Genomic DNA, 41,825 nt, shown 5'->3' with positions numbered 1-41,825 from the left:
TTGGACTAGTTTTTGGGGAGCAGGTCAAGAGAGACTTTATCGAGTCAGTACGATAACGGGTTAACAGTAAAATTTAGTATCGATAAGTTTAGGGCATATGCTGAGAGCCAAGCATTTGGTTAATCGTTCACTGTTATTGTGTAAGCGAATTTATATCAGCAGAAACAGATAGTTAGATGGTGTGCATAATCAAAACCCACCAACGTAACTACGCTGGTGGGTGTTGTCAGAATTGACTGACTAAGATGAGAGTAGCCATTCCCCTAAGCCCGATGTTGCTTAACTGTACTTTATAAATGTTAATGTACATTATTAAGCAACGAATCTCATCATCGTTCTCGTTGTTAGTGGTTATTTCTACCTTCTTTTCAGCATTGCATGATGCTTACATTGTTTGAGTGTATTTAAGTGAGCATTTGTTCCCTAATTAAATCAATAAAAAATAAATAATCAGTAATGAAAATTAAATAGTCTTGTTTATATTTATCATTAATATTTTAAATATAAGCGGATGCTGCCCATACCTAATAATAAAATTTTGTTTGATTATTTTATTGTTTTTTATTAAACATTGTTTGAATTTGTCTCTATTTATCTTTTAATTCAGTATTTTGTTTTTTTATGTTTTTTTAATTTTTACCGATGTCTATCAAGTTGTGCGTTTGATACTTTGTTTCCAGTCTCACCAATACGCCGTAGATATGACAATCCACCTAGCTGATGTATTTTTTAGTAACGTACTTTACGGCTATATTTTCTTTTCCCTACCAGTCAATAATAACGAAAAAGATCAACGTGTTATTAGCTTTTCTTTTACCATCGATGTAACGGTATTTTGTTAACATTCCATTTTATGCCATGGCGTAGATCGCGGGGTGTAGATCGTAGGTAATACTTAGTATATCCAGATAGATAAGTGGCGGTATGTCTGGCTTAATGATTGACATAGAGAGGCACTCAGATGAAGAAGATTTGTTATGCTGTCACATTGCTCAGTTTTTGTTTGTATTCTTTAATGGCTGTCGCCAAGGGAGAAAAAGTGTTTGATTTTACGGAATCCTCAGAGGCTTCGAAGTGGATGGTGGTTAACGATGGCGTTATGGGTGGGATATCACGCTCTCGTATGATTATCGATGACGGCGTAGCTCATTTCCTTGGCTATTTGTCGCTTGAAAACAATGGTGGTTTTGCATCGGTAAGACGCCTAATACCAGATATGTCTGATAGCCGGTCGGATACGGTTACGCTGAGAGTGAAAGGTGATGGTCGACCTTATCAATTAAGAATTCGCACTGATCGAGCCTGGGATGGTGTCAGTTATCGTGCACTTTTTGATACCAACGACGGAGAGTGGCTGGATATTACCCTGAAAGCGAGCGACTTCTCTCCGGTATTTCGGGGCAGGCCAGTGAGAAATGTTCCTGAATTAAGGTTTCAGGATACAAAACAGTTAGGTTTCCTATTAGCGGATAAAAGAACAGGTGAGTTTCATTTAGAGGTATCGCAGTTATCGTTTCGTTAGCAAGTCCGCAAAAAAGGAGTGATATTTGTGTGTTAGCTGACACGCAGCCATAGCGTAAAAATTAACATATATATCAAATAGATGATACATTCTGTTGTACTTGGATTAATAACCTTTCAATGCCACTGACACAACAGGAGGTATCATGCGGATCATATCGTTAGATGTTCTTAGAGGGATAGCTGTTCTTGGTATTCTTTTTATGAACATATACCACCACGGCGACTTATTGAGTGGATATGTACAGTTTCCAGTAGTACCTCTCAGCGATACAGTCATAGAAACATTTAATACTCTTTTTGTTGATGGCCGCTTTAGAACGCTTTTCTGTTTGTTGTTTGGTGCTGGTTTGGCAATTCAATACCAAAGCAGTGTGAGTAGGGGGTTTACCCCTAATATTTGGATACGAAAAAGACTTAACTGGCTATTGTTTTTTGGCTTTCTGCATGCGGTGTTCATTTTTGGTGGTGATGTTCTGATGATGTACGCAGTGTCAGCCATAATGATTTACAAAAAGCTGTCGAACAATAATCCTAGAGCTTTATTAAATAACGCTATTGGTTGCATCGTTATTGGTATGTTGCTGACGATAGCGTTGACCTACACAATCGAAATATATACAGATTCAGAGCCATTACGTAACTCAACGGATCACATCGCACATTACGAGCAATGGTTTGGGCATTATGGTAATCAGGTTCTTTATCAGGGGGGCTTTGCTCTCATCTTCATCCTGTTGTCTCCGTTCTTTTTGTTCTGGCAAGTAGCTGGACTCATGTTTCTGGGGGCATATCTATATCGAATCGGTTTTTTCCAGCAGGGCTTGTCGCGTCGTCAATTTATTACGATTTTGGCTGTTGGTGTCACTACGACCATTTTTACTGTCTTGGCTCGCCGTTCAGGTTTGCTAACGACAGGTAGTTCCCTTAACCTAACGTCCTCAGTCTCTGCTGTATTTATCGCGCTTATCTATGCAGATTTGGTCGTAAAGGCACTTAAAAAAAACAGTAGGTTTTTAACGCTATTTGCGTCACCAGGTAAAATTGCCTTTACGTTGTATATTTCGCAGTCAATTATTATGGCAGTGCTGCTGCGCTGGGTGTTCCCCGAATTTCATCTCACTGCCAGCAGGTTGGACTATGTCTCCATAGCTGCGAGTTTTACCGTCGTTCAGGTTCTTTTTGCTCACATATATCTGCAATATTTTAACCAAGGTCCACTTGAGGCGCTGTGGCGGAAAGCATATCTCAACAGTGTTATGAAAAAACAACAGGCTGACGAAGCAAAGCTGGCCGACAACTCCGGCTAGCCATTGACCCATTTCTGGGCCGTATAGCCGAAACATAAAGGTGACACTTTGTTTCGGCTATCGGGTAATAGTAAAAAATTATTAGACATCTAATTTCATATTTTCCGCTCTGATATTTTATACTTAATCTCCTTCAGTACTAAATTTATGGACCTTAGCTGCTCCAACCTTACTAACTCCAATCATCTATCTTATGTAAATAAAATCATTAATATGAAAATATAATTACATCTATATATAGAATACCTCATGCCAATTTGTCTATTTTTGTGTACTAAAATGTCTCAAGGACAATTGCAAACATTGGACAAACAGAATATCTATTTCTAGTAACATTTATGTTTAGTTCAAATGAACGATAAAGCCACCGAATATGGCACTGTAATTCAACATCCCCAAAATATTCCATGGAGGGAATATGCAAAGGTTTTTACCCATATTGACTGTGGTTGTTTGCACCGTAATTGGAATGTTGGGATGTTGCCGGGATGATTCATTGTCAAAGAGCGCTCAGTTGAATACGTTGTTTAGTGGTGACTTTGACGCAGAGTCCTTTTATGTTTTTGCCTATTTGTCAGACCGAGGAGATAACCAGATTGATGTCAGCGTAAATATATCGGTGCAACAGGATGGGAAAGCCAATTTAGCTAATGTCGCATTGAGTGACTTTGACAAACTACTCGTCGTTTTTGATGGGTTAGAGGAACAGCTAAATGAGAGGCATGCGCAGTCATATTTTTCTTATACTGGCCGGGTCAGTGCTGGCGCAAATGAGTACAAGGTTGCCCTGATTCGTAATAATGTTGAAATTGCATCCGATATCGTTAATTTATTTCCCTTACCTTTCACTCCTACAGTGACTTATGCTGGTGATGTGCTTGATATTGAGTGGGGCGTTCAGGCAGAAAATCAATATGAGTATCAGGATAAGACGCTACGCTGTGAAAACCACCTCGAAAACCGGATATTTGTGAAATCGCCGGATATTATAAAAAACGAGCATTTGGTCAACTCTGGGCGCCTTAGAGTTAACATAAGCGAGCTTATCGACACACATAAATTGGGGTCGTTGGACAGGCTCAGAGATGTGTACAGAAAATGTATATTCACTACCCATATCATTGCTACTGTTCCCGAGGTGCAGTTTTCAAACTCAAGGCTAAACGTTAGTGTTAATCAAACCCGTATAGTGAATGTCGCACTCTGGTAATACCCACATTTTGAATAGATTCCATGCTGTACATACAAACCATACCTCAGTTTAAAAGTGTCATTTTGAAAGCGTATTGAAATTATCTTGAGATAGCTCAATAGCCAAACATGTCGATGGGGTAAGCGGAATTGTTTAATCCACTCAAACGCTTACAAGGTCCGCGAGGTAGACGGCTATAACGGCTGATTCGTGTGAATGGACTGAAGTACTTCAGACGTTGATGATTTGGCGGGCGCGACAAAAGACTTTCTAAGCATCTACTATTTGAAACTCGAGTAATGAGCGCTATTTAAATAGAACCGGCATTGTCGAAATTCTCTCTTTATTAGCCATCAACGTTGAGTACTTTACTTCTTTTGTTTCTTCGACAGCGTTCTGAGCAGTACACAATCTGCTCCCACTGTGATGCCCACTTCTTTCTCCAGTTAAACGAAAATCCACATACTGGGCAGACCTTATGTGGAAGCTGTGATTTTTTCACTGATGATTATCCTTATAACGATATGCTGCGCTGAGCTGTGCTGAGGAGTAGTAAGGTGTCGAATGTAATAACGATAGTCTGCTGCTGTAGGATCAATGCATAAGCTAAATACTGAAAATATAGTGGGATAAGAGTGAACGTTCGGCTCTGCAACTTTTTTATGAGTGCAACTGTATTGTGAGAGTAAAGTGAATCACACTTGAGATAAATGAATGGTAATGCCTTAAACCTCATTATATTCAGCTAAGCTCACATGGTCTGGCGACTAAGGAGCACTGTGATTATTTCCTGTATCATTTTTAGTTGTTATTCATATTGTTGTAAACACAATTGGAAGTGTTATCACCATGATGGCATTGTTTTATAACAAAGTAAGCCATCGTTACAAAGGTAAAAAAACAAATAGATACTTGAGTAAAGGCGAGCCTCTCCTTTATGGCTCGCTGTCAGATTTTTTTGGGAATTATCGATATGGAATTTGAGGCTATCAGCAAAAAATTTCCTGCAGGTTGGAATTTAATTCTGGTTGACCTGTTCCTATTGTTGAATAGATAAGGGGAGTTTGTGATGAAAAAGTTTGGGGTGTTACTTGTGGGCGCTATGTCTATGGCGTCAGTGCCTTCATATGCCTTCTTCGAAAAGCCGGAAGACGGTAAGTTTTACGATTATGGCTTTATTGGCGTTAGCGCGGTTGCCGATAAATCAGTATATTCTGCCGATAACAAAGCAAAGTTTCGTTTATCACCAAGTACTTTTTATAATGGTGAATTTGGTTTTGTAGAGGGAACATTATTCAATGTTTCTGTTTTACCTTATGTTGGGTTATCGGGTAACTGGCGATTCGCCGAGGTATCTGAAGACGTAACAACGTTACCGAAAGGGATAAAAGAGCGAGATGCCAGCGGAGAATTGGGTGTCACTTTTGGAACTGTTGGTGCCCGTATCACGTTACTTCATGATGTTACTAGTCAGCATGATGGGTATGAGCTTCAGCTTTACTTAGCAAGAGCGTTTGAATTACCTATTGATGGCTTATCTATTTCCCCTTTTGTCGGTGCAGATTTTAGAGATAAAAAGCTGTCAAACCACCTCTATGGCATTTCTGCCGCAGAAGCAGCGGCTTCAGGTTTAAAAGCTTTCACCGAATCAAACACACGTTCATTCAAAACAGGCATCACCGGCTTGTACGAGGTTTTTCCAAATTGGAACATCCTGGGTAAAGTGAAGCTCAATTATCATGATACAGAGAGCCCGCTTGTCCGCCAACGCTTTGGCATAGCAACCAGTCTTGGTGTTGTCTACAGCTTTGGCGACTAACACTAGAAATATATCTATTTTTAGCTAACCCCAGTGATTATTTTCACATATCATTGGGGTTATTTTCATATAACTTTCCTTAGTGAATTCCATTGTAAAGCATATATATTCAATATGTTAGTGATTAATGATGTGCGGTTAATTTTCGTATAGCTTATTGAGTATTATTTTCGTGACACGACTTACTCATTTCAGGTGCTAACTTTTTCATAGACAAAGGAATGAATGCTTTTCATTCTGATTTTTAATATTGGTTTTAGACTTTCTCTTGTGTTTTTTTTATTTTTTTGTTTTAAACGATTTAAATAATAAAGATAGCAGTGTTGATTTTTATTTAGTGGATTCTGTATTTAAGGATGGATTTTATGTTTTGCTTTTTGATTACCCTTCGAAGCCCGCCCGTTTTAAACTACTTCACAGTTAGTCAGAAAATATAATCTCATTACTCGATAGCATGTATTAATATTTCATCCACGTAATAGGTGGAATAAAGATATTAAAATCAGAGTTTTATTTATGTGGGTTAAAATATGTCTACCAGACATTTTCGATATCTTCTTCCATTCGTGGTGTTTCTCGCAAGCTGCGTGGGTTACGTCGCGATTGCTGAAAATGCGCCGAACAAAGTACAAAAAGATAAAAAAGAAGAGACGCTATCTGTCACCGCTGCACCACTTTTACCAATACGTTACCAAGTTGATTTGACCAGTTATGGCGAAGTTAAATCTTTTGAAACCACACAGCTATCTTCTCAAGTGTCAGGAACAGTGACCAGCCGAAATAAAAAGTTTTCTGTCGGGGGTATCATCAAGCGTGGTGAAGTGTTGTTCTCTCTGGATAAGGGTAATTATCTTGCTGCACTTTCAGAAGCAGAAGCGGGGCTGGTGTCTGCGGAGGCTGCACTAATAAAAGAGAGAGCCTTGGCTAGAGTGGCGGCAAGACAGGCCAGAAGAATGAACAAAAATAAAGTCACAGACTTGTTCCTTCGTAAACCGCAACTGCTAACCGCAGAAGCTAAAGTGAAGTCGGCACTCTCCTTACTTAATCGTGCAAAAAGAGATTTGACGCACTGTAATGTTGTTGCCCCTTTTGATGCTTTGGTTGTCGCTAAGCACATAGGGGTAGGGCAATATGTGGTTGCTGGTACACCCCTTGCCATTCTTGACAACATTGAGCGAGCAGAAATCCATATCCCCATTGCTGGCTTTGATGCCCCATTTTTGCCATCTAATGTGGCTGGTCTTCTTGCATCCGTGACACTGAGAGATATTGCCCGAGATGTAAAAAGAACAGGTCAGATTATCAGAGATTTAGGCACGATTGATTCAGAGACTCGAATGACAAGTCTGGTGGTTCGTCTTGATGATCCCTATGGGCTTAAAACGAATAAACCAGTTGTTAAATTTGGTTCGTTTGTAAAAGTTGATTTTAAGGGGACTACGCTTGATCAGGTATACAAGCTGAGGCAAGACTTGGTCAAAAATGACAATATCTGGGTAGTGAATAAAGAGCATAAGCTGGCTACAAGGATGACGAAAATCATAAGACAGAGAGGGCAATATGTTTTTGTGAAAGGGGAGTTTGAGCATCAGGATCAGATTGTTTTATCCGTCCCTGACTACCCTGAAAATGGAACTCCCGTCGACATCAAGACGAAAATAACGTTCTAGAAATGTTGTGGACGACATGATTAATCTTGAGGGGTAGGAAAGTGAATAAAAGTGCTCCCCAACGTCGCGGCATTATATATTATTTTGCTAACAACTCAGTAGCATCAAACCTAATGGCGATATTTCTTGTCGTGATTGGCGCGTTGTGTTTCATCGACATCCAGAGGCAGATTTACCCCAACAAAAAAGACGAATTCGTCAACATTTACGCCACCTTCCCCGGAGCGTCTCCTGAAGAATTAGAGAGCTTGGTACTCGAAAAAATAGAAAACACGCTGATTGATTTGCCGGGTATTACAGACTCTCTTACTACCGCTAAGCGGGGTTTAGGTCATATTTCACTCAAGATAGACAGTAAGACCCCGCCTGAAGATATGGTTTATCGTATTAAAGAAAGAGTCGATGCGATTACAGGCTTTCCTGAGGGTCTCGAATCAACAGTTGTCTCTCAAGGCAAGATCGATCATCTGGTGATGGAATTGGTGGTAACGGGTGACGTTCCTTTGCCAGAGCTTGTCCCCATTGCAACGAATGTAGGCAATGAATTGAGGCAATTGACAATGGTGTCTGATGTTGTGGTGAGAACCCCTGAATTTGAAATTGCTTTTGAAATTGATCCTACCGTGCTCAGGCAATACAACTTGACTCTTTCATCGATCAGCGAAGCAATTAAGAGATTCTCTGCCAATCTATCGGCCGGGCATATTGTTACAGCGAGTGGCGATTTATCGGTTCGGATTGAAAACCAGTATTACGAAGGGAAAGATTTTGGTGACATACCCGTGAAGCTTGGTGCAAATGGTGGTGAGCTTCTCCTTCAGGATATTGCAGTAATTAAAGATGGATTCACCGAGAGAGAGAGGCACTTTAAGTTCTCTGGTGCGAACGCGATAAATATTACGGTAAATGCTACTGATAATGAAAACATGGTGAAAGTTGCCAATGCCGTTCGGCAATTCATCGAACAAAAGAACCCTGATTTACCGCCGGGAATAGAGATAAAGGCTGTGCTCGATATGACCTATTATCTCAACGAGCGATTGGAAATGATGTTAAACAACCTACTTGAGGGAGCACTGTTAGTTGGATTAATGCTGGCAATTTTTTTGAATGTCAGATTAGCAGTATGGGCAATGCTTGGGTTACCAGTCAGTTTTTTTGGTGCTGTCATACTCATGTACTTCGTGGGTATCAGTCTGAATGTGATCAGTTTGTTTGCGTTTATTATGGTGCTGGGCATTGTTGTCGACAACGCAATCATTATTAGTGAAAGCGTGAGTAACGAGCAAGAGCATAGCCCGGGTAAACACGGAACAGACATTGTTATTCGGGGTGTTGAGCGAGTTGCAACGCCGGCCATATTTGGTGTGTTGACCACAGTCGCTATGTTTGTTCCTTTTTTATTCGCGTCAGGTTCAGGTCAACTTTATTTTTTTGAAATTGCTGCAGTATCAATTTTTTGTTTACTTTTTAGCTTATTGCAATCGAAACTTATTTTACCATCAAACCTTGCACAGACCTCAGTCACTGTTAATAAACCTAATAAGTATCGACAGCAGTTTAACAGCGCTTTCCAACGCTTGGTCAACGGGCCATATCGTCGCTTCATATTATGCTGTGTCAATTTCCGGTGGACAATTGTCTCTGCATTCTTGTGTGCGATGTGTCTGACATGGGCCATGTTCAACTATGGATATGTCAGGTCAGCGCTTATTCCAAAAGTACCTCAAGACTTTCCCTCTATTCATATTCATATGAATAAAAATACCTCTGGTGAGCAAATGGTGGAGGTACTCAAAGACATTGAAACCCGAATAAAGCAGATCGATCATGGCATCGAGAGTGAGTACGGGCAGAAAATGATCAGTGAGATCTTGTCAATGAATTTAAATAGAAACACGGGAGTCATGATCATTAAATTGGTTGACGATAAAAAAAGGCCAGTATCAACTTTTGATTTATCCCGGAGATGGCGAGAGGAATTACCAATATACCCCGGTGTAAGGTCGTTATTTATCGTTGATAGTTTTGCTGGAGAGGACAACCTACATGACATCGGCATTTCTCTGACTGGTCAAGATGTCAGCCAACTTAACCAGGCGGCTTCTGCCGTTATGGCCTTGCTGAGACCGCAAACAGGTGTATTTGATGTGTCATCCACACTTGACTTAGGTAGCCAGGAATTACGCCTGACACTTTTGCCGATAGCCTATAAATTAGGGTTAGATTTATCGACAATTGCTTCTCAAGTGGGGCATGGCTTTTATGGAGGAATCGCACAGAGGATTTCGAGATATGGTGAAGACGTCAGGGTAGTTGTCCGATATCCCAAGCATACCCGTGAAGCTGTTTCATCACTGGCGTATACGGTGATCAAAACGCCTCAAGGGAAACAGGTAATGCTTGGTGATATAGCCAAGATAGAGTTAAAACCTGGCCTCAGTGAGATCAGGAGAGAGAAGGGCGAAAGAAGCGTTTATATATTTGGCTCTCTGGATGAGGAGCTGATAACAGCAGATGACTTTTTCAATACTCTCAAAGAAGGGGTTATTCCAAGCGTTAAAAATGCTTTTCCTGATGTTAACGTGACCCTTAACGGAGAGGTCAATAAAGAAGCCGATGCGCAGAAAGAGCAGGCGATATTTTTTGTGGTTGGTATGATGGCCGTCTATATCCTGCTCGCGGTGCCACTTCGGAGCTATGCCCAGCCCATCATCATTATGCTTGTTATTCCCTTTAGTTTTATTCTGCCTATCTGGGTCCATATTGTTCTAGATATGGATATCAATATGATGTCAACGTTTGGACTTGTTGCGGCCGCGGGTGTCGTGATCAACGACTCTCTCGTGATAATGGACTTTATTAATCGATACATTAAAAAAGGACATAGCTTAGAAAGTGCGGTGGTGGAAGCTGGTTGTAAGCGGTTCAGGGCTATTACACTGACGTCAATAACAACATTCGTTGGTTTGCTCCCGATTATGTTTGAGAGCAGTTTGCAGGCGCAATTTGTTATACCTATGGCTGTGTCGCTGGCGTTTGCGGTGTTATTTGCAACTTTGGTCAGTTTGATTCTGGTGCCCTGTTCATTTTTGATTTGGCAAGATGTTCGGATGATGCCGACGGTTGGCAGTGACCAGAAGAGCAACGCGTGAACGCCGTATGCCAGATTTTAAAATCAGAGCTAACACGGCGCACTAAAAAGTTTGCTTACTGCTAATTTGGTCACGACGTTTTGGCTTTTGTTGTCGTGCGTTTTGTTCGTCTTCTAGGTGCTGGTTTCGTTTCGGCAAGATGCTTGGCAACTTCCTCTTCAAGGATCGTATCAGGATCGACCACTTTCTCTGTTTTAAAGGGTTCCAGCTGAATAAACTCAGTGTCCTCGACCGCAAACTCTAAGTAAAAGTTGTGGCACTCTTCGGTGATGAAGCTCACTCGCCGTGATGCTGGTTTATCGACATGCCCATCGATAGTCACGCTGATCTTCTTGTTAAACGTCATCATTTTTGGCTGGTTCTGAGTGATGCTGGTATGAAGGGAGCGTTGCACTTTGCCAGAAAAGTCGCCTAGCATTTGATTCATTAGTTCACCCAATACATCGCCAACTTCATCTGCAGTATGAATGGTTGTCAGTTCCTCTTTTGGGATTCCCATTGTCAGCATATATTTTTGATAGATTTCCAGCGCCGCTTTAGCATCAAAATTGATCACCACAAGACCGGAGAAACCACCTTCAAACAGGACGAAACAACCAATGTCTGGTTTCAAACTTGTTTTGTCTATTTTTTGAACAAATGCCGAGTGGGTAACACTCGAGTTTGTTCCTTTTGTCAGTACATCAGTAACGGACTGACAGAGTTTGAGCAATATATCATCTGAGGTCAAAATCGTTTTTTTTGTCATGGTCGCATCCGCAAGTCAGTAAGCAACACTAGCTAGTTTGGCACTAAAAAATAGAATGTGCTTAATAACAAGATTATTTTTTATGCAAGAATTTAACGGAATGACATTCCAAAAAAGTCTTTTGCATCAAACACAAGGTCAAAAATCAGTCTTGGCTACCTACGGACTTTTCGAGGTTTAAACGCCGATCTTCAATAATCCTCAGACAGGTTGGCAAATCCCTTTTAAGTTCACTCAGTAATGCCAGCGTATCGGGCGACTCCTCTCGGCATGCAATCTCTATTTTCTGGCATAGTTGTGATAGGTGGTCAGCCCCCACACTGCTGGTAGACGTTTTTAGCTTATGCGCAGCTTGTTTGATTTCTTCAAAATTAAATGGCGGGTCGGATTCGGATAAACCTGACAACTCTGGTACACAATGTTTATTAAATTCATTCAGAACGGCGAGATATGTCGCTTCATCACCCCAGAATAGTTTTTCAAGTACATTGGCTCTGAGCCGAAACTTTTCCATGTCCTTATCTGACAAACCGGGTTTTAATAGGGATGAGGGAACATCCGTATCTATGGGGTTTGGTGTGTCGTCGGCGGACGCTCCCTCATTTTGTAGCCACTTGTCAAGTACACCTTCTATATCGCCCATCTCAACAGGTTTACTAATAAAGTCATCCATTCCAGCTTCGAAGCACTTATCCGCCTCACCGACTAAAACGTTTGCAGTTAAAGCAATGACAGGGACTCGTATACCATCTCCTTTTTGTATCTCGCGGAGTCGACGGGTCAGCTCATAGCCGTCCATTTCGGGCATATGGCAGTCAGTCAGCACAATGTCGAATTCATCTTTACGGTAAGCTTGTTCTGCTTCAACGCCGTTTTCTGTCATGGTCACTTTGTAGCCAAGATAATTTAACTGCTTTTCAATAACGACCTGATTAGTCAGATTATCTTCTGCTACCAAGATATGCCCTTTATTAATGAGCGCTGGTTGTTTGAGGGATTCTTTTTGTTGTCTGTGAAATACCGGAAAGTCTGGAGATTTAATCCCAGCACAAATAAGCAGACCGTTTATCAGTAATGTCAGCTTTAGAGGAGAGGCATGAATAGAAAAAACATCGGTTGCGCCGTACTTATGGACGGGGAGGCGCGTATCCATTTCTAGATACCGAAGATCGGTATTTTTTGCATATTCAAGCTGGTTTTTAGTGAATAGATAGTCATCACAAACAATAATGTATTTTTTGTCATTATCAAATGAATGCGGATCTCTTGCTAACTGATGAATTGGGATTGTTCTGGGCTCGAGGCCGATATGATTAAGGTACTTGTTAACCATGGTGTGCAGAGGACCGGAGTTAAGCGTATCGATAATCACAAAACCCTCAAGGCCATTCACTTGTTCCTTGTACGATGCAACATAGTCAGCAGGTGCAGTTTCTTGCGACCTCTCCAAGGCGAAATTTACCGTGAAGCTGGTTCCGAATCCCTCTTCACTGGAAACAGAGATATCGCCGTTTAGCATATTGATGATATTTCTTGATATCGCCAGCCCTAAGCCTGAACCGCCATAGCGACGAGTGGTAGAAAACTCAGCCTGAGTAAAAGGTTGGAATATTGCTGCCAATTTTTCTTTGCTGATGCCAATACCATTGTCTCTCACCTCAATTTTAATGTCTGCGTGTGAGTCATTCTCGTCCGAATTTTCAAGGAATATCCATACCTGCACCATGCCGCTTTGTTCTTTACGGCTAGAGAACTTTATTCCATTACCTATGAGGTTAAATAGTATCTGCTTAATTCTGATTGGGTCGCCAAGGAGGTTATCTGGAATATTGGTATCAACATAAAGTGCTAGCTTGACGTTTTTGCTCATCGCTTCAGCGGCAAAGTTGTCCATCACTTGTTCAGCAATACTTCGTATGTAAAAAGGGACTTTATCGAGACTCATCTTGCCCGCCTCAATGCGGGAAAAATCAAGAATGTCATTAATAATACCAAGCAAGGTCAGTGCGGATTCCCGGACAGTATTAGCAAGCCCGAGTTGGGTTGCATCAAGATTTGAACGCCTGAGGATATCAATCATCCCAATGACACCATTCATTGGAGTGCGGATTTCATGACTCATAGCAGCAAGAAACTGTGCCTTGGCGATAGAAGCTGATTCAGCTCTTTCTTTCTGATAAACAAGTTGCTCGCGAGCTTGGTTCCGGGAAATGATATGGTCACGGAACAAACTAAGGGCAAAAGAGATTTGTCCGACTTCATCACGACGATCCCGAAACATAATAGGTATCTCAGTGTTACCCTGAGAAAGTTGGAACATGGTGTCTGCCAGCTTTGCGATAGGTCTGGTGACATTGCGATATACAGATAACGTAATGACAACACTGGCAAATGCGATAATTCCAAAGAGTGCAAGAAAGGATGTCTGATTGGTTTTTAGTATTTTCTGCTGATCACTCAGGGTATCCACAGCGATGGTACTATTGTCTTCGGACAGCGAAGTGAGGCTTTCTATCAATTCGCCATAAGCGTTTTTGGTTAGCGCATTAGACGCTGCAATAACTTTCGACTTCCCACTGGGGTCGTAGGCATCGAAGATTTGGTTAGCGTTTTTATTCAGTTGCTCATAAAGTTTCACAATCGCCTCTAAATCAGGGGTGCTGCCGAATGCCCCCTGATAAAGGCCGAGATAATGATAAAAATCGGCGTTGGTTTGCGCGGCATTCCGTTTACTGGTCGGGCTGCCATTAATATGTGAGCCTATGATGTTAAAGATGCCTTCAGACTGCATTAACAACTCATCAAGGTAGAGTTTCTGTCGAACTTGATCTTTATTGGCTACGTCCAACGGCGCAGCTATTTCTCTTATGTGAAACCGAATTTTTTCGACAATATTAGATTTTATTAAATTCTGTTGTTCGTTTACCCATTGCTCAGATTTTGGGTTGAACAGTTTTATAACCGTTTCCTCTGCCTCTTTCACGTAGGTATTAAACACTTTCTCAATGTGTTGCAGAGGAACAGCCTCATTAGCATATTCCGCTTTTAAGTCTTGCAACGCCAATTCGAAACTCTTTTTACGCGCTCTAAATACATCAGCACTCTCGGCGTCACCGATGGAATATCTGACCAGCGCCGTATTCATTTCTGCAGAGAACCTGACCAATGAGGAAGACATGAGAGAGAGAAAAATAACTCTGCGACTGGCGTCATGGGTGTCTTGGCTGGCATCTTTCAACATGACATAACTTGAGGCGGATATCACGGTGACCAAAATAGTCATAATGGCCATTGCCATCCCAACTTTTGCAACAATGCCTTTAAGATAGGGCTTTCCTGTGTATCGCTGAAAACGTTTAACGCTCATTCCTTTCCTTTAAAAACGCAGTTAATCCCGTCAAATCAAGCAGTATCCGCTCGTTTCTTTATGAGCCGGATTCAACAACCTACCCAAAATGGCAGGATGTTTCTCTTTTCAATTTCAGCGACTAACATTTATGAGTAATATTTTTTTGAATCTTTAGGCAAGACTGTCACAGGTTAGTGGTACGTTGTCTACACTGGTTATTCTTAACCAACAGCGGCTTACAGATAATGTAGCGGCTGAGAAAACGGTCTCATTGACTGTATGCGAAAAAAGTGAACTGACTCCCTGAAATTCAGTGATTCTTTTGACAATGAGACATTATTTTTGATTTGCGGCTTTGCCGGGGGCGAAAACATGGTTGTTGACACAGATGGCTACAATGCACTCGTGGACTTCTTTATGGAAAACATGGATAAGTTTGAAGTTGCGGGAGAACCGGATGGCGAAATCACCGTTGATGAATTTGTTCATGACCTGCTAGTGGAACAATTAATGGCCATTTGTGACCAGAACAAATCTATGAAATCTGAGATTCGGTTTATGGTGATGCGAGAGGCAGACATCATCATTGCAGACCTTGAGCAAGCACTGTGCGAGGTTTGGCAGAAAGTACCGTCTAAAGCTCAGAAGGATTTTTTGTCCGAATTTATCGGACTCATCAAAAACATGTTTGATGCTTCGGTTTCAGAGTTTAGTGTGTCATCCTGAACACACTCAGACAGAAACTCCCTAGAGCAATATATTTAATTCATAAAGGTATAAACTTGAAGTGTTGAGAGTTTACTGATGGACCAAGAACTCGTCTCTACGCCCGTATTTTCATTGAATTTTTAACGCTATATTTTTGGTCACCTCTACTTTCTTTACCTACATGTAGCAGACAAAACTACCACTAAAAGATAACGACGCAATAGGGCAGTGATACATCCATAAGACCAGTATCGGTAGTAGCAGAAGAGCACTTTTACTGTATATTTGCTTTTGACAGTATTGACTCGAAGTTTACATTTACACTTTTGTGTTTTGAAACGAAGGATTTAGTTGAAGCCCACTTAAGAAGAAATTCCTTATTGAAATATTGGATATGCAGTTTTAACTATTCTAGACACTTTACCTGCACGAACCGATTTTCACATGAGATGTAATGGGCTTACAAAATGGTACAGAAAAGCCTGCTATTGGGTATGAATGAAAGGATAAAACCAATCAGTTAGGGAAATAAACATGCTCCAAATTCATCCTCAGGCGCGTGTCGATATACATTTTTAAAGTTCTTATCGAGGTTGTCTGACATAGCCTATCGGCCTAGAATGCGTTTAAAAATTTCTCTGGCGCAGCTACAAAGATGCAGATACACGCAATTCATAAACTCTATCAATATCGACTATCCAAAGCGACCAAACCGTTTCGAGCTCGGGGTGCCAACGTAGATCGCTGTAAATTTTGCTTGATCGCAAGGCACCTCTGCATTTGTGATGAAAAAGTCACCCTCGACACCAATGCGGCATTTATGCTGGTGATGTATGATGATGAGGTATTAAAACCGAGTAATACAGGTAGGTTGATTGCCGATACGGTTAAGGATACCTCAGGTTTTATTTGGTCACGCACCGAGCCAGATCCAAAAATGCTTGAAATCTTAAATCACCCTGACTGGCAACCTTATGTGGTGTTTCCTTCGCAATATGCTGAACCAGAGCGAGTCGTGTCGGCACCGAAGACAGAGCAGGGTAAACGTCCTTTATTTATTCTAATCGATGGTACCTGGCAAGAAGCGAAGAAAATTTTTCGTAAAAGCCAATGGCTAGCACATTTTCCCGTATTAAGCATTCAAAGCTCGGATGTATCCCGGTATAAAGTCCGTACAGCAAATGGGGAAAACCAACTTGCTACCGCAGAAGTCGCCGCGAGAGTGCTGGATTTGAACGGGGAAAGTAAGGCGAGTACTTGTCTCGATGCATGGTTTGATGTTTTTAGAGAACATTATCTCGCAGGAAAACGACAAAAACCTCTGCCCGTGCAGGGCGCTCTGTCCAGTTTTAGGCGTTTATCCTCTATAGACTTCGATTTATCTTGCGAGTGACCTCAAACCCTTGAGGTAAAAATACCGTTGGGCGGCGTTTATGAACCGTTCGGTTATACAATGGAAACCACATCTGTTTTGTCTGATCTCAGACATAAAAAGTAGTAAGTTTAGCGGAGATAAGGATGTACTACGGCTTTGATATAGGGGGCACCAAAATTGAATTTGGTGCATTCGATGAAAAACTCGAAAGAATCGCAACTGAGCGTGTACCAACCCCGACAAGCGATTATGATGCGTTAATCTCAACGCTTGCCTCTCTTGTCGAATCGTACGACAACAAATTTGGTTGTGAAGGAAAGGTGGGACTGGGTATTCCGGGCTTTGAAAACGCAACCGATGGGACTGTTTTGACAGTCAATATTCCGGCAGCATCTGGCAATGCTCTGAGAAAAGATTTAGAAACCAGGCTCGGAAGAGTGGTGGCTCTGAATAACGATGCAAATTGTTTTGCGCTCTCTGAGGCTTGGGATGACGAATTAAAAAGCGAAAAAAGCGTGCTGGGCCTTATTTTGGGAACTGGCGTCGGTGGCGGCCTGATCCTTGATGGGAAGGTAATATCTGGTGCAAATAATGTTGCTGGTGAAATCGGCCATACCCGAATTCCGATTGATGCCTGGTTTTTGATGGGTGAGAATGCACCGCTGTTTGACTGTGGTTGCGGTAACCGGGGATGTGCCGATAACTATCTGTCCGGTCGTGGATTTGAGCAGTTATACGCTCACTTCAATGGCGAAAAGAAGTCTGCGATTGATATTATTTCTGCATATCGTGGCGGAGACTCGAAAGCGACAGAATTTGTTGATTTGTTTCTCGAGCTGCTGGCAATGTTTCTTTCAGGTCCATTGACTGCATTCGATCCAGATGTGGTTGTTATCGGCGGTGGTTTATCAAATTTCGACACCATATACAGCGAACTTCCTAAACGGTTGGAAAAACATATTCTGTCTCTGTCCTCGGTGCCAAAAATTATTAAAGCAAAACATGGTGACTCTGGGGGCGTTCGTGGCGCAGCATTTTTGAACATTTAACCGTTATGGAAAATATGGTTACCTCGCTTTACTCCGCACGCTTATCTCGTGATTCAGATGAAAGAAACATTTCCATCTGATATTGCTTTTATCCAGTCCAGTAGACTCTCGGGTCTACTGGGCCTCAAACCCCTCTTGCATACTATGAATTTTTATCCATTAGGTCTGATGTAGTCGCCACGTCTGCTTAATCATCGTTGAAAATGAAACAAGTCACTCAATTAACGATGGACTTATCGGGAAACTTTCATTGGAGATAAAAAATACTTTGCTTTTAAAGAACGGAAAAGATCATCAACGCTAGCCTGATCATTCTCGCTCATCGTTAGTGTAAAGCGCATTGTATGTTGATGATAGAAAACACTTGAGCGAATTAATACGCGACTGACAGTCAAGGTATCGGTGCTAGTTTGCACTGTTCCAGATACCCGTTTCTCGACAGACTTTACCCTACCGGAAAACATACGACCAGGCTTTGAGTTGCAACGAACTGATTCAATTCGATAAGTACCCGGTGGGATACTCTCGAAAAGAGCAACCGTGTCTTCCTGAGAATAAAAATATCGCTTAGTCCACTGTGCTGTTTTCAGTGGCTGCGGCGATGAGATTTCAGAAAGCTGAAGTGCCAGTGAATAACAGGGAAAGTCAGATTTTTCTGAACTGTTAATATCTAAAGGTATAGCGATAGCAGGCAGACGAACTTGAGGCGACGATTGGCAGCCAGAAAGTGCAAAAAGTAGAGGTAAGAAAAGGTGATAGCGGGTTCTGTTTTCCATTGCTGTTCTTTCTGTCATTGCTCTTAGCCTCGTTAACACGAGAAAACATCCCGTGTTAACGATTAGCAAATCATTTTTAGAAAGGCAGGTATCTTTCGTTATTTTTGCTGTTCTGCTCTCGCTTTGCTTGCGTTGATTGCCTTATCTAACAATTCAAGCGCGCTTTGGTCAGGTTGAGGTAACTCTACATCTGACTCTACAATGGGCGTGGTGCGTTGACCCCATTTTACAAGGGAAGCGCCCCATGTTAATCCGGCACCAAATGCAGCCATTAATATATTATCGCCCGGCTTCACTTTTCCTTCCTCTAGCGCCTCGCAAAGAGCGATGGGAACTGTTGCAGCTGACGTGTTACCGTACTTTTCGATATTAATAAATGCTTTTTCAAGTGGAATACCGGAATGTTCGCATAAAGCTTCGATAATGCGTTTGTTGGCCTGATGTGGAATAACGACATCTATATCATTCGCGGTGTAATTGAGGTGAGATAATACGTTACTCGCAGCGGCACCCATGCCTCTCACTGCCCGACGGAATATTTCCCGGCCGACAAAGTGGAAATCGAAGTGACCATTTTCCGGATCATATCTGTCCATAGCTGTTCCAAACTTAGGAACAGAAAGCACGTCACGTCCCTCTGCATCACAGCCGAGACGAGTATAAATTAGGCCAGTCTCTTCTTCTGTTTTACTCAGAACAACAGCGCCAGCACCGTCACCGAAAAGTACAGCGATATCCCTGCGACTCCAGTCCACGTACCATGTAATACGTTCCGCGCCGATGATAATGGCGTTGCGGTAAGCTCCTGCCTGTATCATACGAGTCGCTGTCTCTAATCCGTATAGGAAACCCGTACATGCTGCATTTAAATCAAAAGCAGCAGCATTTGCAGCACCAATATCTACCTGCACCTTCGACGCGATGTTAGGAATCAGCGTGTCGGGTGAGCATGTCATGACAATAATAAGATCAACATCTTCTGATGTAATTCCAGCACAAGCCATGGCACGTTTGGCAGCGACTGTTGCCAAATCAGATGTATCGACGTGGCTAATTCTTCTCTCTTTTATGCCAGTTCTCGATGAGATCCAATCATCAGATGTTTCAATGAAAGTACTCAGATCATTATTGGTTAGCGTAGCCTGAGGAAGGCACTTACCCCAGCCTGTTATTTCTGCAAAATACATGAATGACTCTTTAGTTTCGGGAATATTGCAATTTAACCAATATTCCCGGAAATTAACAACAATGAGAGCAACATAAAGTGTATCGAGCAACGAGTTTGTAAATCTAGCTGAAGATATACCTAGTGATCTCTTGATATGATAACGAATTGATATATGGCGATATATTGATAAATCAGCCATTGCTATGCGTTTATGTTACACCAAACATTATTAATAATAACAGCGGTGATTTTTAAATAGAGTAACTTAATGCAAATTGTTTGAATATTTATAATAAATAGATAGCCGAAAGAGGCGAATAGCATCATGTATAACTTCGATTTCAGCTTGCCCATATTTTTTACGTTTATTTCCATGGGGAGGTTGAAGCTGTAATACATGTAAATGTTGGATGGTTAGTATGTAGTGCGGCTGCTCATACTAAAAGGGCTTAGGTTTAAAGATTGCAACGACGTTTGCTGTGAAACTTTTTCAACTGGTGCTGGGGACGATTGATTCTTTTGGGCCGAGGAATTTGGGTTCGACATTCAGAATATAAATATCCAGAATGGCTTTTGCTCTTGCAAGTGTTTCCCTGAATCTGACAGACAAACCTGCTTTACCATCCGGGCCAGGAACAGCTAAACAAATCGCATCAATACCAAACGTTTTAGCGATGAAGAGCGCTCGCTCACAATGAAACCGCTGAGTGACAATCGTGAACTGATCGGCATCAAACACTTTCTTTGCTCTAATCACTGAATCAAGCGTTCGAAAACCTGCGTAATCTAAGAAAATGTTACTTTCGGGTATCTGCGCTTTCAGTAGGTCTCGCTTCATTGTCCATGGCTCATTGTAAGAGCGATGAGCGTTGTCACCACTCAGCAGAAACACTTCAACTTTGTGCTGTTGAAAGAGATCTTTGGCAGCATTGATTCTGAACGTGTAGAAAGGGTTAAGGTGACGACCTATGTATTTACTCGTACCTAATACCAAACCGATATTTCGTTTTGGAATGGTCGATACTTCTGAGTATATTCGGTCCTGTGTTCTGTATGCGATCCACACGTCTATCGATGTTAATACGATGATTATCGATAACAATACAGTAAATGCAGAGGTGATAAAACGTTTATAACTCATACAGTTTTCAAGACTTACAACAGATTAGCCAACTATTCAGGCAGAGTAACTGATAGTCACTGAAATCACAAAATTTCAGCGTGGCAAATGTGTGTTTTATGTCAATTTTCTTATTATTATGCGTTTGAGGTTATTGGGTTGGCACATTTTGTTCTTTGGGTACTCATATCAATTTCATCAAATTTAAATATAAAGATGTATTCATACGGATAAGTAGATTCTCATCACTTTGCTTTGCATCCCTTTTCGATTTTTTTCATTAAATTATGAACATCGTTTTATTTTCTATAGATTAGTGAAGAAACTCAGTGACAGCTATTTAAAAACACCGTTCAATTAAAATTAGTTCTTAGGACATCATGACAGTGAAGAGAAGTGTAAATTCTGTCAATGGAGCAAAGAGACGGACTACAGACAAGATTGACCGTCTATTTGATGAGTGAATTTAGATTAAAGTTAACAATGGAGATGTGCTTATGCAGCAGCCAAAAAACCATCCGACCCAAGCTTTCATTATCGCTTCATGGGCATCTTTTGCTCTTGGCGTAACGGCTTACTGTCTAGGGTTATGGAACTCAGACATGATGTTAAACGAGAAGGGATATTATTTAGTTTCACTACTTTTCGGTTTGTTCTCAGCAGTGTCTTTACAGAAAACCGTGAGAGACCAACAAGAAGGTATCGACGTGACCAGACTCTACGCATTATTCTGCGTTGTATCTGTGTTCTCAGCCCTAGCATTTGTCAGTATTGGCCTATGGAATGCGTCTTTGACTCTCAGTGAGAAGGGCTTTTATGGCATCGCGTATGTCTTGAGCTTGTATGCCGTAATAGCAGTACAAAAAAATGTTCGCGACATTAAAAGTGTCCATCAGGAGAAAAATAGCGGTCGAGGCTTCAACGCCGAACCAGCTGCAGATGAAGTATTTAATCTCCATTCTTCGATAGATAGCGATCATTCTGACAGCCATTCGGCAGAATCGTCAGCAACTGACGTGAAAATATAACCCTAAAAAATAAACCGCTGACTATCAGCGGTTTATTAAATACGTTTATCTTTTACGTTGCTTAGAAAGAAGTGCGCTTGTAGTCGCGATACCTTGGCTCCCAGAAAATAGCTTCAATTCTCTCTTTAAGAGCCTCATCACTCATCTGGTTTCCAATACCTTGCTCTATGGCTTTTTTGGCAACAGAGAAGGCAATTTTCTTAGATACCTGTTGAATTTGCTCAAGTGGTGGAAGCAATGCACCACGTCCGTATTTCGCCAGAGGCGAGCATTCAGCCAATGAACGACTTGATTCCATCAACATCTCAGAGGTAACGCGTTTTGCATCAACAGCCAGTACGCCAAGACCAATACCTGGGAAGATATAACTGTTGTTACATTGAGCGATAGGGAAGGTTTTTCCTTGCTCAAGCACAACAGGCTCAAAAGGACTTCCTGTCGCAACCAATGCCTGACCGTCCGTCCAGCGAAGAATATCCGCAGGTGTTGCTTCAACTCTGCTGGTCGGGTTAGACAACGGGAAGATGATCGGTTTATTGCAGTTGGCGTGCATCGCTTTGATCACGTCTTCACTGAACAGGCCCGGCGCCCCAGAAACACCAATGAGTATCGTTGGTTTGGCATTTCTTACTACATCAAGCAATGAGACATTTTGGTCGCCCAATTCCCATTCAGCTACAACATTTGATTTTTGTACCAGTTTCTGTTGGAAATCTAACAGATTAGGCATATTGTCTGCCAATAGGCCCCAACGGTCGACCATGAACACACGCTGGCGCGCCTCTTCGTCTGAAATTCCCTCTGATACCATTTGTGCGATTATTGCTTCAGCGATCCCACAACCCGCCGATCCAGCACCAAGGAAGGTAACACGCTGCTCAGACAACTTGGTATTCGCTGCTTTACACGCTGCTAGCAACGATCCAACGGTCACCGCAGCTGTTCCTTGAATGTCATCGTTAAAGCAACAGACTCTGTCTTTGTATCGCTCAAGCAGAGGCATCGCATTTTTCTGTGCGAAATCTTCAAACTGTATCAGTGCATCAGGCCAACGGCGTTGGACGGCCTGCATGAAGTTCTCAATGAAGTCATCGTATTCTTGCCCCGAAATTCGGGTGTGGCGCCAACCCATATACATAGGATCAGACAATCTTTGTGGGTTGTTGGTGCCGACATCAATCACAATAGGCAAGGTGTATGCTGGGCTGATACCACCACAGGCTGTGTAGAGAGCCAGCTTACCAATAGGGATACCCATACCACCGATACCCTGATCGCCAAGACCGAGAATACGCTCGCCATCGGTAACAACGATGACTTTGACATTGTGGCGAGGAGTATTGTTCAACATATCATCGATACGGAATCTGTTGGGATAGGAGATAAACAGACCACGACCACGACGGTAGATGTTAGAAAAGTTTTCGCAGGCCGCACCAACGGTTGGTGTGTATATAATCGGCATCATCTCAGTGATGTGATTATTTACCAGCTTGTAAAAGAGGGTCTCGTTGGTATCCTGAATATTTCGCAGGTATATGTGCTTGTCCATATCAGAATCAAACTGTTGATACTGTTGGTAAGCACGTTCGACTTGTTCGTCGATAGATTCAATGGCTTCCGGCAACAGGCCTTCAAGGTTGAAGTACATGCGTTCTTCAAGTGTGAAAGCACTTCCTTTATTGAGCAGCGGTGTCTCAAGTAGAGCCGGGCCAGCATATGGAATATAGAGTGGGCGTTTTTGATTATTCATGTAAGTTAATACTGTATCTTTAATATCTGTTGGGTAATGACGTGTTCCGTCACAACCCTTGGCTGTGCGTAGCAGGATGTTGAGTCTAGTCTTGTAAAATTACATAACAAAACTCTATTTGATAAATAATTCTAAAATGTGACCTTCAGTGCTCAATGAACATTTTCTGGACATAATTAACTACATATATGCAGAATCTTTATCTAAAACCGCTACCTTACGAAACTATTTGTGGAAGATAATAACAACAAATCAGCCAAAATATGAGCAAAACTTACACTGATGAGTGTTGGCCAAACATAAATATGAACAATTTTCCCATTGAAAAGATAAAATCCCATTTTTTGCAGGCGCTACCAAGCACTAATCTTGTTATACAGGCTGAAACCGGAACAGGTAAGTCGACGCATTTACCTGTCTGGGCCAGCAAGCATGGCAGAGTATTAGTTATTGAGCCACGAAGAATTGCTTGTACTTCACTGGCTGGTTTTGTTGCTGAAACTCTCGATAGCCGACCCGGTGAAAAGGTTGGTTATGCCATCAAATTTGCCCATCAATATACAGATGAGACTGATGTTGTCTTTGTCACGCCGGGTGTTGCGCTCAGGTGGTTCAGTGAAAATCGTCTGGGCGATTTCGATATTGTCATGCTTGATGAGTTCCATGAGAGACGTATCGAATCTGACTTACTGGCAGGGTTGCTGCTCAAACACGCTCAACATCGATTAATTGTCACATCTGCTACTCTCGATAGCGATAAACTCAGCCGCTATTTTAGTGCTGAAGTCATAAAGGCAGAAGGAAAGAGTTACAGCGTCACTATAAGCTACAGTGCGAAAGATAGCAGTCATATGCCTTCAATACGTGATCTTGAAAACCGGGTGGCTGAGGCCGTCAATTGGGCGTTAGAAGACGATGGCGATGTATTGGTTTTTCTTCCCGGACGAAAAGAAATTTCATCCTGTATGGGGCAATTGAGGCAATGCGGAGCTGAGCTTGTTCAACTTCACGCTGGAGTGAGTGATCAGGAACGACAGCGAGCTCTCACTACTTCCGATCGTCAGAAAGTTGTACTGGCAACTAATGTGGCGGAAACGTCACTGACTATTCCCGACATTGTTACAGTCATTGACTCTGGTCTTGAGCGGAGGACTCATCAGAGGAATGGTCGAACGGTTCTGGCACTTCATGCGATTTCAAAAGCCAGCGCCAGACAAAGGACAGGAAGAGCTGGGCGCGTGAGGCCGGGGCATTGCATCAGGTTATACGGTGAATTTGCTCCGCTAGAGTCGTATACCCCTCCAGAACTGGAAAGAGAGGAGCTGACTGATACTATGCTGGCATCTGCCTGTTGTGGTTATGAGTTGGAATCACTATCTCTGCTTAGCAGACTACCGTTGAAGAGTGTCAGTCAAGCTACTGATAGATTATTGGCAATGAAAGCCATTGATAATCATGGGCTTGCTACTGCACATGGCAAGGCTCTTTACCCGCTACCCATTGATTCTTTGTTTGCCCACCTGATCTCAGGAATGGAAACAAAGGGCAGCCGCGAAGCCATGATAGATCTCGCCGCGGTTATTCAGACGCCTCAGACATTATGGAGATTACCATCCACTGAACTTGCTTTTGATCACTACAAAGCATGGAACAGTTCAATGTGTGACGCTGTCACTAATATTGCCGTGTTACGTGGAGAGCAGGTAGAGGCAGTAAATGTTGATAGTGATGTACAAGATGAGGCTCGAAAAGTATCGAGTGCTATCCGACAGGCACTTGATTTACCTCATTGGCAGGCAGCAACCAAGCTGAGAAGAGATGAATGGCTCAAGAATGTCATATGTCAGGCACCAGAATTGGTCTACGTTCGCAGGGAGAAAAGGCAACAGGCCTTCACCAATGGATATAGTGAGGTGTTGCTGGGTCGAGATAGTCTGTTTGCTGATGAATATCAGGCGGCGATTGTATTTGGCCAGTTTCACCTCGCGGGTAAAAGGGGCGCAAAGCAAACCTCATCTTATGCTACCTGTATGGCGCCGATACCCCTGCAATGGATTCGTGAACTTGGCCTGTCAGATTGCACATCAGCTGGCACGGTTGAGCAAGAAAATGAACAGCTTGAAGTGGTTGAACATACCTACGCTGGCAGAGTCATTCACCGAGAATACCGTAAACCAGAGGGAGAGGGGTTGTTAGTCGCTCTGGCTGAATTGATACTCAATGGCAAACACTTTGCTTTTGGTGAGTCATTAAAAACGTCGATAGAGTATTGGAATCTATATCAGCAGGTTGAAGCAGACGCACCCCTGCCTGCTATCGAGCCTCTCGAATGGATAAAAGTCCGTCTCACTGAACTTGGTGTTGAGACTAAAGATGACCTGACATTGGTTGATGCCTCTGATTTTGAATTTGATGGAATTCCAGACTGGGAATATGAAGGGTTTTGTGAGAAATATCCGCTTACTGTCACGCTATCTGATTTGCAGCTGAAGGTTGAGTATTTCAAAGCGCGTCGGACAGTCATGATCCACCATGTGGGAGGGAAACGCAAAGCAGACCCTAAACGCTGGGAATTACCTCGCTGGCAAGGTTGGAAAGTCCAGTATCGCAAGGCGAGTCGATTAGTAGATATCAAATAACGTAGGAATCACTGACAAAACGAACAAAAAAATACCCTGAGAGTGTGTCGCCTCAGGGTGTTTAGAGTTAGCTCTTATTGCCAGCGTATTATTTGTCTTAACAATGAACGGCCGGGAGATGGTTGTTAGTCGCGGAAATTGTCGAACTGGAAAGGCTGACCCAGATCGGTATCGCGAACCAGTTGCATCACTGCTTGTAGGTCGTCTCGCTTTTTACCTGTTACACGCACCTGTTCACCCTGGATCTGGCTTTGAACCTTTATTTTGGATTCTTTTATCGCTTTGACCAACTTTTTGGCGACATCGGTTTCAATACCATTCTTGAAGTGAACGTCCTGGCTGCAGGTTTTCCCTGAGAAACTTGGCGTCTTCGTCTCCATAGCACGGGCATCAACCCCACGTTTTGAGAGATTTCCACGCAGAATATCCAAAAGCTGGTTCAACTGAAATTCTGCTTCAGCTGACACTTTCACGACTTCTTTATTCAGCTCGAAGCTGGCTTCAACCCCACGAAAATCGAAGCGAGTTGAAAGTTCACGGTTGGCGTTGTCAACCGCGTTTTTCAGTTCGACAAGATCAATTTCGGAGATAATGTCAAAAGAAGGCATAGTGTATTCCTGATTATGTTTAGTTGAATTAAAGCTGAAACTAAGATTCAGCTTGTTGAGTATTATTACGTTCACGGACGGCATTTGCCAAGATTTCCAGCATATCGATGGTGTCCTCCCAACCAAGGCAGGGGTCAGTGATCGATTTACCATAGACTAGACTATCAGTCTCCGCTGCGTTGAGCGACTGATTACTTTCCTCGATAAAGCTCTCAGCCATGATGCCAGCAATATGGCAATCGCCCTCAATAATTTGCTCTGCAATATCGGTCCGCAACGTGTAACTGCAGTTTATGTTGTTTCTGACAGTTTGCATGGCTGAAATCAATAACAAGCCGGGGCTGTAAGTCTACATTCACCAATTCCGCGGCAACTGATTCAATATCCTGACGGTGATAGTTGGGTGCTTTACCCCCGCGGAGGATAACGTGACCAAAGGGATTACCGGCAGTGCGGTAAATAGTCATGTCACCTTGTTTGTCTGGCGAACAGAACAGGTGCGAGGCCTGACTGGCTCGTATTGCATCTACCGCAATTTTTACGTTGCCATCTGTGCCGTTTTTAAAGCCCACTGGACAAGAGAGAGCCGATGCCATTTCGCGGTGAATCTGGGATTCCGTGGTACGCGCACCAATCGCCCCCCAGGTGATAAGATCAGCAATATACTGTCCGGCAATCATGTCGAGAAATTCTGTGGCGGTGGGCAACCCAAGCTGGTTGATTTCAAGTAACAGCTTACGCGCTTTGAATAGCCCCTCTCTTAAATCGCAGCTGCCATCAAGATGGGGATCATTAATCAGGCCTTTCCAGCCCACAACGGTTCGAGGCTTTTCAAAGTAGGTGCGCATAACGATGTGGAGTGTATCGCTATGTCTATCCGCTTCCTGTTTGAGCTTTCGGGCGTAATCAAGTGCTGCATCGGTATCATGGATTGAACAGGGCCCAACAATGACCAGCAGGCGGTTGTCATCACCAGAGAGTATGTTCTCGGTTTGTTTTCTTGCTTTGGCAATAAACTGAGCAGTTTTGTCCGTCAGTGTATGAATCGATTCTAACTCGGCAGGTGAAGGCAGTTTGCCAACGACTTCGGTTCGTAATTCATCTGTTTTAATGGGCATGGACACTGCCTTCCTTACATCTTCTCTGCTTTGAAGTCAGTAAGATAGCAAAATTGGCAAACGAATAAAGCATTCAGGTGCGTTAAGTGAGAATTCCCCTCTATATATGAGGAAAAAAACAGCACTTTTGAATGCTAAAAGTGCTGTATGTGGCGTTTTACTTAAGTCAAAGCCATTTTTTCAAAAAGTACGTGGCGCATGGTATACATCAATCGTTAAGACGAGCAGGTTAGAACCATTCCTTTTCCATCATCACCCGGTGGCAGCGAGAGGTGATGATATTCGGGATGCTCATCAAACGGTGAAGAGAGAAGGAAGACCAAATCCTCTATCATTTTGCTGCTGCCTTTCTCAGCCTCTTCGATGGCTTGTTGTGCCAGATAAGTTCGAAGGACGTACTTTGGGTTGTGCATTGACATGGTCTTGCGCCTCAGGAGATCTTCTTCTTCTGATAAATCCGATATTCTCTCGGCATAAAGATGGAGCCACTCCTCAACCTTTTTTGGATCGTCACCAAGGTTTTTCAGTTCACAAGCGCGAGCTAGTTCATTCAGCTCCAGATGGGAAAGCACTCTAAAGAAGTGATTAAAATCAATATGCTGCTCTTCCATTAGCGTGAATAGCTGGTCAAAGAGCACACTATCACCTTCGGTGATTTCTTCCAAACCAAGTCGTTTTTGCATGAGGTGGCTGTATTCTCTGACCATAGTGGGGGAAAATTCAGCAAGTGCTTCATTGATGCCTTCTGAATCGATCAGAGGAGACAGTGCATAGCCCAGAGCCGACAAATTCCACATGCCGATATCCGGTTGTCTATCAAATGCATACCGTCCAGAGTGATCTGAGTGATTACAGATAAATCCAGATTGATAGTCATCAAGGAAAGCGTAGGGTCCATAGTCGAAGGTCAAACCAAGAATTGACATGTTGTCTGTGTTCATTACGCCATGGCAAAAACCGTACGCTTGCCATTTCGCAATCATGATGGCTGTTCTTTTTACGACCTCGGTGAAAAAAGCAAGGTACGGTTTTGGCTGACTGGCGAGCTCAGGGAAATGACGTCGGATAAGATAGTCTGCCAATTGCTTTTGTTCTTCATGTTGTTTGGTATAAAACAGATATTCAAAGTGCCCAAAGCGAACGTGACTCTCAGCCACCCGAAGTAATGTTGCCCCCGTCTCCTGCTGCTCCCGCCAAACTGGCGTGTCGCTGGTGGCAATGGACAACGCTTCAGTTGTGGCAATGCCGAGCCCCGTCATCGCCGCGCCGGCCAGATATTCGCGGATACTTGATCGAAGAACTGCTCGTCCATCAGCCTGACGTGAATAAGGTGTCTGACCCGCCCCCTTTAGATGCCAGTCTTGCCAAATATCACGGCTGTCCCTGATCTCTCCGAGCAGCAATCCTCTACCATCGCCGAGATGTGGGTTATACACACCAAATTGGTGTCCGGTGTACTTCATCGCGAATGGGGCGAGTCCACTAATCGGCGCATTAGCAGCCATTATCCCGAGAAATTCATCTGACTGAAGCATTTCACGCGTTAGGCCAAACTTATCCGCAATCGATTGGTTGATAGTCAGTACGCGGGTGTTTTCCAGAGGTGTTGGGTCTACCTGACGGCCAAAAGTCGCACCAAGTTCACCAAAACTGTGTTTAAGAAAGAGATTTTCAAACATCGACATAGTTATACATCCTTATTCTATGTTTAAGGGTATCTTTCCTCTCTTTGACTAACAAGTCAGCAAAGTACCGTAATTCAAGCGACAGCACTCAAATAACTACCGCTAAACGGAAACAGATGCCGTATACTGCGCGGTAATTGTAAATGAATGAGAAAAGCATCAATGATTAAAGTGGGTCAGATGAATACTTTACCTGTGGTAAAGGAAGTCGATTTCGGTGTCTTTTTAGACGGCGGTGATGAATACGGTAACATCCTGTTACCCAAGCGATATGTCCCCAAAGGTACGCAGTTAGATGATGAACTGAACGTTTTCATCTATTTCGATTCTGAGGACGACGTCATTGCCACAACCGAAAAGCCACTTGCTGAGGTCGGCGACTTTGGTTTATTGCGTTGCGTGAACACAAATAAGGTTGGAGCTTTTCTCAATTGGGGATTACCTAAAGACTTACTGGTGCCATTCAGTGAACAGCGCATCAGAATGCAGGAAGGCCGTGATTATTTAGTTTACCTATACATGGATAGGGCATCAGGACGAATTGTTGGCACAACGAAGTTCAACAAGTTTATTGATAAAACACCGGCCAGATATAAGTCTGGCGAGCAGGCCGAGTTAACTGTCGCCGAGAGCACTGATCTGGGTTTCAAGTGTGCAATTAATGGTCTTCATTGGGGATTACTTTATCGGGCTGAGACCTTCGGCAAACTCTTTATCGGTAAAAAGCTGAAAGGGTATATTAAGCACGTTAGAGACGATGGAAAAATTGATTTATCTTTACAGAAAGCGGGTAAAGGAAAAGTCGACGACTTAGCTGAGAAGGTGATAACCGCGCTTGAGAAAAAAGGTGGTTTCCTTCCCGTGAATGATAAAAGTAGCCCAGAGCAGATTTTTTCTTTATTTAGGACCAGCAAAGCAACGTTTAAAAAAACGATTGGCGGCTTATATAAGCAAAGAAAGATCCGAATTGAAAATGATGGTATCTATCTCATAAATTAGTAAATTTAAATACATTTATGAGCACTGATAAACGCGTTTTTATAAAAAATTATTTATTTTTAAGTGGTTAATAAAAATATTATTTTATTGGTGCCTATGCTCTATTCATCCTTTTTCACTGCTATGAATAGAATGTACAAAATAAAAGACATCTGAGAGAAAAAAAGAGCCCAGAACGATTCCTGTTCCGGGCTTAGGGGAATGGCTCCTAAGAGCCTTGCGCTAACTGGTTAAATTAATCTTTAAACATGATTAACTTTAGACAGAATGGTATTTAAGTGCGTGTTTCAACAGTGAGAAAAGGGTTGATTCATTGTGAAAATAAATTTGAGTCTCTAACTAGTTCACGTGGAAGGTTATTTTTCACTCTGGATCCAACCCATTTCCCCATTCCAATGGGTTGTCCACGGTAACAGACAATAACTTCGCCCTTTCCGACGAGTTCAGATGGTCTTATATCTCGTCCTTTGTACCACTCAATCGCATCTAAAGCTGAAATTTCCAATGCCGATGATTCAATTCCTTTTGCGAGTGCAATAATCGCCTCATGTTGCCAGCGATAACCTTTCTTATGTGTGTCGGCTAGCTTGAAACCAATGCGATCAAATTTGAGTTCACTTAACATTGTTTCAATATTTTTTGGAAATACCCAGACTTCTTTGTCACGCAACCAAATAGATGTATTTTCTGGTAATGATAAACCGAGATTATTCTCTAATGTTTCACTTATAACCTGACAATCTTTTTTTTCAGCTTTGGTAAAAGGAAATTTCCCCATACGCTTTTTGACCATTTTGCTGCCAACACTTCGATTTTTTTTCAGGCGGGCAACAAAAAATCCCTCGCAGTCATATGTTTGAGGGAATATATGTAAAAAGCCATCATCTGTTGCGGATGCGCTGGCATTTTCAAACAAGTTATTGAGTGGCTCAAATTCAATAGCATCGCCGAATGTCTCTTTCAAAAAATGGCAAACCTGTTGGTTTTCGGTCATGTTCAGCGTACAAGTCGAGTAAACCATGGATCCACCTGGCTTGAGAGCGTGAAAAGCACTGACGATCAGGTCTTTTTGAGTCTCCGCGATTTCCTCTGTCGAACCTACGCTCCAGTTGTCCATTGCCGCAGGATCTTTTCTTATTGTTCCTTCTCCTGAACACGGTGCGTCAAGAAGGATGGCATCGAAGGATTCAGGTAACCAACCGCCAAATACCCGTGCGTCAAAATGTGTCATTGCAACATTACTCACACCACAACGCCTGATGTTTGCATGTAACATTTTAATTCGACTGGAGGAAAATTCGTTCGCGACAAGGACACCGTTATTTTCCATAGCGGCCGCAAGTTGAGTGGTTTTTGAGCCTGGCGCTGCAGCCATATCTAGAACATGGCCTAGTTCGGGCTGATCGTGCAACAGCGCCGTGACTGGCATCATTGAGCTGGCTTCTTGAATGTAAAACAATCCGGCTAAGTGTTCAGCAGTATTACCGAGACGAACATCGTCCTCACCTGAGTTTTTAAACCAAAAGCCAGTACTGCACCATGGAACAGGTTCCAGCTCCCATCCTTTCTCTTCAGCGCGCTCAAGAAATGCGGCGACAGAAATCTTAAGTGTGTTAACTCGAATACTGGGTCTGAGAGGACGTTTACAAGCATCAATAAACGCAGTCATTGAAAGATGCGTTGGCATGATCTGCTCCATTTGTTTCAGGAACTGATCAGGCAGTTTTATATTTGGGTTCACTTTTGTCTGTCTCTTGCCGAAATTTCTGAGCTGGCAAGTCTAATGGCAAACGTAAACTTGATCCACAAACCCAGCTAAAAATTGCCTTTTGTATGGGTGGTTGAAATATTGTCAATGTGTTTTCTTCGCAGCGGAACTCTTCATATTTCCCTCACTCTCAGTACAGTCAGAAATATGTATCAACTGATGGCTCATCAAAAAAGACAGACTAGACTGGGACAACGATCTTTTCCCCCGCCTCAATGACAACCTGAAGGCAGCCAGACACCATATCGACTGGAAGCTTTCCTGTTTTCATTCTGTCAATCAGTATTCGTGTATGCGCTTTGTACTGTGTAGGATTATGGATGATTATTTCCAACGACTGGGATTCAGTCACTTGAAGGGATGCGTTCAGATGGTCAAATACCACAAGCGTATTGTCGTCAGGAGCAAAATAAATCCCCGGTAATTCGCTGATAGATAGCAAGTGAGCGACTTCAGTCCAACTGGTAACCCACTCATAAGGTATTTCACCCGGGGGACCTGTCCAGTCTCCGGTTTGGATGCACTCATGAATAGTACCGCTCTGGAGCGTGGGGCCACGCATTGTGACAATAGGGTTATCTTCTCGCGAAATATACTGATGTGTATTGTGAATACACTCTTGAATTATTGTCACAAAGCGTCTGTTGCCAGTGTATCTATAGAGTCTTAGGTAAACATCACCAGAGAGTGTACAAATATTGGGGACCGCACATCTATTCTGAGATGAGGCCATTAATGCGCCTGTAGTGCGTACCCCTAGCTTGCCGTATATAGAGGTGTCAGGGAAGCTGACGTTGTAGGTGTAAAACCAAGTTTGTACATAATGACTGAAGGCGGTTGCTCGGTGTAGCCATTGTTTGTCGTGAGTTATCTCATAGATACACACGAGTGATTCTAAAAGGTTGACAGCTGATTCACAGTCCGGAGCGTTGAGAATTTCAAGAGGACCTCCCGAGGTGAATCCCTTTTTCTGATAGTCATCAAAATATCTTTCAGCTGACAGTAAGGCAATATCGAGATAGTCTTCACGACCAAAGTAATCTGCACACTCTGCTAATGCGCCACATATCATTGTACCTGCATCGCTGTTTCCAACCCTTATATCAAGCGTATGCGGATTGATATACTGTCCAAAATGCCCATTAGTTCGCCATATTTTACACAGCGCATCTGCGCACATCTGGATCTTTTTCCGCCACTGCTGGCTTATCAGTGATGATTGGCCTCTGGCGTCGAGCAATTTAAAATGTTTAATGGCAAAATATAAATAGTCACCGCATCGTCTGATTTGAATCCAGTCTGTTGTGCCAATGTCAAAGAAACCCTTGTAGTAATCGTCACCGCCCCAGCGTTCACCGTCTGCCGTTCCGAAGAAGATACCTTGGTCGGATTGTCCACCATCCTGAAAGAAAAAGTGGAGATTACGCATCGCTCTTTTTTTAGATTCAGTATCGCCATTGGCAAGCAATGCGTAGGAGAGGGCGAGACCGCCAGTCCAGCCTGCACTCCATGCATCGGCCTTAATAAATGGTGGAATAAAGCCCGCATGATAATAGCCGTACTTTTCTGACCACCGTTGCTCATTATAAATGGCTCGATCAGTGACCATGCTTCTGAAAGCGGCAGAGTTTTATCTGACAGATGAGGGACATCGTGTTCTGCTATCAATATTTCTGTGTATCCTTGATAAAAATCATCAATATTGCGGCAATCAAATTCTGACACAATAAAAGATAGCGTGACATTGTCACCTTTTGTCAATGTCTCACCTTGGTCCCAAGAAGGCATTGCTGAAGCGCCATGAGAGCTGAATTTTTCGCGAACGCATGGAGTCATCAGGGCGATATTTAGTTTTTTCTGGTTAAGGTCTTCAGAGACATAAAAACCATTATTCTGGCCCGAAGTATTGAGGTCTATTTGTACCCAGACAGCTAAATTGCGATCTTTTAGCCATACGCCGATCATAGGTGAAGTCAGTTCTGTCAACGGTAACTGCATTGAGGATTGAGGCGCTTCTGGATCAAGCCCGGGTATTTCAGAGGTGACAATGGGAATATCTTCTTTCTGGAGTTCCACTGGCATAAAAGGGGGATAGCGGGTTTTAATTTTCTTGAAACGCCCTCCGTTGTATGACGAGCCGGGAGCGCAGATAAAGTCACTTCTCTCCCAGTCATTAAACGTCAAACCGAGTTTAAGACTTGCTTGTCGTGTTTGCCCCTCAACCACTTCGAAGGTCGTTTTGAGGCGGTACTGCCGTTCATTGATGCTCTTTTTATTCGTGGTGGCAAGAATCTGACATTTTCCCACAGTGAGCTCATCCGAAGTTTCTAGCGACTCCAGCGATATTTGTTTTCTAAGCTCGGCTTTTTGGGTCGTGCCAGCAAAGTTTGCAAACATGTCAATGCTGAAAACTTTATTCCAAAAACTCTGGACCGCGATGGTTTTTTTAATGTCTTCACTAGTGGTATTTCGGGCAAATTCGCCTTTAGCGACTCTCGCATAGACAGGATTTACCCGATAGTTTTTTAATGAAATATAACAATCAGTCGTTTTTTTATGGCTGTGATCCACTGCCGTTCCCTGCGCTAAACATGTGCGCAGCAACGGCTACCAGCTTAAAAGCCAGGGATCGCTGTGCGCCACTTTTTCCATGTTGGGTTTGCTTGCTTGTACAAGAGAAAATGCCGGCCGTTTGAAGCTACTTTTTTCAACGGTGTTTCCTCAGGTATAGCGAGGGCAATCCCTCCTTTAATGATACTGCCGACTGTACCCGTCTTTATTTCAGCACCTGTTAAACCTATAGAAACATCGAGGCCCGATGAATTCCAGAAAATAGTGTTTTCGCGGATTAAGTGACGATATTTATCATTTATCTTCGCTTTTATAATAATTCTGTCCGAAAAACGGCCTAGTTCGATATTCAATACGTGGCCTATCTCCATATCACGAAACAAAAGTGGTGTTCCTACACTGATAGAACTTCGGTCTTCGCTTTCCAGATATATGACTAGGCCACTTTTCTGTTTTTCCTGATTATTCAGTTCAAACCGTTTCGATCTACTGCCATTACCCGGTTCTACAGCCACATAAGGTGTGATCAGTGCATCCAGATTTTTTGCCCCAGACAAACTGACCTCAGGACTGACCAGCCAAAAGTAACTGTTTTCACGGGCAAATGTCTGTGCATATGTGGGGTAAAGGCGCGCTTTAATGTTGACACCTTTTTTGGAAAACTCAGGAAGGAGAGTGGTAACTTCACCAACATCAATGCCTTGATAGCGAATTTTACTGCCTTTGCTCAGGCCTTTGGCAGTAGCTGCAGTGAAGGTGACTTCAAAGCCGAAGTGCTCTGCTGCTTTAAGACTTGGGTAAAGTTTCCATTGTTTACCGATTCGGTTTTCAACGCCCTTAATGTTGTCAAAAGCGATGCCTCCTGAGACAAGAGATTTGAGCGAGCCAGTATTTACGGTCAGCCCATTACTGATACTTGCTTCAAGGCTTAAACCTGAATGATTCCAGAATACGGTATCCACCGTGATTAGGTGGCGATAGGCATTTTCAATACCCACCGTGATTTGGGCTTGTCCTTTACCAAGACGGACATCAGTCACTTTGCCGACGGTGAAATTTTTATGCATGACCGGGCTACCTACAGACAAAGAGGGAAGGGAGTCTGCATAGATTGTATAGCGCTGAAACCCCTTCTCTTCGTTGCGAGCATGACGGGCACTGATCTCTGTTTTGTACAGAGTATATTTGTCGGCAATTTTCTTACTGCCCTCGCTTGTGAAACTAATGGCTGGGTCGGCAATTTGGCTCACCGCCGGGACAATGACCTCAATACCGTCTTCGTTGGCTGCACCGGTTATTCCTCCGACCATGAAAAAGCGTGAGCGGCTTTTGATGAGGTGTTTGTACTTCTTATCAATGAGTAGGCTCAGATTAACTGAATCATCAAATAACTCTACATTGGAAACGAATCCCACCTGGACACCGCGGTGAAGTACCTTTGTATTTTCATCAATACCCCACGCATTTTTAGCTGTGACACTAATTTTTGCTGCATCAGGATCCTCGATTTTCAGTTGCTTTCGCGTATGAGCAGTGAAATCTCGACTCGATTGTCCTTTCTCCGGATGAACAGTGATGAAATCGCCGAAGATAAGGTTGGATGCGTTTTTCAGTCCGCCGAAGTCCAGTTCCGTTTTTTCGATGATGAACCTTGTTTTGTCGCTGAGAAGCCAGTCCATAGCGGGATCTATAGACGCAGTTGCGACTAGCCCTTTCTTATCTGGAGAAAGTGATATGTCTGAGAGTCTACCTATCTCCAGACCTTTGAAGAGGATGGGGGATTGTTCATTGGTAATACCATGACCTTCGGGGAGCGAGATGTTAATTTTGAGGCCCCGCTCGGCCTGATTAATATCCGAATAGAGAGGATACTTGTCAAAATCGTTTGCAGCGTTATCACTTTCAGGTGAGTCAAACGCAATGCCACCGGCCAGAAGTGCACCGACGTTGTGAAAATCTACATCTACACCGTTTACGCCGATATTTGCCTTAAATCCGCTGACATTCCAGAACCGAGTGTTTTCGTTGACCAGTCCGGCGTATTCAGGCTCAATCAAAACAGACAAAACAACCTGCTGGTTGTCGGGAGTCAAGCGATAATCATAGACCTCGCCAACTGGTATCTTTTTGTAGAAAAGCAATGAACCCTCACTCAGTGAACCGAGATCATTTGAGGTCAATTTAATGTGAAGGCCTGTTTGGGTAAGCCCGTCTGCTGGTGGCTCTTCGGCCGCCGTGTATGTGAGGTTTTCAGTCTCGACTGTACCTGGCTTTATTGCGATATAGTTACCAGACACGAGTGCGTCTAACCCGCTAATACCCGCGAGTGAAGCCTTGGGTTTTACCAGCCAGAATGCCGTATCCTCTCCGAGCAAACGTATCGCTTCAGGGTAAATATCGGCATCAACAAATATGCTGCCAAGGTCCTCTGAGAGATTGATACGCCGAACAATACCGACTTCTAGGCCGTTGAAGCGGATAGTTGTCCTTCCGGCCTCAATGCCCTGAGCGTTACTGAAGTAGATTTGGATGCGCTGTCCTGCCTCATTGACCGTTTTGTACAACATCCATCCAGAAAGTCCAAAAGCGATGAGGGTGAACAGCCACAGTGGCGAAATAGCCCTGTCTTTCTTTATTTTGGGCTTCGTTGCCTTGTTGTTATTTTCGCTCATGTTCGTCCCATATCAATCGAGAATCTAAAGAGTCAGCAGAAATCATAGTCAGCACAACGACAAGACCAAAAGCTATGGCTGCTGGGCCAGGGGTAAAATCAAGCAATTGGCCTCTATCAACCAAAGATACCATCATTGCAATCACACAAAGATCAACCATTGACCATTTGCCGATCCATTTTACAAATCGATGAAGTCTCATCCGATGCAGTCTGCCTGTTTTTCGTTTGAGGTGAATGCAAATGAGAATATAAAAAAGAGAAAATATTTTAAGCGCGGGGACCAGGATGCTTGCTGTAAAAATGATCACTGCAATACCCGTCATTCCCTGATTTATAAGGCCAGCAACGCCAGAGATAATCGTATCTTCTAACCGCTGACCATTGGTAAGCAAGATTGAAATGGTGAATACATTGGCCGGCACCATAAAAATGGTGGCAGCAAGTAAACTTGCCCATGTTTTCTGAAGGCTCTGGTTTATACGCGGCGACAATGGTGTGTTGCATCGAAGACACTGCTCATCATTGTTGCGTTGAAGCGCTTTGCAGTGAGAGCAGCTGACGGTATGTTGTCCAGTAACAGCATCAACTGTGTAGCTGCCGTCGTGGGTGAGGTCAGACAACTGATCCCAGTAGCGTTTAGGTGTTACCCGAGTGAGTAGAACGGCAATAACGATCTGTAACGCAATAAAACTGATCAACCCCGCCCCCGCTGTGACATCAGCAAAGTCACGCATCTTAAACGCGGAGATGAACAGGCTCACCAGCATGACATCGATCATAACCCAATGTCTTGAAAAGTGAATCGTGCGTGTAAAAACGCTGAGCCAGTGACGCTGCTTAAACCAAAGCGCAACATTAGCGCCAATGACAGATACAAGGTAAATAAGAGGGGCGAGCAGTGTAGTATAAATGACCAGCGCACCGACAAACGGGAATGAGTCGAGTAGCGTGACCGCTCCCTGTGTTGCTGTTGCCTCTATATCCTGTGACAGCAAATTGATTTCAATGAGAGGAAAAGCCTGTGCAGGGATAAAGAGCAACAAAGCCGTAATGGCCAGTGCCAGCTCGCCAGAGAATGAGAGGGAGGTGCCTTTCACTAAGCGCATGCCACAGCATGGGCAGCAGGCAACATGCCCTGGTGAAACCGGTACCGCTTCTATCAATGTATCGCAGCCAGCACAGCGAAACATATGCATGTCGAGTTTCCTTATCCTTGTTTGACGATGGGGTCTGACGAATCAGGACTTTGTACACTGCCATATAACGTCCGGTATAAGCCGTCGGCGTTAACGAGATCGAGATGGGTCCCTTGTTGGCTGACTTCACCGTCTTCGAGCACATAGATAAGATCCGCCTGTTTGACTGCTGAAAGCCTATGCGCAACGATCAATGTGGTTCTGTCTGCCAGAAACGTTCTCAGTGCCAGATGTAAGGCACTTTCGGTTGCCGTATCGAGGGCAGACGTCGCCTCGTCGAGTATAACAAAATCGGGATCAGTCAAAATCATTCGCCCGATGGCCAGTCTTTGTCTCTGTCCCCCTGATAAGCGAATGCCCTGTCTGCCGATAGGCGTGTCGAGTCCATTGGTCAACTTGCTGGTAACATCATGCAACTGGGCAATATCCAGAGCCTGCCACAATTGTTGGTCTGTGTAATCCCGTCCAAGAGACAAATTGTTTCTGAGTGTGTCGTTGAATAACATGGGTTGCTGAAGCACGACTGCTATTCGGCTTCTGGTTGCGTCGAAATTGATATCCTCGATGGAGACATCATTAAATTTGATATCACCGCTATCTTTCTGATAAAGGCCGAGTAAAAGCTGTATGAGGGTCGATTTTCCTCCGCCACTGGCTCCCACCAATGCCACTCGTTTTCCTGATGGGATGTGTAGTGAGAGTCCGTTGAGTACTTTTTTGTCCTCATCGTAAGAGAAATCCAAATTTCTCACTTTTACATCGAAGCGGCGATCATCCGTGAATGGCTTTTTGCCATTTGCGTTTCTTGGTTCCTCCTCAATAAGCAACAAGGCATTGAGTCTTTGCATAGCAGCTTTCGCGCTGAACCAAGCAAACTGAATCCCAAGCAGTTCTTGAACCGGGCTGAGCATAAACCACAAATAACCGAAGACTGCGAACATTTGACCAATGGTCAGGTCACTGAACATCACCATAATCATTGCCATTGCTCGGAACAGTTCAAAGCCAATGAGGAACATTAAGAACGATAACCGACTGGCTGCCTCAGACTGCCAGGCATACTTGTCGGCATCATGGCGTATAGCCTCTGCGCTTACTTTTAGATTGGAAAGGTACTCACGTTCACGGTTAGCCGCGCGAAGTTGATAAAGACCATCAAGAGTATCTACTAAACGTTGCTGGAACTTTTCGAAAGAGCGGTTTTCTTTTTTCTTGAGATCTTTGACCCGGGCTCCTAACGCCCGACTCAGAGCAACGACAATGGGGTTAACCAGTAAGATAAAGAGGCCGAGTCGCCAGTCGATCCAAAGTAGAATAATAGCGGTGCCGACGATTGTCAGGAAGCCAACAATGAACTTGCTCAATGTCGTACCAATAAAGTTATCAATGGTTTCTACATCAGTAACCAGATGAGAACTGACCCCGCCACTACCGCGGATTTCATACTCCCGCATACTGATAAGGCCCAGTTTATCTATGAGTTTTATCCGTATTGAGTATGTGATTGATTTTGCCGCAAGGGTGAATTGGCGACTCTGATAAATATTCAGTGCTTGCGCTACACAGCGCATCACAATGACAAGAACCAACACGAGAAAGATATAACCCGTTGGGTGTTGCCAGTCTTCAGGAAGGAAGTGATTCAACAGAGAGATCCCGGAACCGGGTTGATCCAATAGCACCTCATCGACCATCAGTGGCATTAATAGAGGTATCGGGACATTGACTAGCGTCGCAAGAATCGCGATAAGGTTTGCGGTGATTAACCTTTTCTTGTGAGATTTAGCCTGTTGTACTAGCCATTGCCAATTAAGCATCTAGTTGTTTTTCCTTAGGTTGGTTCCTTAAATTAATACCCCTAGTGTAATGCGATACGTGTAAGGGATACATTTCTGAATGAATGATAAATCTGATTTTTACAAACTTTTGACCCGTCAAATGCTGGCATTGATTGAAAATGAGCCAAACACAGTAGCAAATCTTTCAAATGTAAGTGCGTTACTATATCAGGAACTTGCTTCAATCAACTGGGCAGGCTTTTACATGTTTGAGCCAGAGTCACAACAACTGGTGCTGGGGCCTTTTCAAGGTAAGCCTGCTTGTGTCCGAATTGATGTGGGTAAAGGCGTATGTGGTACAGCATTCAGTTCACAAAAAACCATACGTGTGGAAGACGTCCATCAGTTTATTGGACACATAGCCTGCGATGCAGCGAGTAATTCAGAAATTGTGCTGCCTGTAGTGGTCGATAACACGTGTGTTGGAGTATTAGATATAGACAGTCCAAAAATTGGACGTTTTGACACCGAAGATGAAGCGGGTTTACAAATCTTGGTAAATCAATTGCAAAAACACCTTTGAATTCCTTATATAGTGTGGTTTTTCAGTATCAGGCCTTTATAATAGCGCCACTTTATTTTGTTAAACGAACAGTTCTCATTGACGAATATCCGTCCTGAGACAGGAAGAAAAATGGAAAAGACTGAAAAACTGGCAAGCAGTAAACAAGTTATCGCCTACATTGCCGAACGTTTCCCTAAGTGTTTCACAATAGAAGGCGAAGCTCGCCCTCTGAAAATCGGGATCTTCCAAGATCTGGCTGAGCGCTTAAGCGATGATCCTAAGGTGAGTAAAACCCAACTGCGCGCTGCGCTTCGTCAATACACTTCTTCCTGGCGTTACCTTCATGGCGTTAAGCCAGGTGCAAACCGTGTTGACCTCGACGGCAATAGCTGCGGAGAGCTTGAGCAAGAGCACGTAGATCACGCTAAAAAAGAGCTGGCAGAAAGCAAGGCTCGCGTTGCTGAGCGTCGCAAACAGCAACAA

Annotated in this window: 29 protein-coding genes and 1 pseudogene; 14 read left to right on the top strand and 16 right to left on the bottom strand. The window is 43.3% G+C overall.

Annotated features, from left to right (window positions below):
- Positions 1 to 961: 961 nt before the first annotated feature.
- From A8L45_RS18640 to A8L45_RS18630, 3 genes are all read left to right on the top strand, one after another.
- Complete coding sequence (locus A8L45_RS18640) at positions 962 to 1,522, top strand: CIA30 family protein (protein ID WP_083228414.1); 561 nt, start codon at positions 962 to 964, stop codon at positions 1,520 to 1,522.
- 145 nt (positions 1,523 to 1,667) lie between these two features.
- Positions 1,668 to 2,831 (top strand): DUF418 domain-containing protein, encoded by a 1,164-nt coding sequence (locus tag A8L45_RS18635; RefSeq protein WP_068904866.1) that lies wholly within the window; start codon positions 1,668 to 1,670, stop codon positions 2,829 to 2,831.
- A 418-nt stretch (positions 2,832 to 3,249) separates the two neighbouring features.
- Positions 3,250 to 4,041: a hypothetical protein gene (locus A8L45_RS18630; RefSeq protein WP_068904865.1), complete on the top strand. Its 792-nt coding sequence runs from the start codon at positions 3,250 to 3,252 to the stop codon at positions 4,039 to 4,041.
- A 328-nt stretch (positions 4,042 to 4,369) separates the two neighbouring features.
- Here the strand turns inward: A8L45_RS18630 and A8L45_RS23925 are convergent, their stop codons facing one another.
- Positions 4,370 to 4,525, bottom strand: coding sequence for a DUF2256 domain-containing protein (locus A8L45_RS23925; RefSeq protein WP_083228413.1), 156 nt, complete (start codon positions 4,523 to 4,525; stop codon positions 4,370 to 4,372).
- A gap of 567 nt (positions 4,526 to 5,092) precedes the next feature.
- Here A8L45_RS23925 and A8L45_RS18625 point away from each other — a divergent pair.
- The 3 genes from A8L45_RS18625 (at position 5,093) to A8L45_RS18615 (ending at position 10,667) form a co-directional block, all read left to right on the top strand.
- Positions 5,093 to 5,842 carry a MipA/OmpV family protein gene (locus A8L45_RS18625; RefSeq protein ID WP_068904864.1) on the top strand — a complete coding sequence of 250 codons (750 nt, stop codon included), beginning with the start codon at positions 5,093 to 5,095 and terminating at the stop codon, positions 5,840 to 5,842.
- A gap of 530 nt (positions 5,843 to 6,372) precedes the next feature.
- On the top strand, positions 6,373 to 7,512 hold the full coding sequence (locus A8L45_RS18620) for an efflux RND transporter periplasmic adaptor subunit (RefSeq protein WP_068904863.1): 1,140 nt from the start codon (positions 6,373 to 6,375) through the stop codon (positions 7,510 to 7,512).
- 41 nt (positions 7,513 to 7,553) lie between these two features.
- A complete protein-coding gene (locus tag A8L45_RS18615; protein ID WP_245680770.1) occupies positions 7,554 to 10,667 on the top strand; it encodes an efflux RND transporter permease subunit in 3,114 nt (1,037 codons plus the stop codon).
- 70 nt (positions 10,668 to 10,737) lie between these two features.
- On the opposite strand, the gene A8L45_RS18610 is transcribed toward A8L45_RS18615, so the two are convergent.
- Together A8L45_RS18610 and A8L45_RS18605 are read right to left on the bottom strand one after the other, a co-directional pair.
- A complete protein-coding gene (locus tag A8L45_RS18610; RefSeq protein WP_068904862.1) occupies positions 10,738 to 11,415 on the bottom strand; it encodes a DUF3334 family protein in 678 nt (225 codons plus the stop codon).
- Positions 11,416 to 11,560: 145 nt separating this feature from the next.
- The gene (locus A8L45_RS18605) at positions 11,561 to 14,782 is read right to left on the bottom strand and encodes an ATP-binding protein (RefSeq protein ID WP_068904861.1); all 3,222 of its coding nucleotides are present in this window, start codon (positions 14,780 to 14,782) and stop codon (positions 11,561 to 11,563) included.
- A 354-nt stretch (positions 14,783 to 15,136) separates the two neighbouring features.
- Between A8L45_RS18605 and A8L45_RS18600 the strand changes: the two genes are divergently transcribed.
- The 3 genes from A8L45_RS18600 (at position 15,137) to nagK (ending at position 17,896) form a co-directional block, all read left to right on the top strand.
- Positions 15,137 to 15,490, top strand: coding sequence for a DUF3802 family protein (locus A8L45_RS18600; RefSeq protein WP_068904868.1), 354 nt, complete (start codon positions 15,137 to 15,139; stop codon positions 15,488 to 15,490).
- 637 nt (positions 15,491 to 16,127) lie between these two features.
- Positions 16,128 to 16,865: a tRNA-uridine aminocarboxypropyltransferase gene (locus A8L45_RS18595; RefSeq protein ID WP_068904860.1), complete on the top strand. Its 738-nt coding sequence runs from the start codon at positions 16,128 to 16,130 to the stop codon at positions 16,863 to 16,865.
- A 125-nt stretch (positions 16,866 to 16,990) separates the two neighbouring features.
- The gene (nagK, locus tag A8L45_RS18590; RefSeq protein WP_068904859.1) at positions 16,991 to 17,896 is read left to right on the top strand and encodes an N-acetylglucosamine kinase; all 906 of its coding nucleotides are present in this window, start codon (positions 16,991 to 16,993) and stop codon (positions 17,894 to 17,896) included.
- 233 nt (positions 17,897 to 18,129) lie between these two features.
- Here the strand turns inward: nagK and A8L45_RS18585 are convergent, their stop codons facing one another.
- From A8L45_RS18585 to A8L45_RS18570, 3 genes are all read right to left on the bottom strand, one after another.
- Entirely contained in the window at positions 18,130 to 18,690 is a 561-nt protein-coding gene (locus tag A8L45_RS18585; protein WP_139122416.1) for a hypothetical protein, read from the bottom strand.
- Between the two features lie 80 nt (positions 18,691 to 18,770).
- The gene (locus A8L45_RS18580) at positions 18,771 to 19,859 is read right to left on the bottom strand and encodes a ketoacyl-ACP synthase III (protein ID WP_068904857.1); all 1,089 of its coding nucleotides are present in this window, start codon (positions 19,857 to 19,859) and stop codon (positions 18,771 to 18,773) included.
- A 471-nt stretch (positions 19,860 to 20,330) separates the two neighbouring features.
- Positions 20,331 to 20,981 (bottom strand): SanA/YdcF family protein, encoded by a 651-nt coding sequence (locus A8L45_RS18570; RefSeq protein ID WP_068904855.1) that lies wholly within the window; start codon positions 20,979 to 20,981, stop codon positions 20,331 to 20,333.
- Positions 20,982 to 21,457: 476 nt separating this feature from the next.
- Between A8L45_RS18570 and yiaA the strand changes: the two genes are divergently transcribed.
- A complete protein-coding gene (gene yiaA / locus A8L45_RS18565; RefSeq protein ID WP_068904854.1) occupies positions 21,458 to 21,988 on the top strand; it encodes an inner membrane protein YiaA in 531 nt (176 codons plus the stop codon).
- A 61-nt stretch (positions 21,989 to 22,049) separates the two neighbouring features.
- Here yiaA and A8L45_RS18560 read toward each other — a convergent pair whose 3' ends face one another.
- A complete protein-coding gene (locus A8L45_RS18560; protein ID WP_068904853.1) occupies positions 22,050 to 23,741 on the bottom strand; it encodes an NAD-dependent malic enzyme in 1,692 nt (563 codons plus the stop codon).
- 305 nt (positions 23,742 to 24,046) lie between these two features.
- Between A8L45_RS18560 and A8L45_RS18555 the strand changes: the two genes are divergently transcribed.
- A complete protein-coding gene (locus A8L45_RS18555; RefSeq protein ID WP_068904867.1) occupies positions 24,047 to 26,380 on the top strand; it encodes a helicase-related protein in 2,334 nt (777 codons plus the stop codon).
- 125 nt (positions 26,381 to 26,505) lie between these two features.
- On the opposite strand, the gene A8L45_RS18550 is transcribed toward A8L45_RS18555, so the two are convergent.
- The 3 genes and pseudogenes from A8L45_RS18550 to A8L45_RS18540 all read right to left on the bottom strand — a co-directional run bounded on the left by A8L45_RS18550 (position 26,506) and on the right by A8L45_RS18540 (position 29,791).
- Positions 26,506 to 26,988, bottom strand: a complete 483-nt coding sequence (locus A8L45_RS18550; protein WP_068904852.1) for a YajQ family cyclic di-GMP-binding protein — start codon at positions 26,986 to 26,988, stop codon at positions 26,506 to 26,508.
- A 40-nt stretch (positions 26,989 to 27,028) separates the two neighbouring features.
- A pseudogene (locus tag A8L45_RS18545) lies at positions 27,029 to 28,106 on the bottom strand (3-deoxy-7-phosphoheptulonate synthase).
- A gap of 215 nt (positions 28,107 to 28,321) precedes the next feature.
- On the bottom strand, positions 28,322 to 29,791 hold the full coding sequence (locus tag A8L45_RS18540) for a protein adenylyltransferase SelO (protein ID WP_068904851.1): 1,470 nt from the start codon (positions 29,789 to 29,791) through the stop codon (positions 28,322 to 28,324).
- Positions 29,792 to 29,953: 162 nt separating this feature from the next.
- On the opposite strand from A8L45_RS18540, the gene A8L45_RS18535 reads away from it, so the two are divergent.
- A complete protein-coding gene (locus A8L45_RS18535; RefSeq protein ID WP_068904850.1) occupies positions 29,954 to 30,790 on the top strand; it encodes a CvfB family protein in 837 nt (278 codons plus the stop codon).
- Positions 30,791 to 31,100: 310 nt separating this feature from the next.
- On the opposite strand, the gene rsmF is transcribed toward A8L45_RS18535, so the two are convergent.
- From rsmF to A8L45_RS18505, 6 genes are all read right to left on the bottom strand, one after another.
- The gene (gene rsmF / locus A8L45_RS18530; RefSeq protein ID WP_068904849.1) at positions 31,101 to 32,531 is read right to left on the bottom strand and encodes a 16S rRNA (cytosine(1407)-C(5))-methyltransferase RsmF; all 1,431 of its coding nucleotides are present in this window, start codon (positions 32,529 to 32,531) and stop codon (positions 31,101 to 31,103) included.
- Positions 32,532 to 32,739: 208 nt separating this feature from the next.
- Complete coding sequence (locus A8L45_RS18525; RefSeq protein ID WP_068904848.1) at positions 32,740 to 33,738, bottom strand: glycoside hydrolase family protein; 999 nt, start codon at positions 33,736 to 33,738, stop codon at positions 32,740 to 32,742.
- A 29-nt stretch (positions 33,739 to 33,767) separates the two neighbouring features.
- The gene (locus A8L45_RS18520; protein ID WP_068904847.1) at positions 33,768 to 35,129 is read right to left on the bottom strand and encodes a hypothetical protein; all 1,362 of its coding nucleotides are present in this window, start codon (positions 35,127 to 35,129) and stop codon (positions 33,768 to 33,770) included.
- Between the two features lie 44 nt (positions 35,130 to 35,173).
- Entirely contained in the window at positions 35,174 to 37,801 is a 2,628-nt protein-coding gene (locus A8L45_RS18515; protein WP_068904846.1) for a PqiB family protein, read from the bottom strand.
- The gene (locus A8L45_RS18510; protein WP_068904845.1) at positions 37,788 to 38,999 is read right to left on the bottom strand and encodes a paraquat-inducible protein A; all 1,212 of its coding nucleotides are present in this window, start codon (positions 38,997 to 38,999) and stop codon (positions 37,788 to 37,790) included. The genes A8L45_RS18515 and A8L45_RS18510 overlap by 14 nt, the downstream gene beginning before the upstream one ends.
- An 11-nt stretch (positions 39,000 to 39,010) precedes the next feature.
- Positions 39,011 to 40,816, bottom strand: coding sequence for an ABC transporter ATP-binding protein (locus A8L45_RS18505; RefSeq protein ID WP_068904844.1), 1,806 nt, complete (start codon positions 40,814 to 40,816; stop codon positions 39,011 to 39,013).
- A 79-nt stretch (positions 40,817 to 40,895) separates the two neighbouring features.
- Here A8L45_RS18505 and A8L45_RS18500 point away from each other — a divergent pair, with 79 nt between their 5' ends.
- Complete coding sequence (locus A8L45_RS18500) at positions 40,896 to 41,360, top strand: GAF domain-containing protein (RefSeq protein ID WP_068904843.1); 465 nt, start codon at positions 40,896 to 40,898, stop codon at positions 41,358 to 41,360.
- 111 nt (positions 41,361 to 41,471) lie between these two features.
- Positions 41,472 to 41,825, top strand: a 354-nt coding sequence (gene proQ, locus A8L45_RS18495) for an RNA chaperone ProQ (protein WP_083228415.1), incomplete at its 3' end; no start/stop codon positions are given.

The sequence above is a fragment of the Veronia pacifica genome (assembly GCF_001707825.1).
Classification (GTDB): Bacteria; Pseudomonadota; Gammaproteobacteria; order Enterobacterales; family Vibrionaceae; genus Veronia; species Veronia pacifica.
The sequence above is the reverse complement of the archived record's forward strand: the minus strand, read 5'-3'. Positions and strand labels throughout refer to the sequence as shown.

What these genes read in the sequence shown, in the direction of transcription:
- A8L45_RS18640 (WP_083228414.1), top strand. Translation starts at nt 962, where the DNA reads ATGAAGAAGATTTGTTATGCTGTCACATTGCTCAGTTTTTGTTTGTAT.
- A8L45_RS18505 (WP_068904844.1), bottom strand. Translation starts at nt 40,816, where the DNA reads ATGCTTAATTGGCAATGGCTAGTACAACAGGCTAAATCTCACAAGAAA.
- A8L45_RS18525 (WP_068904848.1), bottom strand. Translation starts at nt 33,738, where the DNA reads ATGTGCGCAGATGCGCTGTGTAAAATATGGCGAACTAATGGGCATTTT.
- nagK (WP_068904859.1), top strand. Translation starts at nt 16,991, where the DNA reads ATGTACTACGGCTTTGATATAGGGGGCACCAAAATTGAATTTGGTGCA.
- A8L45_RS18555 (WP_068904867.1), top strand. Translation starts at nt 24,047, where the DNA reads ATGAACAATTTTCCCATTGAAAAGATAAAATCCCATTTTTTGCAGGCG.
- A8L45_RS18620 (WP_068904863.1), top strand. Translation starts at nt 6,373, where the DNA reads ATGTCTACCAGACATTTTCGATATCTTCTTCCATTCGTGGTGTTTCTC.
- A8L45_RS18570 (WP_068904855.1), bottom strand. Translation starts at nt 20,981, where the DNA reads ATGAGTTATAAACGTTTTATCACCTCTGCATTTACTGTATTGTTATCG.
- A8L45_RS18500 (WP_068904843.1), top strand. Translation starts at nt 40,896, where the DNA reads ATGAATGATAAATCTGATTTTTACAAACTTTTGACCCGTCAAATGCTG.
- A8L45_RS18515 (WP_068904846.1), bottom strand. Translation starts at nt 37,801, where the DNA reads ATGAGCGAAAATAACAACAAGGCAACGAAGCCCAAAATAAAGAAAGAC.
- A8L45_RS18585 (WP_139122416.1), bottom strand. Translation starts at nt 18,690, where the DNA reads ATGACAGAAAGAACAGCAATGGAAAACAGAACCCGCTATCACCTTTTC.
- A8L45_RS18510 (WP_068904845.1), bottom strand. Translation starts at nt 38,999, where the DNA reads ATGCATATGTTTCGCTGTGCTGGCTGCGATACATTGATAGAAGCGGTA.
- A8L45_RS18540 (WP_068904851.1), bottom strand. Translation starts at nt 29,791, where the DNA reads ATGTCGATGTTTGAAAATCTCTTTCTTAAACACAGTTTTGGTGAACTT.
- A8L45_RS18580 (WP_068904857.1), bottom strand. Translation starts at nt 19,859, where the DNA reads ATGTATTTTGCAGAAATAACAGGCTGGGGTAAGTGCCTTCCTCAGGCT.
- A8L45_RS18600 (WP_068904868.1), top strand. Translation starts at nt 15,137, where the DNA reads ATGGTTGTTGACACAGATGGCTACAATGCACTCGTGGACTTCTTTATG.
- A8L45_RS18630 (WP_068904865.1), top strand. Translation starts at nt 3,250, where the DNA reads ATGCAAAGGTTTTTACCCATATTGACTGTGGTTGTTTGCACCGTAATT.
- A8L45_RS18535 (WP_068904850.1), top strand. Translation starts at nt 29,954, where the DNA reads ATGATTAAAGTGGGTCAGATGAATACTTTACCTGTGGTAAAGGAAGTC.
- A8L45_RS18635 (WP_068904866.1), top strand. Translation starts at nt 1,668, where the DNA reads ATGCGGATCATATCGTTAGATGTTCTTAGAGGGATAGCTGTTCTTGGT.
- A8L45_RS18550 (WP_068904852.1), bottom strand. Translation starts at nt 26,988, where the DNA reads ATGCCTTCTTTTGACATTATCTCCGAAATTGATCTTGTCGAACTGAAA.
- A8L45_RS18625 (WP_068904864.1), top strand. Translation starts at nt 5,093, where the DNA reads ATGAAAAAGTTTGGGGTGTTACTTGTGGGCGCTATGTCTATGGCGTCA.
- A8L45_RS18595 (WP_068904860.1), top strand. Translation starts at nt 16,128, where the DNA reads ATGCAGATACACGCAATTCATAAACTCTATCAATATCGACTATCCAAA.
- A8L45_RS18605 (WP_068904861.1), bottom strand. Translation starts at nt 14,782, where the DNA reads ATGAGCGTTAAACGTTTTCAGCGATACACAGGAAAGCCCTATCTTAAA.
- yiaA (WP_068904854.1), top strand. Translation starts at nt 21,458, where the DNA reads ATGCAGCAGCCAAAAAACCATCCGACCCAAGCTTTCATTATCGCTTCA.
- A8L45_RS18560 (WP_068904853.1), bottom strand. Translation starts at nt 23,741, where the DNA reads ATGAATAATCAAAAACGCCCACTCTATATTCCATATGCTGGCCCGGCT.
- A8L45_RS18610 (WP_068904862.1), bottom strand. Translation starts at nt 11,415, where the DNA reads ATGACAAAAAAAACGATTTTGACCTCAGATGATATATTGCTCAAACTC.